Origin of the sequence: Altererythrobacter lutimaris, assembly GCF_013371495.1 — a bacterium.
In the GTDB taxonomy this organism is placed as follows: domain Bacteria; phylum Pseudomonadota; class Alphaproteobacteria; order Sphingomonadales; family Sphingomonadaceae; genus Erythrobacter; species Erythrobacter lutimaris_A.
Map to the genome: position 1 here is coordinate 2,136,036 of NZ_JABWTA010000001.1, position 56,732 is coordinate 2,192,767.

The window sequence follows — 56,732 nt, forward strand, 5'->3', positions numbered from 1 at the left end:
GCGCTTAGTCGTCGTTGAGACGGCGGCGCATTTCCTTACCGGCTTTGAAGAAAGGTACGCGCTTCGAAGGCACGCTAACGGTTTCGCCGGTACGCGGATTGCGACCCTGCCGCGCTTCGCGTTCACGCGTCGAGAATGCCCCGAAGCCACGCAGTTCGACGCGGCCTCCTTCGACAAGGCGATGCGAAATCTCTTCGAAGAAAATATCGACAACCTGCTCGACTTCTTCAGCCCGAAGCTCGGGGTTGTCGTCATGCAAACTCTGCAGCAATTCTGATCTAATCATGTCGCACTCCCGATTGCTTGATTAGCCACTCCATGGCGCCGCACTGCAATCGTTTGAAGGTTGCCCTTCTGTTACCCCCGCTTCTTCCAGCCACGGCGACCTGCCGATCCGAAGCAAAATGACCGTGCCAGAGACGATGCCGCTTCGCAAGGCTTTCGCTGGAATTTGTTAATTGCGAATTAACCGCAGTTTTGAGCCAAAAAGTCCGTACTTCTAGCTGCTGCTAGACATCGGCGAGCAATGCGCGAACATCAATACCCAACCGGTCGAGCCGCTCACGGATTTCCGGCCATTCTTCGCTGAGGAACTGATCGCGCTCGGCTTGACGCAGTTTCTCCGCTGCGCCCTTCACAACATACATGCCAACGCCGCGCTGCACCGCGACAAGACCGTCATTCTGAAATTGCTGATATGCCTTAGCGACTGTGAGCGGATTTGCGCCTTGCTCAGCCGCTAGCGCGCGCACGGATGGCAACATTGCGCCTTCAGCGTAATCGCCTTCGATAATGGCGGCTGCGATCTGGTCGCGCAGTTTCAAATAAACTGGTCTGCTCATGTCTTATGTCCCAAGATTAGGTGCTACAGTGACATAATACAGCGAGGCGCGTCAAGTTCCCGTCGACTGCAAAGTGGTTTCGCCGTTCGTCGAAAATTCGGTTGCGGTTGAAACTAAGGCTTCACTCTCGCGATTGAGCCGTTAGGGTGCGCTGCGGATCGAGGCCTGAGTGAGTGGGATCGCGCAGGGCCGCAAGAATATAGGGACGGGATCATCGATTTATGGGCGAGCTCAAAGAATTTGCGCTGTGGAACTATGCCGACTGGGCCGCACTCGTTTCGGGGCTAGTATTGGCGGTTTTCCTTGTTGGTGGTGCGTGGGCCATCACACGCCCGAAAGAAGAAGTCCTTGGCCACCCCAAGGGACTTTATATGTTGTTCTTCGCAGAAATGTGGGAGCGTTTCTCCTACTACGGGATGCGAGCTTTGCTCACGCTTTACCTCGTGAAACATTGGCTGTTTTCCGACAGCTCGGCCAACCTGATTTATGGCGCATATACAAGCCTCGTCTACATCACGCCAGTGCTTGGTGGCTGGCTAGCCGACAAATACCTCGGCCAGCGCAAGGCTGTCTTATTCGGCGCGGTACTGCTAACCGCCGGTCACTTTTTCATGGCGTTTGAAGGCAATGGCTCCGGTTTCGAGAATGACCCGACCGTAAACGTCTTTTGGTTAGCTCTCGCCTTGATCATCGTGGGCTCTGGGTTCTTGAAGGCGAACATTTCCGTGATGGTCGGGCAACTGTATCCTCGAACGGATATCCGCCGCGATAGCGCATACACAATCTTTTACATGGGCATCAATCTGGGGGCGGCAGCGGGCGTCCTTATCGCCGCCTACATTGGCGAGACTGTAAGCTGGGCGTGGGGGTTTGGGCTTGCCGGCTTCGGCATGCTTCTCGGGCTTTTCGTATTCGTGCTTGGAAAGTCACTCTTGCGGGGCAATGGAGAGCCGCCCGTACCGTCTAAACTGACACAGAAAGTAGGTGGAATTAATCTCGAATGGGCGCTTTACCTAGTCGGATTGCTGGGTGTCGCAATTATCTGGGCGCTCATTCAGTACCAAGAGGCGGTGGGTTGGATACTGCTTCTTTCAGGCATACTTTTGCTCGGCTACGTCCTTCAGCAGGCGCTTTACAAATTACCCGGCGAAGACGGAACATTAAGTGCAGGTTCTACTCAGAATGTCTTTTACGGCGGCGTACTCGTATTGCTCTTTGCTGCTGTATGGATGTTTGTGCAAAACGGCACCAATACCGTCTCGAACATTGCTGGAATTGTCGGATTGAGCTTGGTTATTGGCGCAAGCTTCATGGAGGCACGTAAAAGCGAAAATTTCGCACGAGATCGCGTTTTTGCGATGATTTTTGTGATCTTGCTGATGCCACTTTTCTGGGGGCTGTTCGAACAGGCAGGCGGATCTATGAACCTGTATACCGACAGGTATGTGGATCGTGGTGGAATTCCGACTACCTTCTTCCAATCAATCAATCCCATCTACATTATTCTTTTGGCACCCCTTTTCGCTGGATTATGGCAGTGGATGGCGCAAACTGGGCGGGAACCGTCAGCAATTGCCAAGATGGGTTTAGGCATCGTCCAGATGGGCTTGGCTTTCCTAGTTTTCGTTTGGGGCGCTGAGCAGTTCAGCGTCACCGGAGAGACCGGTGCGTTGTTGACCCCGGTCCTTTTCCTCTTCCTGTTCTATCTGCTTTCTACGACTGGCGAGCTTTGCCTTTCTCCAGTGGGGCTTTCGGCCATGAACCGTTTGTCCGCTCGCCATATGGCGAGCCTCATGATGGCTGCTTTCTTCTTCGGCACAGCGGGAGGCAATTATGTCGCAGGCTTCATGGGTTCATTGATGGGCGAAGGCGAGGGTGGAGATATGACCCGTGAGGCGGCTTTGGAAATATATTGGGCAATGGGTCTGGTAGCTGTTGGCGTAGGGGCCTTCGTCACAATCATCAGTCCGCTTATCAAGCGTCTGATGCATCTCGATACGCTCAAGGACGAAGACGATCTGCTGGGAAATGCAGAACTGGGTGAGCCTCAGGCGGGTGGTGTCCATCCGGCTACTCGGGCTGCCGACTAAGCTCGCCAATCAAGGAGAATGGCAATGAACAGGGTCTCGCGCTTAATGCTTACTGCAGGAGGCGCGCTGGCGCTGGCTGCTTGCTCCACCGCCAATGCAGGGAGCGACAGCTCTGAGGTTGCAAGCGCATCGTCGGCAGCGATGACGCTTCCGGATACGCCCGACACCCCTTATCCATCGACATACAAGCCTTACCCCGGCGTGCCGACGGCTTTGGTCGGCGCGACTGTGTTCGATGGCACGGGTCGGCAGTTTGACAACACCACTGTGCTGTTTCGCGATGGCAAGGTCGAGGCTGTGGGAAGCGGCTTGGACACAAGCGGCTACAACGTGATCGACGGATCCGGCAAATTCGTGACGCCGGGCGTGATCGATATCCACTCTCACCTGGGCAACTATCCCGACCCATCGGTTGCCGCGCATAACGATGGCAATGAAGCCACCGCGCCAACGACCCCCGATGTCTGGACAGAGCATTCCGTCTGGCCGCAGGATCCCGGCTTCAGCCGCGCGCTTGCTAATGGCGGTGTCACTAGCTTGCAAATCCTGCCCGGCTCAGCCAACCTCATGGGCGGCCGCTCTGTCACTTTGAAGAATGTCTATGCGCGCACCGTGCAAGGCATGAAATTCCCGGGCGCACCCTATGGCTTCAAGATGGCTTGCGGCGAGAACCCCAAGCGCGTCTATGGCGGAAAAGGTCGCAAGCCTTCGACCCGCATGGGCAATTTCGCGGTCAATCGCCAGACGTGGCTCGATGCGCGCGCTTATGCGGAAAGCGAAGACCCCAAACGCGATCTCGCCAAGGAAACGCTCGCCGGTGTGCTCGCGGGTGATATCCTTGTCCATAACCACTGCTATCGCGCAGACGAGATGGCGTTCGTCATGGATATGGCGAAGGAGATGGGATACCGTGTGACCGCTTTCCACCACGCGGTCGAAGCCTACAAGATCGGCGATTTGCTGCGCGAAAACGACGTGTGCAGTGCCATCTGGGCGGACTGGTATGGCTTCAAGATGGAAGCCAATGACGGCATCCTGGAAAACGCAGCGCTTCTCCAGAATGCGGGTGCTTGCGTGGTCATTCACTCGGACAGCGCCAATGATATCCAGCGCCTCAATCAGGAAGCGGCGAAAGCGCAAGCCGCTGGCAAGCGTATGGGGATCGATATCTCCGATGCAGAAGTGATCGGCTGGATCACTCTGAACGCGGCGAAGGCGATGGGGATCGACAACATGACCGGCAGTCTTGAGCCCGGAAAGATGGCAGACGTCGTGCTCTGGAATGGCGATCCTTTGAGCGTCTATTCACGCCCTGAAAAAGTCTGGGTCGACGGCGCATTGCTGTTCGATGCTATGGACCCCAAACGCAGGCCGGTGAGCGATTTCGAGCTGGGCCAACCTGGTGCGGGAGATGTGAAATGAGCAAGCTAGCCAAGACATTCGCGCTCGCCGCAGCATCCGCACTCGCATTCTCCGCCAGCAGCGTTGCAGCGCAGGATGTCGTCATCACCAATGCCACCCTTGTAACCGGCGATAGCAGCGAGCCGATCGAAGGCGGAACCGTTGTCGTCCGCAATGGCAAGGTCGTGAACGCAGGGGCTAATGTGAGCGCACCGACGAACATTCCGACGGTCGATGCCGAAGGAGCCTGGGTGACGCCCGGCCTGTTTGCCAGCGTCACGACACTCGGCATCTGGGATGTAGGGGCGGTCACCCAGTCAAACGATAGCAGGGCCTCTGGTTCACCGTTCAGCGCAGCGCTCGATGTCGCGCCGATCGTCAATCCGAACTCGCAGAATATCATGATCCACCGTGCAGCAGGCATCACACGTGCTGCTACAACGACGGTACCTTCCGGATCGATCTTCGCAGGCCAGGGCGCGATTATCGATCTCGATGCCGATGGCGAGCCGGTGACCAAGGCGCGCGCGTTTCAGTTGGTCAATCTGGGTGAAGGCGGCGCTCGGATCGCAGGCGGCAGCCGCGCTGCGACGCATGTCTTGTTCCGTGCAGCTCTGAGGGAAGCGCAAGCGCTTTCAGGACGCTCGGGTACGCCTGAGACCACGGAAATCGCAAAGGGTGACGGTGTCATGCTCAACCGCTTCGACGCGGAAGCTTTGAAGCCCGTCGTGTCAGGCCGTCAGAAGCTGTTCGTTGCAGTTGAACGCGCGTCGGACATTCGCAGCGCGATTGCCTTGAAGAAGGAGTTCCCGCGGCTTGATATGGTGCTGGTGGGCGCGAGCGAAGGCTGGCTCGTCGCAAGTGAGATTGCAGCAGCAGGCGTTCCGGTTCTCGCCGATGCGCTCGATGCGCTGCCCACAGGCTTTGACCAGCTCGCTGCTACGCAGAGCAATATCGGTCGTATGAAAGCAGCGGGCGTCAAAGTCGGCATCAATGTGTCTGGCGCTGAGAACCCGCGGCGTTTGCCTCAGCTGGCAGGAAATCTGGTCGGCCTTGCAAAAATGCCTGGCGCTTTGGGCCTGAGCTGGAGCGAGGCATTCGCCTCGATCAGCTCCATCCCTGCTGAAATCAGCGGCATGGGCGGCCAAGCGGGCGTCTTGAAACGCGGAGCGGTGGGCGATGTCGTCATCTGGGATGGTGACCCGCTGGAAGTCACATCTGTGCCGACTCGCGTGTTCATCGATGGCGTGGAACAGAGTTTTACTAACCATCAGACGCAGCTGCGCGAGCGGTATCGTGATCTTGACGAAAGCGATCTGCCAAAAGCCTATGATTGGTAAACTGAAAGCACTCGCTGTCACGGCTTATCGCTGACAGAGGTCATTTCGTCGGGGTTAACCGCCCCGCCGAAGCTTGCCTAACCGCAGATTTTATGTCCCCATGGCGCGCATAAGCGAGGTGGGACTTATGAATTCTGCGCTGGTTGAACTGATCGCAGCCAATATTGCCTTTGTCGGCACGCATTTCGCAATGTCGCATCCGCTGCGCGCGCCTTTGGTCGGCATTATCGGCGAGCGCGGCTTTCAAGTGCTGTATACCGTTGTCAGCTTTGCAACCTTGTTCTGGGTGGTAGCGGCCTATGGCAAAGCACCGGCTGCTGACCTTCCCGGTTCCGGCACAGCGGGCTGGGTCATCGCATCCTTGCTCACTATCCCGGCGCTTGTCCTGCTGCTCGGCTCTTTCATGCGCAATCCTGCCTTGCCCATGCCACGGGCCGCTGATCAGGCACGCAAAGAGCCGCGCGGCGTCTTCCTCGTCACACGCCATCCGATGATGTGGAGCTTTGCGCTGTGGGCGGCGAGCCATGTTATCCTGTGGTGGAACTGGCGCAGCGTCGTCACCGCGCTGGCGATGGGCTTCCTCGCTCTGGTGGGCGCGCACCTTCAGGACCGCAAGAAACGCACACTGATGGGCGAGGCGTGGAAGGCCTGGGAGAGCCACACGAGCTACTGGCCGCGCTGGAGCAAACTGTTTTCAGTAGGCTTGCTCTGGTGGGCTCTCGGCCTAATGACCTGGGTGCTACTGACGTATGTGCATATGGTTTATGGCGGGGTGCCGGCAGGCATTTGGCGCTGGTTCTAAGTCCGGTTCTTGTAATCCTTTAATCCCCAAGCTTTTTCACAGGCTTGTTATGACGCGTTAAGCCAATGTTTGCCTTGAGAGTTTTATCAGGGCAATGACTTCGCGAGGGGCGAAAAGGATTCGGATGGCCATTGCGCTCACCACTGCTGCATTGATAGCAACCGCCACGCCGCTCACACTCGCGGCGCCCCTACCCGTGCACATGCAGAGCGCCGATGCAGTCGCTGCTCAGCCCGCTCCGGAAGAAGCGCCTCCTGCGTCTGAGGCGGAAAGCGAGGCGCAAGCCCCACAACAGGATGTGGAGGAGCAGGATACGCCAGTCGATCCCAACGTGATCGTTGTGTCCGGCGCGAGTGATGCGCGCAAGAAAGACCCGCTGGTCCAAGTCAATGAAACCGCCTTTGCCATTACACAATCGGTGGATGCCGCGCTGGTAGAGCCGATTGCCGATGTTTACGAGGACGATATTCCGAGCCCGATCCGCAAAGGTCTGCGCAATTTCTTCCGAAACCTGCTGGAGCCGGTGACAGCACTCAATTACTTCCTGCAGTTAAAGCCTGGCAAAGCATTCGAAACGCTTGGCCGATTTGGCCTCAACTCGACGATCGGCGTAGCAGGACTGTTCGATGTGGCGAAGAAAGAGCCATTCAACCTGCCTTATCGCCGCAATGGTTTTGCCAACACGCTCGGCTATTACGGCGTTGAGCCGGGACCCTTTCTGGTTCTTCCCTTGGTCGGCGCGACCACTTTGCGCGATTTGATCGGCGGCGGGATCGATCAATCTTTTCTGCCGCTCGCAGTCGGCAAACCTTTTGGCACACCACTCTATGCCGTTCCCGCCTACACAGTGAATTCGCTAGAATTCCGCATCGAGTTTGATCAGCGGCTCGAAGACATCAGCAACAGCGACGATCCCTATTTCGCTATGCGCGAGACCTATCTCTGCCAGCGCGAAGCAGACATTGCTGCGCTGAAGAATCGTCCGCCGCCGCGCGATTGCAGCATCGAAGCGATCATGGGGCTGGACGAAGGCACGATCGAGCAACTCACTCAGCCTGCGCAGGATACGTCTTCAGTGGAAGCGATGGCGCCAGAGCCTGAGCCAGCTCCTCCGGCGATCCGCTATGTAAGTAATCCGGTGATCCAGCCGCTGCCTGCGGACTATGTTCAAGCGCCTCCGCCGCCGCTCAGCAATTGATCAAGCCATTCAAGCTGCGCACGCTGGCCGTCTTCGCTGAAGGATAGCGCATGGCCAGCGCCTTCGACTGCTACGAATGTCGCTGCCGGCGATAGTTTCGCCAATGCCTCTCCATGCTCAAACGGGACAACATTATCTGCCGTCCCATGCATGATGAATATCGGCATTTCGAGCGCATCGATCTTGCTCGCGTTGTCGAACCGGTCGCGCATCAAGAAATGCGCTGGCACAAAAGGGAGCGCGTCCTGCGCGACGTCCGGCAGGGAAAGAAACGGAGCAGTCAGCATAAGCGCGCTCGGGCTATATTCGCTTGCCATTTGCACAGCAGTACCGCCTCCGATGGAATTGCCGACAATGATTGTGTCCGCTGGCGCAATGCCTTGCTCCGCGAGCCAGTTCATCGCAGCGCGGCCATCTCGATAGAAGCCTTGTTCGCTCGGCTCACCCGAATTGCCGCCATAGCCGCGATATTCGACCAGCAAGAGGCCGTATCCCGCGGCTGCAAGCGAGCGAGTAGCGTTTGCTGCAGCGAGCAATGTTCCACCATTTCCATGGAAGTAGACGATGGTGGGTCGGCCAACCTGCGCCTGCCGCGTAAAGGCGCGCAGGCTCAAGCCATCCGCAGTCTCAAGCGCAATGACGTCAAAGCCAGGTGCTGGATCGACCGCGTATTGCGGGGCCGGATAGATAAACCGGTCCTGCATCGCCCATAGGATCACGACCATGATTGTGTAGGCAACCAAGACAGTAACGGCCAGGCGCCCGAGCTTGCGGAGCATGGCTACTGGCCTTTGAATTGCGGCGTGCGTTTTTCGATCAGCGCGTCGACACCTTCCATGTGATCGTCCGTCAGATGCATGAGCGCTTGTGTGTTTGCGGCCATCTCCAGCGCGGTATCATAGCTCGTTTCGCGGCCTTGGCGCATCAGGTTCTTCGCATGGCGCAGCGAATGCGGTGGCAGCGCTGCGACTTTGCTTGCAAGCGCGCGAGCTTCCTCCATTAAGGCGTCAAGTTCCACCACACGGCTGACCAAGCCCCAGTCTTGCGCTGTCGCTGCGTCGATAACATCCCCGGTGTAGAACAATTCAGCCGCACGCGCTTCGCCGATGATGCGCGGTAATATCCACGTGCCGCCATCGCCCGGAATGATGCCGAGTTTGAGGAAAGTCACACCGAACTTCGCTTTGGCGCTCGCGATCCGCATATCGGCAAGGCATGCGACATCGCATCCGAGCCCGATTGCCGGGCCATTGACTGCAGCAATCACTGGCACGCGCAAGCCATAGAGCGAACGCAGGATGCGGTGGATGTTGTTGCGATAGCCGTCGGAAATGCCGGGCGGTGTGCCGCCAAAAGTGCCGCTGCGGGTCTTCATCGCTTTGATATCACCACCCGCGCTGAACGCGCGGCCCGCACCCGTCAGGATGACACAGCGCACGTCCATGTCGCGATTGATCGCGTCGCAGGCGGCAGTGAATTCGTCTCCATCACCATCTGCCCCGAGCGGGTTCATCGTCTCCGCGCGGTCAATCGTGAGAGTGGTGATGTGGTCTGCGTGTTCGATTGTGAGAAGTGACATGCCTTGCGCTCTTAAGCGGAACCAGGCGATGGGTCGAGCAACCATTTGTCGCCCCACTGGCGGATTTCGCTCATGAAAGGCGCGAGTGCTCGGCCTGCTTCGGTCAGACGGTATTCGGCGCGCCTGCCTTCGGGCGGAATGCGTTCGAGAATGCCGTGCTCGACCAGCGCTGCAAGACGCGAGGTCAGCGCTGCACGGTTTATGCCGGTGTTCGGCAGAAACTCCTCGAACCGTGTAGCGCCCAGAAAAGCTTCACGCAGGATCAGCAAGACCCAGCGATCGCCAAGAATGCGTGATGCGCGGCCAACAGGGCATGGTGACCTGGAAGGTTTGAATCTCTCCATGAGTCTGGATTTTAGACTTGACCGGCGCCAGCGCAACGATATTTATTAGTCTTATTTCCAGACTTACAGGAGTTGCCGCATGTCCCGTCCTGGTTTCGACAATGAAGAACAAGTTCTTGATTATATGAAGCGCATTGCAGTTGCCCGGTCCGGCTTCAGCAGTTTCCTCGCGCTAGAACCGGTGCGATGCTGGAACGGCGAGGCTGAAATCGTGATGAAAGTCCGCCCGGAGATGACCCAGCACCATGGTTTCGCGCATGGTGCGATCATTGGATTGATGGCGGATAATGCGTGTGCTTGGGCTGCGAGTTCAGCGGTCGGGGATGTCGTGACCGGAAGCTACACGATCAATTTCCTCGCGCCAGCGAAAGGCACGACTCTCCGCTCGAAGGGTAGCGTTGTGAAATCTGGCAAGCGGCAAGTGGTAGTCCGGGCTGATGTGTGGTCAGAAGACGACAAAGCCGAGCCGGTACTCGTGGCCGTTGCGCAAGCGACCATCGTGCCGACAGGGATCGCAACTTCGAAAGAGACCGTTGAAGTAACGTCGTAAAGGAACGTCTGGCCGACCCAACGCCGACCATGCATATTGCGAGCTTCGCCGCGTGCATTTTCGCCGGGCTTGGCAACCCCTACTTCTGGAGTAAAAGAAGCCAATCGACGCCGCGGCGGTCTGTCATGAGCCGGTCGAAATCCACCGGGTTAACGCTGCCGTCGCTCTCGAGATATTGCGCATAGGGATAGACCTCTCGCAATTTCTGGGCGAACGCATCCGCCTGGCCCCTTACATTGTTGAACTCCATCACAATCAGAGGATTATGGCGGCTGATGGTTTCCTGCATGCCTTCAAAGATTGCTTGCTCGGCTCCTTCTGCGTCGATCTTGATGAAGTCAACGCGGTCAAGATGAGCCACTCTTTCATCAAGCGTTGCCATCGGCACGGGAAAGCGTGTGCCTAGCTCGCTTTCCTCTACCGTTGTTACCTTGGCTCTCCTCATCTCCAAGTGGCCATTCTTCGGCTCGTTCTTGGGGACGAAGAAAGTGCAGTCACCCGCTACATTTGAGAGCGCCACTTCATGCACCGCCGCATTGTGGCTGAACCCGTTGATTGTAATCGCAAACTGAGTTGCATCAGAACATTCCGGATTGGGCTCGAACGCCAGCAATTTCCCTCGAACCCCGACTAGATCAGCCAGCAAAACGGAATAGTATCCGTAGTTCGCGCCAACATCGATCGCCGTCCAGCCGGGTTTGACGTTCTCGACCATCCATCGAGTCAGCCAGATCTCCCAAAATCCATCCATGAGGATATGCGGCGCAAAGCCGGTGTCAGAGGAATTGGTGCGCAAGGTGTAGCGCCCCAAGGCGCGCGAGAGGACCCGCCCCTCGCCAATATATACCGGTGACAGGCGTTCCCGGCACATGATCCCGACCTGGCTATTGGTGTGAGAGAACAGCTGGCGCGGACTGACAAGTTGGCCGCTTTGCAAGGAACGCGACTTGGCGCGAAGCCGCTTAAGAAGTTTCTTCATGGCCATCCTGTGTGGCTCATCTCATGCGCAATTAATAGTGCATGGCAATCTAACCTGCCAGCAGCGAACATGCCGCCAAAGTACAATGCCCTATGAGTAGAATGGAACGCTGGGCAAGCTGTCTTGCCGCTCACGCTCGCGCTTCACCCACCCGTTCATCAGAGCTTGCCGCGTTGTGCCCCAGCGCTGAGAGAACCGTGTCAACAATGCTGTCGGCATCAAGCCCGGCCTCGGCATACTGCTTGTCCGGCGAGTCCTGATCCTGGAAGATATCGGGCAGACGCATGGTACGGATCTTGAGGCCATTGTCGGTCAGGCCGCTATCGCTGGCGAAAGTCAGCACATGCGCGCCAAGACCACCAATCGCACCTTCCTCAACCGTGACGACCACTTCATGTGTGCGCACGAGCTTCTCGATCAGATCTGTGTCCAATGGCTTGGCAAAGCGCAGATCGGCAATCGACGTAGAGAGACCTTTGGCTTCTAGCTGGTCAGCGGCTTTCTCCGCCTCCGCCAGACGCGCGCCCAGCGAAAGGATAGCGACCTTGGATCCTTCGCGGACCAGTCGCCCTTTGCCGATTTCCAGCTTTTGCGGAACCTCGGGCAGCTCGACGCCAACGCCATTGCCGCGCGGATAGCGGAAGGCAATCGGCCCCTCGTCATATTCGGCCGCGGTGTAGGTCATGTGGACGAGCTCGGCTTCGTCCGCTGCTGCCATCACAACCATGTTCGGCAGCGTTGCCAAATAAGTGATGTCGAACGCGCCTGCATGCGTACAACCATCCGCACCTACCAAACCAGCGCGGTCTATCGCAAAGCGCACGGGCAGGTTCTGGATCGCGACATCGTGCACGACCTGATCGTATGCGCGTTGCAGGAAAGTCGAATAGATCGCCGCAAACGGCCGCATTCCTTGCGCGGCGAGGCCAGCTGCAAAGGTGACGCCATGCTGTTCGGCAATGCCGACATCGAATGAGCGGTCCGGATGCGCTTTGGCAAAGCGGTCAACGCCTGTGCCTGACGGCATAGCGGCTGTGATCGCGCAGATGCGGTCATCGGTTTCCGCCAGTTTCGCGAGCGTATCGCCAAACACGTTCTGATAGGCTGGCGGCCCGGGCTTGCCCTTGGCTTTCTCGCCCGTCACGACGTCAAATTTCGGCACGCCGTGATATTTGTCGGCGCTGTTTTCAGCCGGGGCATAGCCCTTGCCTTTGGTCGTCACGACATGAATCAGGACCGGGCCTTGCTCGCTATCGCGCACATTCTCCAGCACCGGGATCAAATGGTCGAGATTGTGGCCATCGATTGGCCCGACATAGTAAAAGCCGAGCTCTTCAAACAGCGTCCCGCCAGTTACCATGCCGCGGGTGAACTCTTCCGCTTTGCCGACCGCCTGGTGGACACGGCGCGACAGTTTGCGTGTGACTTTAGATGCGAGCGAACGGAGCCCGAGATATTCGGACGAAGACACCATGCGCGCAAGATACGCGCTAAGACCGCCCACCGGCGGTGCGATCGACATGTCATTGTCATTGAGGATCACAACCAAGCGATTGCCGGCCTGCTCGGCATTGTTCATGGCTTCATAGGCCATGCCAGCGCTCATCGCGCCGTCACCGATGACCGCGATACCGCGCCCTGGCTGCTTCTTCAGCTTGTTCGCAACAGCAAAGCCGAGCGCTGCTGAAATAGAGGTCGACGAGTGCGCTGCACCAAACGGATCGTACTCGCTTTCCGCGCGCTTGGTGAAGCCGGAGAGACCCCCGCCCTGACGCAAAGTACGGATGCGATCGCGCCTGCCAGTAAGGATCTTATGCGGGTAACACTGGTGTCCAACGTCCCAGACAAGCCGATCGTCAGGCGTATTGAACACATAGTGGAGCGCAACAGTCAGTTCGACAACGCCCAAACCAGAGCCCAAATGTCCACCCGTGGTGCCGACCGCATCGAGCATCTCGCTGCGTAATTCATCGGAAAGCTGGCGTAATTGCTCCGGCGCAAGTTTGCGCAAGTCCCTGGGATAGTTGACTGTATCGAGCAGCGGTGTCTGCAATTGTGACGTCATGGAAGGAGGCCTTACACCCTCAAATCGAAACTGTCGATGAACGCTTTGTCGCTAAAATTGCACGCTTCATCGGTGCAAACGTGCTTGATCTGCATCAAATCAAGCCATGCAGCCACCACAAATGCCGCGAATCTCAACAATCGGGCGACTCGTGGTGAATTTGTTCGCCTTTGCGATGCCTCTCAAAGACTGGCTGATGGCATCATCATCCAAATGCGTGGCTTCGCCGCATTCGTCACAAACGAGGAAAATGCAATCATGCTCGCAGCCCGGATGCGTGTTGGCGAGAAACGCATTGGCGCTCTCGACGCGCATGGCGAGATTGTTCGTCACGAACAGATCCAAAATGCGGTAGACGCTGTTCGGCGCGACGCGCTTGCCGCGTGAAGCCGATAGATTGTCCGCAATGTCATAGGCGGACACAGGCTTCTCATGCCGCATTAGTTCAGCAAACACGCTTTCGCGCATGCCGGTCCATTGCTCGCCCGCGCCGGTCAGCGCCGCGCGCGCAGCGGTGAGCAAATCATAACCTGAATGTTCGTGATGCGAATGATCATGTGCAGTAGCCATGCCGCACAATATAGTGCGAGCCGCAAGCTAAAGCCAGTGGCGGCGCGCCTCAGCTGTCGTCGCGCAGGAACTCCGAACGGAAGTGCTGCGGATACATCTTCGCCAGCGCTTCGACCTTGGGCTTGTCCCATGCGAGGATGTAACCGTGGCGCGGGTTCTTCGCCATGAAGTCCTGATGATAGTCTTCCGCGACATAGAACTTCTTATGCGGCTCGATCGCGGCGACAATCGGCTTGTCCCACACGCCTGACTTCTTCATCTGCGCGAGATAGGCCTTCGCCACTGCGCGCTGCTCTGCGCCCAAGGGCACAAGTACTGTGCGATAATGCGTGCCGACATCAGGCCCCTGGCGATTAAGCAAAGTCGGGTCCGCGCCGACCGAGAAAAAGATCTGCAGCAGCTCGTCATAGCGCACTTCGTCAGGATCATAGACGACGCGCACTGCTTCAGCATGATCGGTGAAACCGGTCACGACCTGCTTGTATGTCGCGGAGGCCGCGCGCCCGCCGTGATAGCCCGATTGCACCCGCTTCACGCCTTTGACGTGACTGAAGATGCCTTCAATGCCCCAGAAGCAGCCGCCTGCGAAGATCGCTGCGCGCAGCTCACCGCTTTCAGTAGAGATACGCTCTGCTGCGGGCGCATTGTATTGCACTTCCCCAGCAGATGCTGGCGTGATGCTGCAAGCCGCAAGCGCCAGGGAAGCGCCAGCTGCGAAGAGAATTTTACTGAGTTGTGAAGCCAGCGGGGACGTCGCTGTCATTGCGCTGAAGTTTCGACCACTTCCTGTTCCGCTGCAAACGCTTGCGGAGCGAGTTCCTGATCCCAATCGGTCGCTGTAGCGGCGCCGACCATCAACGAACCGGCGATAAAGCCAATGGCGAACAGGCGGGTCACTTCTGAGCGAATCATTTGCATTGGAATTCTCGGGTCGGTTCGTGTTGTTGTTCTGCGTCATAGATATCTGCGCTTTCGATATGGTGAACGCGGTGTTTGCTTCTGTTTATTCGGCTTTGGGATCGAATAAGTTACGCATAGCCTCGAGAAAAAGTTGCGTTGCGTGTTCGTGCTACCCAGCCACCCGCGCCCTCCACCCTTCCACCCGGAGCCTACCGGGACACAATCCGGGTGGAAGGGTGGAGGGCGCGGGTGGCTTGGAAACGAGCGTCAGCAAGAAAACCAGATGCAGTCGCGCTTTGACTGCCGTGATTAGGCACCAAACGGCACGAAGCGCAGCAAGGGCGACCGCCCGTCCGCAGTGAGGGCAGCTTGCCTGCCCGGAAGCGAGGATAGCCAAGTGAGCGGACGCGAACGCCGGCGCCTGAGGCCAAACATGCTAATGCCTGAAATGGCGCATCCCGGTGAAGACCATGGCAAGGCCGGCCTTGTTCGCAGCCTCGATGACTTCATCATCGCGGATGGAGCCGCCCGGCTGGATGATCGCGCTTGCGCCCGCTTCTGCTGCAGCCAGCAAGCCATCTGCAAACGGGAAGAACGCATCGGAAGCCACCGCGCTGCCGACAGTCTTGGGCTCGGCCCATTCGTAAGTCTCAGCCGCTTCCGCCGCTTTCATTGCCGCAATCCGCGAGCTATCGCGGCGGTTCATCTGGCCAGCACCAATCCCGGCCGTCGCGCCGTCCCTGGCGTAGACAATCGCGTTAGACTTCACATGCCTCGCTACGGTCCATGCGAACAGGCAGTCCTTCAGCTCTTGGGCGGTCGGCTCGCGTTCAGTCACAACCTTGAGGTCGCTCTCCGTGATCGCGCCATTGTCGCGGGTCTGGACGAGCAAGCCGCCAGTGATCGGTTTGACCGCGAGCCCCCCGCGCCGCGGATCGGGCAATTCGCCGCATTCAAGCAAACGCAGATTTTTCTTCTTCGCGAAGACTTCACGCGCCTCGGCGCTGATGCTGGGAGCCACGATAACTTCTGTGAATATCGCAGCAATCGCCTCTGCGGTTGCGCCGTCAAGCTCCTGGTTGACTGCAACGATCCCGCCAAAGGCGGAGACGCTATCACATTGCAGCGCGGCCTCCCATGCCTCCAACAGAGTTCCGGCCTGCGCCACGCCGCAAGGGTTCGCGTGCTTGACAATGACCACAGCCGGATCGCCGCCTTTGAACTCTGCGCACAGTTCAAGCGCGGCGTCCGCATCGTTGTAATTGTTGTAGCTGAGCTCCTTGCCCTGCAGCTGGGCCGCTTGCGCAATGCCGGACCCGTGCGGACCAACCGGCGTGTAAAGCGCCGCTTGCTGATGCGGGTTCTCACCATAGCGCAGCACGGTCGGCGCCTTGCCGTTGACGGCGAGCATGCCGGGGAAGACCTCTTGCTGGTCGGCAAAGGCAAACCATTGGCTGATCATCGTGTCATAGGCCGCCGTTGCGGCGAACGCCTTGGCAGCCATTTTCTTGCGGAAGTCGAATGACGTCGCGCCGTCCTGACTTTCCAGCTCACCCAGCAGTGTTTCGTAATCCGCCGGGTCCGTCACAATCGTGACATAGGCGTGGTTCTTGGCGGAGCTGCGCACCATGCTCGGCCCGCCAATGTCGATATTTTCGATGACTTCAGGCCGGCCTGCACCTTTAGCAACGGTTGCTTCGAACGGATATAGATTGACCACCACCAGATCGATCGCGCCGATGCCGTGCTCTTCCATTGCCGCTGCATGCGCTTCATCATCGCGCACAGCGAGCAAACCGCCATGCACCTTGGGATGGAGCGTCTTGACACGGCCATCCATCATTTCGGGAAAGCCGGTGAGTCCGGAAATGTCTTTAACCTCTAGCCCTGCATCGCGCAGTGCCTTGGCGGTCCCGCCGGTTGAAACCAGCTCTACACCGCGCGCCGCAAGAGCCTGTCCGAGCTCTGCCAATCCGCTCTTATCGGACACCGACAGCAGCGCCCGCTTGATCGTTACCTGTGCCAACCGGCTCACCCCATTTTCTTGAGCAGCCAGGGGAAGTGCCCCCCGCCGCGCGACGTCAATCCTTCGACCACCAATTGTTCAATTGCGTGTGGGTGGCCATCACCGTCGACCCACAGGCTTTCTTCCAGACTGCATGTGGCGCTCGCGCCATCGCCGCCCAGACGGAATTGCCAGAGAGCGCCGCCGGGCAGCAGCAGGCTTGCACCGCGCTTGTCTTCAGCGAGCCTGACTTCGACCCCGCGCCCGATATGGAAACGGATAGCAAAGCCGATCTTGCCGCGCTTTCCGCGCTTCGCCTTGGGCTCGAGAATGTCTTCGCCGCGCAATTCACTGCCATCGCTGCGCAGCGCGAGAATGCGCCGGTGGAGCAAGCCAAAGCGCGAGGCATAGCCATCATGGCTTGCCTCTAACCGCTGGGCTTGACCCTCCATATCGCGCTGCTCGACTTCGACGACTTCTACGCCTTTGCCGAGCTTGCCATGCAGCAGCACTGCGGTGGAGTTCGCATCGTCAAGCACCAGCGTTGAATGCGCAGCGGTTGCGCGCAAACCTTGCTCGATCCGCGCAGGGACCAGCCCGCCAGCAAGCGCCGCACCGCCGCAGCTCACTATAATACGGTCAGGCCCTTCGGACATTTCAAAGGCAAGCGTAGACGCGCAGCCAAAGCGCGCATGACGCCCCTTTGGCGGAGGAGCCGCATCCATCTGCACTGTCGTTTTACCGCCAGTCAGGCGCTGGAAGCCCCATTCGCGCACGTCCTTCAATGGCCTTGTGCGAATACCGCTAGCATCGATCAGCCCCGCGACGGAATCCGCGCGGATTGCACCAGCGCCGTTCCAGCTAGCCAGTCCACCATCGCCATGCCGCAAGGCCAGCAGCGGCGGAACCAGCAGCTCTCGCATGACATTGAGCGCTTCCGGCATGTCGCGGTCAGTCGCGTCGTAACAGGCCTTGAGATCAGTCAGGATCGCAATCGCATCCATCTGCGCGAGCGGGCTACGCGAAAGCACACCGCCATCCTCGCTAACCAGCTCCCCAAGCGCCCGCACGAGGCCCGCTTCACCGTAAAGCCGCCGCGCTTTGCCTTGCGGAGTGAGCAACCCTACCGCTGTAATTGCAGCCCAACCTGCCACCTCGCCTGAGCGATCCGCCGAGCGCGATGTATTGCGATCCAGCCAGCGCGCGGTTTGCTCGATCACTGTGAGCATCCGCTTGCGCATGCCCGGCTTGCCATCGGAAAGCACGAGCGGCGCATGAACCAGCCAGGCGAGCAAGCGATGCCCGGCATGCTCGACTTCCCAGGCCGCGCCCTTGCCAACGCTTGCCTTCGTCTTGTGATTGGCATCGAGCCATGCTGCGCAAATGCGTTCTGCGATAGGTACAGCCTGCTCGCGCGCGGCGGCAGCCGACAAATCGCGCAACCATGAGAAGCCGTGAATGACCCGCTCAAAAGGTTCCGTCATGCGCGAGGAAGATTCAAAATCCATTTCCTCGATCGGAACCTTCGCGCCGTGGATCAGGAAATGGCCTGCGCGCAAGGCCATGCCGCTCACCCGGTCGCCGCCGAGCGGTGTATCGACTGTCGCTAGCAAGCGCAGCGCGTCGGGCTTGGCAAAAGGTGCCGCGAGCGTCGGGCCGGGCACGCCCAGCCGGTAAGCCAGCCGCAGCAGTCGCTCGCCCGCGCCAACTTTCGGTGGCGCAAAATCACTCAGGACGAGCGCGCGCGAAGGGGCGAGGGGGATCGTCTCTTCATCGACTGGCGCATCGGCAACAGGGTCAGCGCTCTTGGCCTTCAGAGGAACAGCGCGCTTGCCTTGCTTGCCGCCTGTAAGGTCAAGCTCTTGCTCGCGCGGGCCCAATTGACTTTGAGGGGGACCTTTAGGCGCGTCGCTTTCGACCAAGGATTCCTCTGTGTCATGCTCAGGTGACTCAGTCCCGCCTTTCGACAGCATGGCGTCCATCAACCTTCCCCTTTCAAGGCTGCGATGTTGGCGGCGTAGTGCTCTGGCCCACCTTTGAAGGTGGCTGAACCAGCGACCAGCACGTCTGCGCCCGCATCGACACATAGCCGAGCGGTTTGCGCATTCACGCCGCCATCAACTTCCAAATGGATATCGCGCCCCGAATGTTCGATCATTCGCCGCACTGCTTCTATTTTTTTGAGCTGCGAATGGATAAAGCTCTGCCCGCCAAAACCCGGATTGACGCTCATGATCAGAACCAGATCAATCTCATCGATCAGATAGTCCAGCGTTTCAGCTGGTGTGCCGGGATTAAGCGAAATCCCAGCTTTCTTGCCCAGAGCCTTGATCGCCTGGACTGTGCGATGCGTATGTGCGCCTGCTTCTGGATGCACAGTGATGATATCCGCACCGGCTTCGGCAAATTCTTCAAGATACGTATCGACCGGCGAGATCATCAGGTGGACATCAAAGGTCTTGGTAGTATGTGGCCGCAACGCTTTGACGACCATCGGACCAATCGTGAGATTGGGTACATAATGCCCGTCCATCACATCGACATGAATCCAGTCTGCACCCGCTTCGTCAATCGCGCGCACTTCCTCACCCAGCTTGGCAAAATCGGCTGAGAGAATGGAAGGCGAAATAAGCGGTGTGGGCATGGTGGTACCAAAATGCTGCGAGCGCACATGGAATTACGTGTCCGGTGAGTCGCGAACAAGCGGAGCGCTATGCTTATCCACGTTAGCCTTTGGCGGGGAGAGGCCGAATCCGCCGAAAGCAGCGCCTGAACAGTCCGCAAAACGACAATTCAGCCGGAATTCAGCCGCCAATCTTCATAAGGCGGTCAACTCCTGGCGTTATTGCGGCACAGCTAACGCCGTAAGCAGAACTCATAATTGAATTGGAACCATGTCGAATTTCACTCGCCCTTCACGCCTGAAACTGACTGCGGCTGCGCTTGTGCTTGGCGCTGCTGGCTTGGCGGTGTCTGGCTTCGTGCAAGCGCCTGCGCATGCTCAGAGCGCCAGTGAGTATCGCAACAAGATCAGCAACAACATGCGCGCCTGTGCGCCCGGCGGCGGACCCGCCGTGCGTGTGACTGTTGCGGGCATCAAGAGCGCGACCGGCAAGATCCGGGTGCAAAGCTATCGAGGCACTAAAGCGGAATGGCTGGAAAAGGGCCGCTGGCTCAACCGCATTGAAGCGCCTGCCCGAAAAGGGCGCATGGTATTTTGCATGCCTCTTCCCAAGGAAGGCACATACGGCATCGCTGTGCGCCATGATGTGAACGGCAATGGCAAGACCGATATCAGTGAAGATGGCGGCGCGATGTCAAACAATCCTTCGATCAATATCTTCAATCTTGGTAAGCCGAGCTACAAGAAAACTGCGTTTTCTGTAGGGCGCGAAGTCAAGCAGATGACGATCACGATGAAATATATTTGATCGCTGAAAGCGTGGTTTGCTTGCGCGGGCCTATTCGCCGCGCTTGCGCTTCTCTCGCCAGATTTTGAACAGTACGCCCGGCGCCGCGAGGATCGGATGCTTCTCACGGAATGGCGTCACCTTGACCGGAATGCCGGTGTGTCGTTCGATTTTCCACGCAGCGTAGCGGCCCGCGCCTTCAAACGTCGTGCTCGCTTTTATCAGCCTCGTTATGTTGAGGGTCTTGCCCATCCGGCGGCGCGTCTTCCACCATCTCAGCACCATCTCCCGGTCATCTCGGGACATCTCGGGGGCTAAAGTTGCGCCATCGCGTTCGAATGTTACGCCGGCAGCATCCCAGGCAAGCGGCAAGAGCCCGTCGAAATGGGCTTCGTTTACCGAGAGAATATCGTTCTCGCGACCAGCTTTTTCTACCCGGAATTCAGCGCTGTAGGTCGCCCGAAACAATGCGCGCCAATAGTCCTCCGCTCGGCCTTCTTCCGGTCCAAGCGCTGCAGCGAGCCGCGCAGCTGTCTGCGCCGCAGCGCTGATAGCATCTACAACTTGCCGTTTGACCGCATCATCCAAAAACCAAACCAAGCCAGCAGGTTGCACGAAGCGCGCCCAGATTGTCGTATCGAGCCGCTCGCCTGCAGAAGCCGCGTAAAAGCGCTCCAATGACATGGTCGCGACCTTGGCGCGCAGCGTTATTCCGCCTTCACCTTCACGCTCATGATAGGAGACACGCGGCCAGATCCGCTCCTGCTGTCTGCCGGGCAAAAGCAAATAGAAATCGAGCACGCCATCGAGCGATCCGGTGCGAAGATTTGATCCGTAAAAGAGCACTGCGATAGCCCCGACTTCGTTCGCAAGCGCGCGACCGAAGTCAATTACTTGCGGATCAATCGGTGCAGCCAACTGCTCCGCAATTCGTCGTTCCAATGCTGACATGGATTGGATCTCGCGATCAGGCCGGTGGCGCTACAAAGCTCAGTTCAGGGCCAGTGAGAACTTCATAGCGGCCGGGCGGAAATGCTTCGCCGTCAAGAATGAAAGCCTCATCGAGCTCCATCTCGAAGCCACTGGTTGCAACCCTGTGAATGCCGCGCTCTCGCAAATTCTTCGGAGACCAACCCATAGCGATGAACGGCAGCAAAGCAGTCGTACGCCGCGTGATCTGATCGAGCACCGCCAGCTTCAAGCCCTTTTGCAGGTGCCCAAACGGCTTGATACCCGCTGGCATCCGCTCCAAAGTCGAAGCGAACAGCAACTGCCGACGTGTCGGATCGCCTTGCCCGCTATGCGCCAATGGAGCTCCACCCGGTGTCAGCTTCACATCCATGGTGGCGCCGCGCCGCCAAGGGTTCTCGCGTGAACCGAAAACAGCTTGCAACACACCCCAGGCTGTCGTCACGCCGACCGCTAGGCTATTGAAAGCGCCGAGTTTGTGCGCGCTCTGCCCTGCTTGCGTGCCAAGCGTGAACGCTCCTGCACCCAGAATAAAGCCGAGAACGCGGGCATCAGGATCGCCTTTGGGTTGGATCGCCATCGGCGTTCGAACAATCCGGCGCCCCTGTCGAAAAGCATCAATCGCTGCCTGGATAGACCAGTCTGACGGCGCATCCAGGTCCACCGTGAGCGCGTTGGTCTTGCCCTTCGGAAGCACCGCGATGGTAGGCCAGTTGTCGCCGAAAATGGCCTGGCCGTTCGTTAAGACATCGCGCACCGTTCCATCACCGCCATTAATGATGAGCAGATCAATTTTTCGTGCGGCAAAGTCAGCAAGAGCTTCCGGCAATTGATCGCGATTGCCCGGCTGACCAACGAATATATGCGGGCTGCCTCCGCAGTCGAGGTCCTGTCCGCGATTGCGATGGCTGCGCGGATTGTAAATCACGCCCACACAAGGCTCCGCACCGCAATCGGTAGCGGGCGCCTTTCCCTCCGCCTCACCGGCAGCAGCCGACAGGCCCCGCGCGCGCGGTAAATGGCTGAATTCGTGCACAGATGACGACATGGTTTCCGGCCCTTAACCTGAATTGGGCGCTCGCTCCTAGGGAATTCTCGTATGACGCGAGATAAGGCCAGCGCGCTGTGGCGCTTATGCAAAAGCGCTTGAGCGAGCCAAATGCGGCGCTAACATCACGAAATGCTGACACAAGACCTGCTCGATTCCGCCCGTGGCCTCGCTGACAATATCGTCACTTTGCGCCGCGCCATCCACAAAGAGCCCGAGTTGGGCCTCGAAACGCCCAAGACGCTCGCCAAGGTCAGAGCCGCCCTCGAGGGCCTGCCTTTGACATGGCGGGAAGGTCCTTCCTGCACTGGCGCCATTGCGACGCTGGTTGGGGCAGGCACGGGGCCGGGCGCCGAGCGCCGTGTTCTGCTGCGCGGCGACATGGATGCGCTGCCGATGGACGAGAAGACTAACCTCGAGTTTGCCTCAACCATCCCTGGCCGCATGCATGCATGCGGACATGACACGCACACGGCAATGCTGGCAGGTGCAGCACAATTGCTCTGCGCCAAGCGTGACAGTTTTGCAGGCACAATCGACTTCATGTTCCAGCCGGGCGAAGAAGGTTATCACGGCGCGCGCTTCATGCTGGATGACGGACTGATTGATCCGCTACCTGATGCAGCCTTTGCCTTGCATATCATGCCTAACGCTCCGTTTGGCGTGCTGGGTGGACGCGCTGGACCGCTGCTCGCAGCGGCTGATGAATTCAATATCACCGTCAAAGGGCAGGGCGGGCATGCCAGTATGCCGCATGATTGCGTCGATCCAGTCCCCGGAGCTGCTGCGATTGTTGGCGCGATCCAGGCAATGGTGACGCGCCGCTTCAAGGCGGCTGATCCAGTCATCGTGACTGTCACGCAAATTCAAGCAGGCACCGCGCACAACGTCATAGCTGATGAAGTAAAGCTGGGCGGTACGATGCGTTCATTGAGCCCAGAGCATCGCGCGAAAGTGCACAAGTTGATTGAGGAAACCGCGAAGCAAACCGCCGCTGCTTATGGTTTGGAAGCGGAATGCGAGATCACCATGGGCTTTCCAGTCACGATCTGCGATCCGCGCGCGGTCACTCTGGGTAGCGCCGTTGCAAAGGAGCTAGGCGGTGAAGGCGCATGGCTCGAGCTGCCTGATCCGATCATGGGAGCCGAAGATTTCTCCTATGTGCTGGAGAAAGTGCCCGGCGCGATGTTCTTCCTGGGCGTCGCCTGTGAAGGCGAAGACTGGACACAGTGCTGCGCGATCCACTCACCGCGCATGCATGTCGACGAGAATGCATTGCCGCGCGGCACCGCAATGCTGTCAGGCTGCGCGCTCAAATTCCTCGAAGAAGGATTTGCTTAGAAGCGCAGCTGGCGCGCAAGGAGGCAGAACTGGGGCGGGTTTCCGGACAGTGCGGATGTGGGGCGTCACGGTTTTCGTTGAGCCGAATGCCGACCCGCCGGTTCCTCTGTCACTGCACAATTTGCCAAGGCGTCTACCATGCGCCCTTCGCTGACGCGATGGTTGCCAGCGCGAGAAGCATAGAGATCGCATCCGAAAACTCGCTGGATTTCAAACGCCTCAATGGTGAGAAAAGCGTGGATCGGGGTATATGTCGTAACTGCGACATACCAACCGTTGGGTTCCTGCAGATTTTTCCAGGCTTCACGCTTGGCCTTGTTCCGACTGCTCGCCTTCAGGACCCAACAGGCGCGCCGAGGCCGTCGATGCACATCTTCTATGAAAGTCGCATAGCCGATGTGGAGGACGATCTGCCAAAGTACAAAACCCCCAGCGAAAGCGTGAGAGCATGTCTGTGGCCATTCCTGGCCGGCTTTGTGGGGATTTAGCTCGAGGAAACCAAAAGCGCCGAAGCCACCGCTGGGTGACTCCGGCGCGACTGACCCGCGCTCTCCCCCAAGAGCGCGGCTCAGGGAGCTTCTACCACAACCAGACGTAAAGGCCGACAAGGATCGCAACTGTCAGCATCGCCAGCGTGTTGAACAGCATGGTCGTTGCGAACGCGATGTCGCCGAGCTTGACTGTCTGCTCTTCTTCCGGCGGTGTGGTCATTCGCGAGACGACTGCAGCCGCGATGATCGAAAGCACAAATACACCCCAAATGCGGATGATGAAGGGAACGTCCGGCATACCGAACTTCAGCGCGATATTGACCGCAAGCGATCCCAGCAGCGCCGTGAATGCACCGACGGCGTTCATTTTCTTGTCGAAGAAACCCAAGAGGAAGACGACCACGATGCCCGGCGCGATAAAGCCCGTATATTCCTGAACCGTCTGGAACCCGCTTTCAAAGCCGCCAATGAATGGGCGGGCGAGGAACAGCGCGATCACCATGGCAGAGAAAGCGGCCACACGCCCTACCGTCACATAATGTTGCTCAGGCTTGGATGGCTTCCAGCTTTTGTACAGGTCCATCGTGAAGATCGTCGAAATCGAGTTCATCATGCTCGCCAACGAACTGACCACCGCAGCGATCAGCGCAGCAAACACCAGACCGCGAAGACCGGCCGGCGCAAAGCTCATCAGCTCGCCATAGGTGCGGTCAGATTTCTCAGCCAGCGCCTGACCATCAAGCATGCCTTGTTGGGCAAGGATCACCGCAGCGATACCCGGGATGACCACAATGAACGGAACCAGCACTTTGAGGAAGGCTGCAAAGGCCAGGCCTTTTTGCGCTTCGCCTAGGTTTTCAGCGCCCAATGCACGCTGGATGATGTACTGGTTGAAACCCCAATAGCTGAAGTGAAGCACCCACAGTCCGCCCAGCAGCGTCCATATGCCCGGCAGGTCGGAGTAAGCCGGATTGCTTTCTTCGAGGATCATTTCGAAGTGGCCCGGCATTTCCTGCATCAGGAAGCCGAGCCCGCCGAGCGCGCCATCAGCGGGCAGTGCATCAAGCGCAATCCATGTGATCGCAAAGCCGCCAAGGATCAGGATCACAACCTGAATGATATCGGTCAGCGCGACCGCCTTAAGGCCGCCATAGAGCGAATAGAGCGCTGCAAATCCCGCGAGAGCTGCCATGGCAGTCATGACACTCCAGCCGGTCAGTGAGGTTACTGCGAGGCCGCCGAGCCACAGCACGGTGGTGAGGTTGACGGCAGTATACAGTGCAACCCAGAAGACGCTCATCAAGGTCTTCACGCCGTGACCATACCGCTGGTCGAGAAACTGTGGCATGGTGTAGATCTTGCGTTTCAGGAAGATCGGCAGGAAATACTTCGCAACGATTATCAGGACAATCGCGGCTTGCCATTCATAGGCAGCAATCGCGATACCAACGGCATAACCTTGGCCTGATTGCCCGATGATCTGTTCAGCAGAAATGTTCGACGCAATCAGCGAGGCGCCAATGGCCCACCATGGCAGAGCGCGGCCCGCGAGGAAGTAATCCTCTGTGTTCTTGTCATGCCCCTTGGGCTCTCGGCTGACGAACAGCGCGATCCCAAGCAATGCGATGGCATAGCCTGCGATGATGACGATATCGATCGTTTCAAGCGTCACGAATTTTCCCCTCCCGATGAAGATTTGGTGACTTCGCCAGCCAATATCTCCGCCCGTTATATTGCTTCGTTAGCGCAGCTTGGGCCAGCGCTGATTACGTATACGAATGCGCAGCCCCTCTATCAGAATGCGCAAGCGGTGGTTTCCGCCAGCTCCTCCCGACGGATGCTGGAAATGCGGAAAGTGACTTCGCCATCGGATTCAAACGCTATACGCGACGCAAGCGAGCCTGCACAATCCGTGGTCAGCACCATCTCGCGCCAACCCTTGCCTTGCGCGAGTTCAAACTGAGCAGTCACATCGATGGGCTCGCTATCCCCGAACCGGAGCCGCACAGGTCCTGTCGGGCGCGTCACGACCTCGTAAGCGATACGGTAAGCGCCGCCAGTGTCGCTCGATTGCTCCAGTCCGAAATAGGAACCTGCGCGCATTGTGATTTCGCGCGAATCCTCCTGCGCGTCGCGATCAAAGCCGCGAGCGAGCACGCCAGAGCCATTCATGTCGCCGCGCATTTGCGGCATCAATTCTTCAAAACCGGCCCCATCCAGTCGTCCTACAAACGCGCTCACTCCTGGACCCAGACGACCGAAACCAAACATCTCTGCGCCTTCGACGATCTCGAGAGCAGCGCAGTCTTCGCTGAGTGGACTTAGCGCCGATATGTCATCGAATGAGCGGCCATAGCCGAGTGCGAACAAGGCGCCTTCCGGGCCATTGAGCGGAGCGCCTTCGCAGGTTGCGGGCCATGAGAAAGACAGCCTGCCCGTCGCTTCCACCTTGCCAGTCAGAACGTCCGCAACGCCTGCTCCTTCGCTCCCCGGAAGCCACGAGGCGACAAATGCATCGGCTGCATTGAGTTCGCGGTTCATCCACATGGGACGACCGGACAGGAATACTGCGACGGCGGGAATGCCTTGCGCTTTGAAAGAGCGAAGCAGTTCCAGCCCCTCTTCATCGCGGAACACCAGATCGCGCTGGTCTCCGGCAAATTCGGCATAAGGCCGCTCGCCAAAAACCACGATCGCAACGTCCGGGCGCGCGTCGAACGAACCGTCTTCAGAAAGCGTGGCCGAGCCGCCGCTAGCCGCTACATTCTCCCTAATGCCATCCCAGATCGAAGTCGCTTTGGGGAAGCGCTCGCGCGGCAGCTGGTCCTTGCGCCCGCCCTGCCATTCGAGCGTCCATCCGCCCGACGCTTGCCCGACATCGTCGGCTGCGCTTCCGGCGACAAGCACATTCATGCCGGCCTTCAGCGGCAAAACGCCATTGTTCTTGAGCAGCACTTGCGATTTCGCGACTGCTTCGCGCGCCAGCGCACGATGCTCGGGCGAGGCGAGCAGTTCATACTTACCCGCAACGCCGCGCTCGGACGGACGCTTGGCGTTTTCGCCTAAGAGCCCCGCACGATATTTGACCCGAAGGACCCGCGTGACCGCCTCGTCGACGCGCGCCAATGGAATGGTGCCATCCTGAACCTGCGCGATGAGATTCTCCATCAGCGCTTTCCAGTCGTCCGGCACCATGTAGATGTCGAGGCCAGCCAAGAGCGATTGCGGGCAATCCGTAACGGTGCAGCCTTTGATCTGACCGTGACCATTCCAGTCGCCAACAACCAGGCCGTCAAACCCCATCTCGCTGCGAAGCACGTCTGTCAGCAGATCCTTGTTTCCGTGCATCTTGCGACCATTGATCGAGTTGAAGCTCGCCATGATCGCTTCGACACCGGCATCAATGGTGGCGGGGTACGGCTTGCCATGAAGCGCAAGAAGCGCGTCGATATCGCCGTTTACATCGCCCTGGTCGACGCCATTTTCCGTACCGCCATCGCCAAAGAAATGCTTAGCCGTCGCGATAACGCGTGTGTCGCCAAGATAGTCGTCGTCGCCGCGCTTACCTTGCTGGCCTTCAACCAGAGCGGTTCCCAGCTTTGCGACCAGATCGGGGTTTTCCGAATAGCTTTCGTACGTGCGGCCCCAGCGATCATCCCTCGCAACTGCCACGGTCGGCGAGAAGTTCCAGTCGATCCCGGTGACTTCAATCTCGATCGCTGTCGCATGGCCGATCCTGCGAACAAGGTCGGCATCTCCGGCCGCGCCCAGTGCAATATTGTGCGGGAACAGCGTTGCCCCGACGATGTTGGAGTGGCCATGCACGGCATCGGTGCCCCACATGACAGGAACGACCGGCTCACCATTGGGAAGCGGTTTGACCGACGCTTCATACATCTCATCAGCCAGTCTCAGCCATTCCGAAGGGGGTGCAAACTCATCCCCATAAGGCCCGCCATTGCCGCCATTCAAGTAGCTGCCGAAGCGGTATTTCTCCATATCTTCAGTGGTGAAGGAGTTGATCTGCGGCTGGATCAGTTGAGCGATTTTGCGCTCCAGGCTCATGCGCGCAACATAGTCCGCGACAACGCGATCCTCTTCATACATCGTAGCCGCATCTGTTGCGACAGCCTGACTGGCTTCTGACGATACGGTTTGAGGTGTCGCGCAAGCTGACAGAACGGCTGTCATTGCCGCAAGCGCGATAGTTACACGTAACCCGGCACGCATTGAAATTCCTCCCTCCCGAGCGATAGCGTTCTATCCCGTCGACCACGGTCTTGAGAACGTTATCAATGGCTGATTTGCCACGCTTTTACGCGCAATGCAAGCCGCTAAGTCTGGCGTCTGAGTGATCCCACAAGAAGTGCAGCACCCATCACCAGTGCGGCCAGCACAAGGAACAGCGCATCAAAGCCAAACACCGGCACCAGGCTCAGTGCGAGCCACGGCACGATCAGCGAAGGAATTGTGTTGGTGAGGTTGAAGATACCAAGATCCCGCCCCCGGTGCTGAGGCTTGGGCAAGACGCGCAAGGTCTGGCTCGAATGGAGCGCCAGAAAGATCATCGAAGCGATCCCGAACAAGACGTAGCCTGCGATCGCGAAGTGAGCGCTGGATGAGATGGCCATCACAAACAGCCCAACGGCTGATATTGCGGCCGCAACAGCAAGCGGGATGAAGGGCTTTTCAGTGCGGTCCGACCACTTTCCCGCATACAATGCGATCGGAACGGATACCACCAGCACAAGGCTGAACAATCGCGCGGAATCGCTTTCATCGAGACCAATATCCAGCGAGCGCAACCAGAACAGCAGAAAAGCGAACAGTCCCGCTTCAGCGATCTGGACAAGCAGGCGCGCAGACCACATTCGTTTGACCGCAGACGAACTTCTTTTGTCCGCATCCTGCGGCTTGGAAGGCACAGCTGCGTTATCCGTTTGCATCAACTCGGGGAGAACACGATTCTTGCCGAGCAGAAGTGCAGGAGTGACCATCAAAATGACCAGTCCAGCCACGATGGCCAGCCGCATGTCCTGACTTGCAAGTCCGGGAATGGTCACCAGTGCGCCTGAAAGTGCACCGATCGCGGGAGCGAAAGCCAAAAGGCCGCCCAAGAGCCCTTTCTGCTCATTTGGCACGCAGTCGCCGGCCCAAGCAATGATCGGCGCCAGCAGCATATTCAGGCCGATCTGCCATGCCATGATGAGAGCGATAAGGCTCGGGACACTCTCCGCCCAGCGCATGCTTACAAGCAAAGCGCACGATGTAATCAAACCCATCGCGATCCAACCGCGCCGGTTGTGCGTCACATCGCTCGCCCAGCCAAAGGCGATATTTGCCAGGCTTGCAACTACAGCGCCCGCAAATGTCGCATAGGCAAGCGCGCCCACTCCATCACCGGCAGCGATTTCTTCAATTCGAACCGGCAGCAGCACTGTAAGAAACGGCACATAGGCCACTGCGCCGCCCGAAGCGGCAAGCGCAAGCACCAGCAAGAACCACAGAGGCTGACGCACGGGCGTGTCTGTCTTGGCTCGGCTCATGGATACCGACAAGTTATGCCGGGCTGGTGCCGGGGGCGGGACCGGTCGAGCCACGCTCCACCAAGGCTCCGGGTACGTTGATTACCCCTTGAGGGGCATCTTGCTTGTGCGCCTGAATGAGTAGCTCTGCGGCTTTGGCACTGGTCGCAGCGATAGGCTGGTCGACAGCCGTCAGCTTAGGGAAAGTGAACTTCACGATGGGCGTGTTGTCGAAGCTGATGAGCGACAGATCGTCCGGCACTCTGAGCCCCATTTCGCCCGCTACTTGCAAGCTTGCAAGCGCCATCTGATCGCTCGAGGCAATCAGCGCGGTCGGGCGGTCGATATGAGTGAGCAAAGCATGCGCAGCGCGTGACCCTGAATCAAACCCGAAATCGCCCTTCTCGCATAGTTCTGCAGTCGACAGGCCAGCCTGCTGCATCGCCTTGCGCCACCCGTCAACGCGCCAGCCTGAAAGACTGTATTCGTCCGGCCCGGCGATAAAGCCGATCCGTTTATGCCCGAGCGCGATCAAATGCCTGGTTGCGAGCTCGGCATTACCTTCATCATCCATCGTCAAACGGATGCCGGGGCCTTTTTCACGCGAACCAATCCGCGCGAATGGAATAGCCGCTTTTGCGAGCAGGTTGGTGATAAGGGGGTTTTCCGAGTGCGGCGGTGTAAGGATAACGCCATCGGGTTGCAATGCTGCAATCGCGGCCTTCAATTCGCGTTCGACATGATCACTATGTGTGTCAACCAGCTCGATCATCATGCGATAGCCATGCTTATCGCAGGCGAGCATCCCGCCAAGCAGCATCTGATCGACCCAGTCCGTGCCGAGCCGGTCGCGCCAGTCATTCAATGTCCGCTCGCGGTCATTCAAAGCGAGGATCAGGTAGGACCGCGAGCCGCTCATTCTTTGAGCGGCAATCGATGGTACATAGCCCAGCTTGTCGATCGAGCTCTGCACCCGATTTTTCATGGCGGGGCGAACATTGGGCTCATTATTGATGACACGGCTGACCGTCTGCAGAGAGACCCCTGCATCCTCAGCAACATGCTTGATCGTTACTGCCTGGCGGCGCCTCGCCATCGCTTAGCCCTCTTCACTCTGGCGCTTGATAAACGCGAACGTGGTCGATTTCCATACGCTGCGGAAGCGCTTCATCGTCCACGCCTTTGCGTCCACCCCAATCGCCGCCAACCGCGATATTGAGCAGCAAGTGCATTGGTTCATCAAAGGGCCAACGCGAGCGGCCTGAACGCATCTTCTTGAAAGCGAAGCGCGGGGCGTCATCGACGGCAAAGATCAGCCCATCAGGCCGCCACAGCAATTGATAGCGATGGAACTGGGTGCAAGCCGTCTCAACGGTGTGGCTGGTGGTCTTCTGCGTGCCTTTGCCGAAGTTGAACGCCTTTGTGTGAACCGAATGGTGGATCACATTCGGTTCGTAACCGACATGCTCCATGATATCGATCTCGCCGCCTTCTGGCCAAACGACATCGGGGTCTTCAGGCAACATCCAGATGGCCGGCCAAGTCCCGCGTCCACATGGCAGCTTTGCGCGGATTTCGTAAAAGCCATTGACCCAAGCCGCCTTGCCCTTCGTATGGAGCCGCGCAGAGGTGTACTTCTGGCCGCCATAGTCCGCTTCGCCAGAAACAGTTTCACCGTCACGGCGCGCTTCGATGATCAGATTGCCGTTTTCGATCCGGGCATTCTCCGGCCGGCCTGCGACGTAATACTGCAGCTCGTTATTGTACCAGCCTTCGCTGTTGCGATAGACATCATACGCCCACTTTTCAGGGTCGGGCACTTCGCCTGTGTTAAATTCGTCAGCAAATACCAGCTCAAATCCCGGAGGCGCACGGTGTGGCTCCATTGCGGCCGATGCTTGAGCTTTCACAACTCCCGTACCGACGGGATTAGTGTCTGTTTGCTCGGCTTCTTGTGAAGCTACGACGGACGCAACCAAGGAGGCTGCAAAGATCAGCGAAAAAGACATGGCAAGACCTTAAGCGACAAGAGCAGATGCGAAAAGGGCGGCAGGTTCCCCCGCCGCCCCGTTCAATTCAAGAGTTAGAACTGCACCCTTACGCGCCCACCGAAGGTCCGCGGCCGAGTGAAGAAGCGCGTGTTATCAAATTGCGTGATAATGATCGCCGCCTCTTTCTGCTTGTTGGTCACGTTGTTGGCGTAGACTTCGAAGCGAAGCTTGCCATCATCGCCATGCGTGTAGCCAGCGCCCAGATCGAAGGTCCAGTAGCCTTCCACGACGTCATTGAGACGCAGGCGTGGATTGTCTGGCTGCTCATAGTCTTCGGAGTTGAAGATCGTCTGGAATGTATCCGATCGATAGCCAGCCGAGATGACCCAGTCCATTTCGCCAGAGCCGACATCGAGCTTTTGCGACAGCGAAGTGTTGAGCTGCCAGCGCGGCGTACGCGGTAGACGCTTGCCAGAGATGTCGCGGAACGGAACTGCCTCGACATCTGCTTGGAAACGCGAATCAGGGATGAGCTCAGCTTCGTTGATCTTCGCTTCCAGCCAAAGCAGGTTGAAGTCCCAGTTGATGTTGCCCGGGAATTCCAGACCGCCTTCGATATTAGCGCCGTAGATTTCGGAATCGGCAGCGTTGAACGTGTAGCCCACGACGAGTGCCAGGGAGATATCGTCAGCGACGTCGACAATCTCGCCCTGCTCAAGCTCGAAGTCGGCAATCGTTTCGACAGAAAGAAGCGCACTGAAGGCCTGGTCCTTGTAGTCGTTGTAGAAAGCGGAGCCGTTGAGGCGCGCTCTTACATCACCGATAAAGAACTCGTTCTTTGTGCCAAGCTCGTAAAGGATGACATTCTCGGTGCTCGTCGTAGGCAAGAAGCCGTTTGTACCGAGATTGTCGTTGAACGTGCCTGATTTGTGGCCACTCGCGACCAAGGCATAGACGAGATTGTCCGGCGTCAGATCGTATTCCAGACGCAGGCGCCAGTCGATGAAGTTGTCGGCGATCTCGCCTTCCTGCTGCCAGATCTGCCCAGTGAATGGGACGGCATAGGTGAACTGGGTAGTGGCCGCAAAGCCATCACAGGTCCAAAAGTCAAAGCTGATGGTATCGAGACATTCAGGTGCACCCGGGACATCGTCGAAGTGACCCGGCAGCGGGCCGAATTCCAGGATTTCATCGAGGTTGTCGCGCAGACCAAAGCGGCGCACACCGTCGAGTTGGAATTCAAAGATTTCTGCTTCTGAAATGACGCCATCACCATCCGTATCAGGATCGAAGATTGTCCGATCGCGGGCGGCAAACTCAAAACCCTCGGTGCCGTAGCGGACACCGCCACAGCAGTTGAAGTTGTCGTCGCCGAGCGCCAGACCATAGCGTGCAGCTACACCGCGACGGCTCTTCTCGTCGTCAGTATAACGCAGGCCAGCAGTGACCCGGAAGTTTTCGCTGACTTCCCAGGTAGCGTCGCCATAGACAGCCCAGCTTTCCGCGTCGACGTCAGGATTGTTGAATTCGATCCCTTGGAAGAACAGTCCGCGATCCCCGGTTGAACCGAGGAAGGCATATTGCTCCTCCTTGAAATACATGCCGCCGAGCGACCAGATGAACGGGCCGTCAGAGTTGAAGATGCGCAGTTCGTTGAAATAGCTCTCCGAGTCCGTGATGAACTGGAAGCGCGACCAGTTGTCGAGGTTTTCCTGAAGGATGACTTCGTCAATGAAAGTGTCTGGGCCAATTGTCCGTGACGAAAGGTCCTCAATCACACCATCATAAAACGGAGTGAGCGGCGTGTTCGCATCATAATCACGCAGCAGGTCGCGATAGCTTGTGGTGAATTCAACCGTAAATGGGTCGGCCTCATAAGTGACCGTTGCACGGATGCCCCAATGTTTGATGTCTTCTATCGGCGTAAAGGCATTCGCGATGACATCGCGAGGGTCTTCGATGTCCTCTGGCAGGATGTCGTTGCCGAGCGGTCCGGCATAATTCGTTCCGGTGTAGCCGGTACCTTCCTCATGGATGTAGTCGCCCGCGAGCAGGATCGACAGGCGATCTGTCGGCTCCCACAGGAATTGCGCGCGGAATGCCTTGTTGTCGGCAGCTTCAGCCACATCGACATTCTGGATCGGTCCCACATTGTTGTAATAACTGTCATGTGCGAGATACATGCCGGACAAACGGAAGGCGGCGTTATCGCCAACCGGCACGTTGATCATGCCGCGCGCTTCCTTGTGATCGTAGTTGCCATAGCCGACCTCGACATTGGCGTCCCAGATGCCGATGCCCGGCTTCCACGCAATCGCGTTCACAGAGCCAGCCATCGCGTTCCGGCCGCGCAATGTGCCTTGCGGACCGACGTTCACTTCGACGCGTTCGATATCGAAGAAGGCAGAGCCGATCCCCGATGGGCGCGGGACATAAACACCGTCATAGTGGAATGCAGCTGCCGGGTCGCCAAGCTCCGTATTGTTCGAAGAGCCAACACCGCGGATCCAGATCTCTACGTTGCCGCCGTTGTTTGCGACCGTCAGGCCTGGCAGTTCGTCGTTGAAGTCCGTGATGTCCTGAATGCCTCGAGCACGCAGATCATCTCCGGCGAAGACAGCTGCAGTACCTGCATAATCCTGCAAGCTCTGCTCGCGACGATCAGCGGTCACGACGATCACGTCATCTTGAGCATCGCTCAACTCTTCATTCACATCATCATCAGCCGCAACATCTTGCGCAGCCGCTGGTGCGGAAATCATGGCGCCAAGCACCAAAGCAGACGCTGTGCTGAGCGCAGCAAAGCGACGTGCAGACACACGTGTGGTAATGTTTTTCAAGGTATCCTCCCCAGAATCGACCGGTGCTTATACACCCCTCGCCATTATGACTAGCGGCAATTGTGAGCGTTCACAAGAGTGTAAATGAACGTTCACACAAGGCGGTCGGAAAGTGTGGCATTTGCGCACAATTGACTGCGATCTGTCCCACTAGGCCGGCGGATCGGTCGTGCCTAGCTCTCGGTTGTTAAAGGCGTCAAAGCCGTTGCGAACTGATCGCTGAGCTGCTGGAGCTTCACAGTCCGGGCCGCTTCAACGGGATTCTCTGCGGAAATCACCGCAGCGTTACAGCGCAATGTCTGCGCTGCAAGATCGATAGACTGCAACTCATTGAGGAAGCCACTTACAAGCTCCGGGTTCAGACACAGTTGACTGCCGAGCGCCTCAACCAATTGTGCGACCTCCTCCAAAGAGGCCGTGATGGCGGTACGAAGTTCAACTGGAAGCTCGCCGCTCATCAAGCTGCTTCCAGCAGCTCGGTGTCGTGCAACAATTTGCCCAGATCAATAACCGCAACCATGTTTTCGCCGATCGGAACGAGCCCTTCGATATAGCCCGCAATGGGCTCCTCGGAGATTGCATCGGGTTTTTGCAGAGCAGCAGTCTCGATCGCGACAATATCTTCAACGCTGTCCACGATAAGCCCGCGCGCCTGGCCATTCCATTCGCTCACAATAATCGGGTTGCGCGGCGTCGCGTCCGTGGCATCCCACCCCAGACGCTGCGACAGATCGAACACAGGAACCACAGTCCCGCGAAGGTTCACGACACCAGCCATGAATTCGGGAGCCTTGGGAAGCTTGGTGACAGGCGACCACGCGCGAATCTCGAGGATCGACATGATATCGAGGCCAAACAGCTGGCCTCCGACCTGAAAGGTGATCAATTCGCGTTGCATCATTGTTCTCCTCGATTTGCGCGGTTCAATGGACGACCCGCCGTACTGCGGTCGCAAGCTTTTCGGCATCGAATGGTTTGACGATCCAGCCCGTCGCGCCAGCATCACGCGCGCGCTGCTTCTTTTCCGCAGAGCTTTCGGTGGTTAGCACCAGTATCGGTCGGTCGGCATGACGGCTCCCGGCGCGAAGCTGCTCGATCAAACCGAAACCATCCAGGCGTGGCATATTGATATCGGTAATCACCAGATCGACTTCATTTGAGGCAAGCCAGACGAGCGCATCCTGGCCGTCCTCGGCCTGCTCGACTTCAAATCCTTGCGCCGCGAGCGCGTGCAACAAAAGTGCCCGCATGCTCGGGCTGTCATCGACGGTGAGTATCCTGATCGTCCGGTCCATGATGGTTTCCTCCGAATGTCCTTCTAAAACAGTTCCACATCGCCGCGCGCTGCAGGCTCCGGGAAAGTGGGAGATGAAGTGGGCGCTTGCTGAGCGTCGGTTCGGGTGCAGCGCACCAGGCCAGAAGCAGGGCGGAAACGAACGCGGCGCGCGCTCGCCCCTTCCAGATCGCAATCAGCTAACGCGATGCCCTCGCGCTTGAGAAATTCTCGCGCGAAGAGGGCGTTGGCTGAACCGATTTGCCGAAGGTTTGCATTCATGTTTGCACCGCCGAAAAGCCGGGCGCGCAATCGCGGCTTGCTCGCGCCACGCGCCAACATCTCGTTGATCAACAGTTCCATCAGATAGGCGCCGTAATGCTCATCCACCTGACAAGACGTGCGAGCGAATGCTGGTTCGGCGAGCAGGAAATGGTTCATCCCGCCGATCCGCGCCACAGGATCAAACAGGCAAGTCGAAACGCAGCTGCCGAGCACAGTGTTGAACTCTACATCAGCATCGCCTGACGCTCTAGCTTCGCCCCGCATGACGGTAATCCTGCGCAGCGCTCGCGCAGGTTGCTGGTCTAGATGAGTGAGCGCAGTCATGCAGCGCTCACTTTAGTCAGGTACGAAGCAATCTCCCTGAGCGAAAGCACTGACTGAGCCGCGCCCTTTTCAATCGCTGCGCGCGGCATCCCAAAAACCACACTCGATGCTTCGTCTTGTGCGATGGTTGTGGCGCCGCTTTGCTTCATTGCCAGAAGACCATCGGCTCCGTCCTGACCCATTCCGGTCAGGAGAATGCCAAGCGACTTCGATCCTGCTCCGCTGGCGGCAGAGTGGAACAACGCATCAACGCTGGGGCAGTGTCCTGAAACGGGATCACCTTCGCGCAAAGAAGTGCGAAGCCCACCATCACTGCACTTCACTACCCGCAAATGTCGCGCGTCTCCCGGGGCGAGGTAGACATATCCACGCTGTAAGGTTGTGTGATTGTCCGCAAGGGCAAGCATCGGCTCGCACACTGCGTTAAGTGACTGCGCGATCGCGGCGGCAAACTGCGCGTTGACATGCTGCACAATGACGATCGGAGGACAATCAACAAGCAATCCGGCAAGGACTTGTCGCAAAGCCTCAACTCCGCCGGTAGAAGAGCCGAGAACCACAAGCTCGGGGCGATTAACAGGCGGCTGTGAACTCGACGCAACGGCCACCGAAGCTCCGGTTTCTCGAAACTTCTGGCCCACCTGTGCCGCTTCCCGCACGAGACGAACGAGCTCGCCGCCATCTTCAAGCGGCATGCCCCCTTTTTGAGTGCTCTTTGCATAGCAACTTACTGCGCCCAGTTGCAGCGCATGCGCAGTGATCGCAGTTCCCGCCTGAGTGGACCCGGAAACGATGATCACAGGTGTGGGGCGCAATTCCATGATCTTCTGCAGGAATGACAAGCCATCCATTCCCGGCATCTCGATATCAAGCGTGACGACATCAGGATCGAGCTCGCGAATAAGAGTGCGCGCCTCTTTCGCATCACAAGCATAGCCAACGACTTCGATGTCATCCTCTTGCGAAATCCGTGCCGCCAGTAGGCTGCGGAACAGGCGGGAATCATCGACGATAAGTACGGAGATCGCCATCAGCTGCGCCTCCGGTAGATTGTTGGTCCAAGAGTTTCGAGCCCAAGCTCGGTATCTGATCCGATACGTTCGGAATGCCCGATAAAGAGATGGCCTCCCGGTTTCAGCTGCTCAGCCAGACGCCTGACCAATCGGTCCTTGGTCGGCTGATCAAAATAGATCATCACATTGCGGCAAAAGATAACGTCGAACTGACCAGACATCGGCCATTCGCCCAGTAGATTAAGCTCGCGGAACCGCACTAGGTCACGCACTTGCGAGACGATCCGCAACTGCCGTCCGACGGGCTCGCACCAATTGGCGAGAAGCGCTGTTTCGAGGTTTTCCAGAGCGTCCTCTGGATAGGTGGCATTCTGGGCGGTTTCCAGCGCGTGCGGAGCCAGATCTGTGGCCAAGGCAAGCACATCCTTATGCGCGAAAGCCTTCCCGGCGCTGCGATCCGGACCGAGCAGGACCATCATCAAATTCCAGATCTCTTCGCCGCTTGAACACCCTGCTGACCAAATGCGCACAGCCTGGCCTGCCTTGGCTTTTGCAGTTAGCGGCGCGCGCAAATGCTCTGCCACGAAGTCGAAGTGATGCGCCTCGCGGTGAAAATAGGTGTGGTTGGTGGTCAGCGCTGCCAGTGTTTTCGCGATAAGAGCGCTGTCGCGAGCAAGCAAAGCCAGAAACTCCGCAAAGGTCTGGCAGCCAGAGCGGCGCACATGCGGTGCGAGCCGCGAATAGACCAGCATCCGCTTACTCTCATCCAGCACAATGCCGGTATGTGTGTGAGCAAGTTCAGACACTTGTGCGAAATCGCGCGCAGAATATACCTGCGGACTGACGCCAGGGATTATCCCGCCTTGAGCATCGGATGAAGGATCAACCACCAAGGTCATGCGGCAAGATCTTCTGTCGGTTCGCGGCTGGCCGATGTGACGATGTGATCGACGTCGACAATCAGAGCGACACGGCCGTCTCCCAGGATCGTCGCACCGGCAATGCCGGGTACCGGGTGGTAATGTGTCTCGAGGCTCTTGATCACAAACTGGCGTTGGTCGGCGATCACATCGACCAGCAATGCGACCTGTCCAAATCGCTCTGTCTCGACGATGACAAGCACGCCGTCTTCAGGTTTGGTGCAAGTGCTAGGCTCGCCCACAAAATTGCCAAGCGGGACAATTGGCACAAATTGATCTCGCACATTAAGCATCTGGCGACTGGTGCCGAGACCGCGCACACTGTCTTGTGTAGGGCGCAAGCTCTCAACGACATTTGCCAGAGGTATGACCATGGAATGTTGGCCGACTTGCACGATCATCCCATCAGCAATTGCGAGTGTCAGCGGCAAAGTGAGCACGAAAGCCGTACCACTGCCGGGCGTGGATTCGATGGTAATGCGTCCGCCAAGCTCTTTCACATTCTGGCGCACCACATCCATTCCGACCCCGCGGCCGGATATACTGGAGACCTCTTTTGCGGTCGAAAAACCCGGCGCGAAAATGAGATTGTCGATTTCCTCGTCTGAAAGTGCCTGACCTTCGCTGACGACGCCTTTCTCGATGGCTTTCGCCAACACTTTCTCGCGATCGATACCGCGACCATCATCTGAAATTCGAATGAGAATGCGGCCCGCACGATGCTCTGCCGAAAGACGCAAGGTGCCGTCAGCCGACTTTCCTGCTTCAACCCTGTCCGCAGGGTCTTCAATGCCATGATCCACGGCATTTCGAATAAGGTGAGTCATGGGCTCGCCAAGCCGCTCGATAACTGTCTTGTCGAGCTCAGTTCCTTCACCCTGCACTTCAAGCTTCACATGCTTGCCGGTCGACGATGCCAGTTCGCGCAAGAGGCGCGGAACGCGGTTGAAAACGGAACTGATCGGCTGCGCGCGGATCGCCATTGCGCGTTCCTGGATATCGCGCACCAGCCCCTCGAGCATGGCCAGCTCTTCGATATGATCCATTCCATTCGCGCCGAGCTTTTGTGCGAGCATTGCTTGCGCGATGACCAGTTCGCCAACGCCGTCAATCAGCTTGTCGAGTTTCGACAGTTCGATCCGCACCGATTGATTCTCAGTTGCATTGCGCTTGGCCGGAACCTTCGCTGGTTGGGGAGCATTGCCGACCGTGGGCACCTCCTCTTCAGCCTTCGCAGCCACCTGAGCCTCTGCGACTTCGGTTTCGCCGACATCGGTATGCTCGCCAGCATGGGCAACCGGCGGAATGTTCTCGTCGGGACCATAGGCAAGGCCACAGGTCTCACCGGCAAAGTCGAATATCTCTGCCACATCGGCCTGATCGACCGAACCGGGCATCTCGAACGTCCATCCGAGATAGCCTCGCTGAGGATCAAAGGCATCGAGCGAGGGAACCTCTTCTGTGTCGCAGTGCTGGCACGTTCCGCCCATTTGCCGCAGCTCGCGCAGCCACAGCAGCGGATCATTGCCATTGGTCATCGCCTCTGCATGTGGACGCACATGTACGAGCAGGCCAGGAGCGGGTGGCTGTTGTGCAACAGGCTCCGCCGCTGACGATGGCGCAGCCAGATCATCGAGCAAGCCATCCAGATCGAGGTCGTCTGAGGGGGCTTTGTCTTGTGTGACCTCGACCTCTTTCTGCTCGCCCGAGCTGGCCTCGCCACTCGCCGCATTATTGTCTGCCTGAGCCGCCGTCAGCTTCGCGATTAGCGCTTCATCGTCCGGTGCATCAGTCCCAGCGCGCGCCGCATCGACGTGGTCGCGCAAGCAGTCGAGCGCATGCAGCATGAGGTCGACAAGCGGTTCAGTCAGCCCCACACGATCTTCGCGCACGTCCGCAAGCAATGTCTCAAAGCAATGTGTAAAGCCTTGTAGCGGCATATGGCCGAATGCGCCTGCACCGCCCTTGATCGAGTGCACCGCGCGGAAGATCGCATTGATCGTTTCCGCATCCTGTTCGCCGGCTTTGCATGTCTCTAGCCCGGCTTCCGCCGCTTCCAGAGACTCCTCACATTCTGTGAAGAATACACCTTGAATGTCATCGAGGTTCATACCGCTTCTCCTGCGTCGAGCAGACAGCCGAGCCCGCACATGGCAATGGCGCTTTGCAGTTTTTCCGAAGCCTCGACGATGACGATGCCTTCACCGGTCTTTGAAGCGGAAACCAGCACCTGGAGTGCGGCCTGACTGAACTTCTCAACCTTGCTGCCATCAACGCAGATGGCGTCGCTGCCCTGGGCTTCCGTCAATTCATTGTAGATGCCGCGAGCCGCCACGCGATCACACGAGCGAGGCAAAACTATCGTAGGCATGTTGCTTCTCCGCCGAGTCCTGCACCGAGTCCTTAAAACTCGCTCCAGTCATCCTCATCGAGATCTTGCGCCAGCGCGAGATTTCCGACCGTTTGCGGCTGAGCGCTCCGCGCTTTTGGTTTCGCCGCCACAAGGCTCGGTTGACGGGCATGATCGGAGACTTCAGCAGCCGTGCGGAATTGCGCGACCAGACGATCGAGCTCGCCCGCCTCATCCGCGAGGCTGCGGGCTGCCGCGGTCGATTCTTCCACCATCGCTGCATTTTGCTGCGTCATCCGATCCATGTCGTGGACAGAGCTATTGATCTGGTCGAGATTGGTCGCCTGTGTGGTCGCTGCTTCCGCAATCTGACTGATCTGATCGCGCACTTCACCTACGCGCTCGACGATTGTCGAAAGCAAATCGCCGGTCTCACCAACCAGCGAGACACCTTCGCCAACCTGCTCCGAACTAGTCAGGATCAGTTCCTTGATGTCGCGCGCCGCATCGGCGCTGCGCTGCGCCAAAGCGCGGACTTCATTTGCCACCACGGCAAAGCCCTTGCCCGCATCACCTGCGCGTGCCGCTTCGACACCAGCATTGAGTGCAAGGAGGTTCGTCTGGAAAGCGATCCCGTCGATAAGATCGATGATCTGCGTAATCTCGCCAGCGGACTTTTCGATGTTGGCCATGGCGGAGACTGCACGCTCGACCACCTCGCCACCATGCGTGGCTTCGCGGTGCGTGTCAGCAATCGAGTTTTGCGCATTCTGCGCGTTTCCAGCAGTTTCCTTGACCAAATCAGTGACCTGGCTCATCGCAGCGGCGGTTTCTTCCAGGCTTGCCGCCTGACGTTCATTGCGTGAAGCCAGATCATCGGAAGCCGCACGGATTTCCGATGCGCCAGTGTTCACACCCTTTGCGGATACGCCCACATCAAGCATCAGCGTTCCCAGCCGCTCGACCGACTGGTTGAAGGCTTCACGCACCGGTTCATATTGAGGCTCGTATTTTTCCGTGAGGCGATATGTGAGGTCACCATCGGCCAGCTTCTCCAGAGCACCAGTTAGGCCGTCTACGACGACTTTCTGATCCTTGGCGCTGTTAACCTGCGCGCGCGACGCTTCACGGAAGACTTCGATTGCGCGCGTCATTGTACCGAATTCGTCTTCGCCGTGTTGGTCCGTTTTGCCCGCTTCCAGATCACCATCTGCCATGCGATTCATGACATTAGCAGTGTCCGCAAGCGGTGCGAGAACACGGCGCGACAACCACCAAAGGCCTCCGATCACACCGCCCAGGATCACAATGCCGCCTCCAATCAGCATGCTTATCGACGACCACAATTCGTTGTTCGATTTGGCTTTGAGTTCGGCTTCAACGTTGTTGGTCATTGCGACCATCTCGTCGATCCGAACCCGGTGAGCGTCATAGAGCTGCGAAGCGCGAGTCCTTGATTGACGCATCGCTTCAACGTCACCTCGACGAGCAGCGGGAAGAAGCCGTTCGTTTACCTCTTCCCAGAAAGCCTCTGCGTCCGTGGCTACGTTCTCCGCCAGTGCCGCTTTAAGTGTTGGGTCAAGGTCTGATGCGGACCAAAACTCTGCTCTTGTGCGCCAGGCCTGCTCCAGCTCGCCAAGTTCAGCGCCAAACTCGTCGTATTTCTCGGGCTCATGCACGAGCCGATTAACAATCAGATAGCTCTCAACAAGAAATTCCGGAGGCGGCAGGATATCCGCGTAGAAGTCATCAAGTTGCTTACCTTGAAGATAGAGTTCACCGCCATAGCGTACCTTGTGAATGTTGAATGCTGCCATAATCGCAGCCAGCAAAGTGATCGCGATGATTGCGGCGCCGCCAATTCGCGCCATGCGTTGGATCGTCATTTCTAAGAGGCCCTCATCTTGTTGAGGGCGCACACGCTTTCGCGAGAGAAGCATGCGCGCCTGGTGAACCGATGCAGTTAATGAGCGCGCGCGAACATGGTCTTTCCCGTCGCCCACGTGACAATCCTTAGGTCGCTGCAACGCCGCGTTTGGCGGCGCGACTTATGCGGGGGTGCGGATCTATGTTGCATGGCGGGAAACAGCGCTGAGCGCAAAAGGAGTAGGTGTGAAAGAAGCAAGAGTGCTGGTGGTCGACGATTCAGCAGCAATGCGCGCATTGTTCTGTGACATTCTCGATCAGGCAAAGTATGTTGAAGTCGTCGGCACAGCGCGCAGCGCGGAGGAAGCGCGCGACAAGATTGACGAGCTTCGCCCTAATGTCCTGACGCTTGACGTGGAAATGCCGGGAATGAGTGGGATCGAGTTTCTCGAAGAGATCATGGCTGAAAAACCGATGCCCGTTGTAATGCTGTCGAGCATCACGCAATCCGGCACAGGCACAGCTCAGAAAGCGCTTGAACTGGGTGCGGTGGATTGCTTCCCCAAACCGCTCAATGCATCGCCTGAGGTGTTTGCAGAAAGTGTCGCCAAGCTAGGCGAAATGGTGGTCAACGCAGCCAATGGCGAAACGACGAGCACTGCCAGTTCGGGTGGCGATGCCGGAGCATCCAGTTACACATCGAACGGGACTGTCGTCGCGCTAGCTGGGGGGCCTTCTTGCCTCGATACGCTGCGTCAGATCCTCGCCGCGATGCCAAACAATTGTCCAGCGACATTGGTGTTGACCGATTGCGACAAATCAAGCGCGCATGAATTCGTGCACAAAGCGAGCTCCTATGCTGCTTGCAAAGTGGCTTTGGCTTCGGGCGATCAGATGCTTGCGCCTGGCACTGTCTACATCGCCGCCTCGGGCGACCACCATATCCTGATCGAAGACCCGCAAAACCCGGTGCTCCGCTTGGCAGATCGCGATCCGGTCAACGGCTTTAGACCGTCTGCCGATCTGCTGTTTGGCGCATTGGCCCGAAGCAAAATTCCTTGCATTGCCGGATTACTCGAAGGCGACGGGGAAGACGGGGTGCGTGGCCTAAAGATGCTGGATGACACCGGACGCACGGTCTTGTTGCAACAGGTGTCCATGAGCGGCAAAGCGCAGCGCATTGAAGCAGCATGCCGCGAAGGTGCGGGCGGCACGCCTCTTGCCGTTAGCGACTTTGCTACAAGACTTTTGGATTTGACCCGCGCTGAATAAATCGAGACTCTGGCTCGGGTTTGGTGACCGGAAGAAATTGGCGCACCCGACAGGATTCGAACCTGTGACCTCTGCCTTCGGAGGGCAGCGCTCTATCCAGCTGAGCTACGGGTGCTCCTGAAGAATGGTAATGCGCTATCAACACATAGACCGCGCCTCAGCGCGCGCGGCGCTTAGCAAAGGCTGCGATGGCCTGCCAACAAAAAAGCTTTTCACGAAGTCACACAACGATGAGCCACTCAACACGACTTGGCCCGCAACCCTCTCGATAGGCGCGTTAGCCTTTCAGTAAGTGAATCGCGCTTAACCTTTTTCTCGACATGACAGCAATCGAATCTCCTGAACAGCTAAGGGCCATGCGCGAAGCACTGGCTGAACGTCGCCCGCTTTCCAAGCGCTGGCGCGAGCTGCATGCACTTGGCCAACAAATCGCTGTCAAAGCACAGCTTGCACCGGAGCCTTTTGAGGGCCCGATCGCTGACTTTCCGAATGCGGTCGTGGATGCGGCACCCTGGCACCGCGATCTCGCTGAACAAGCGCTTGAAGATATCGATGCCATGCTGCAGCCGGGCCTCACGGCATTACAAGCGATCGAAGCGCGCGGCACAGACGTAACCGCGCCTGCGCTTGCCTTATGGCGTGAGTTTTACAATGCCCGGGAAGGTCTGATGGGATTGGCACCAACGCAAACCGCGCCTGCGGAAGCTGCACAAGGCTAAACCGCACACTACGTCATATTGGCGGATCAAGCTTGACCTTGTTCGCCATATGTTCCAGCATATCTGGATGGCGACACAAATCTCTTCCCAACGCGATTCGCAAAGCCCACTGATCGATGCAACTGCTGTGGCGCGCGGGATTATGCGGCTGTTTGCACGGAATGACATCTGGTGCCTGCCAGAGATGCCGCTGCGAGGTGGTCGGCGGGCCGACCTTATGGGCGTGGATGCAAAGGGCCATGTGATCATTGTCGAGATCAAGACGGCACGCGGCGATCTCCTCGGTGACAATAAATGGCCTGAATATCTGGAGCATTGTGACCGGTTCTTCTGGGGTTTGGCAGCAGGCCTAGATCGCGGTCCGTTGGACCAGGCTGACTATCAACCCGAGTGTTGCGGCGTCATGATTGCGGACGGATATGATGCTGAAATTATCCGCCCTGCCCCGCTCAATCCTCTGGCAGCCGCCCGCCGCAAAGTGGAAGTAGAGCGTCTCGCGCGCGCAGCGCTGAGGCGTCATGCGGTCGCAGGCGATAGCGAGCTCGCACCATATTTCCGCACAGAATGAGCCATTTATAACGCCAGGGCGCAGCATCTCTGCTTGCATCCATCCACGGCTATGCCGCATAGCTCATACATGGATGTCGCACTCTCAACAATGATGGCTGCTCTGCTCGCAGCAGCAGGCATGAGCGCTGTGATTGCGACACGGTACCTCGCTAGCAGTGGTGTCTTTGCGCTCGCGACAAGGATTGTAAGGCCCGGGCTTTACGCTGGTCTCAACAAGCAAATCCGCAAGGAGATAGGCTGGTCGCTAGCTTCTGCTGCAATCTATGGCTTGCCCGCAGGTATCATTGCCTGGGGCTGGCACAATCATGGCTGGACGCAGATCTATACCTCGTTCAGCGATTATCCGCTCTGGTATCTTCCAGTCTCGCTGGCAGTCTTTCTTTTCGCGCATGACACATGGTTCTATTGGACGCACCGCTTGTTCCATCGCCCTGCATGGTTCCGTCGCGCACACTCGGTTCATCACGCCAGTAAGCCGCCGACAGCCTGGGCCGCGATGAACTTCCACCCTATCGAAGCGATCAGCGGCGCGATCGTTATTCCGCTGCTGGTGCTTGTCATCCCGATCCATATCTCCATGCTGTTCACTGTGCTGGCGATCATGACAATCATGGGCGTGACCAATCATATGGGCTGGGAGCTGTTTCCGCGCGCGCTTGTTCATTCGCGGTTTGGAGATTGGGTGATAACCGCCAGCCATCACGAAAAACATCATGAAGAGTATACATGCAATTACGGGCTCTATTTTCGCTTTTGGGACAAGATGTGCAGGACGGATCGCGGCTTGTCCGTGAAACTCGCTCAGCGAGGCACGGCATGACCCGCAGCGTGGCATTGATCAGCGCTGCAGCGCTTGGCCTCACTGCTTCGGGGGCAGGGGTCGCGCAGGAAGCGGCCAGTGCGTCGGCCGGCAGTGGCAAGGTCGTCATCGCGATCACCAACCTGCGCAACACCAAGGGCGTCATCCGAGCATGCATGACAACCAATGCAGATGTCTTTCCGCGTTGCCGCGAAGACCCCGCTTCACACCGAACCGTCGTTGATGCTGGCGAGAACGTGACACTTACATTCAATGGCGTGAAGCCGGGGCGCTATTCCGTCGCCTTGCTGCATGACGAGAATGACAATGGTAAAGCTGACCGCGCGCTGCTCGGCATGATGCCCAAGGAAGGGTTCGGCTTTTCGAAGGATGCGCCTGTACGGATGGGACCGCCCAGTTTTGACGATGCTGCTTTCGATTTCTCAGGCGGCAAAGCGAAGCTTTCGATAAAAATGCGATACATGCTCTGATCCACGGGATCCTGTGGCTCGAAGCAGATATTCCGATCCACTTAACGCAATGTTTACCATGGCGGTTCAGAACCCGAGGCAAGAACTATGCTTTCGGGGGCAACACCAGCCATGGATACGCTGCGCGGACCATTCGATACGAATGATCTCTTTGACGATGAAGTCGAATTCGACGCCGTTGATGAAGACGGCGTAAACGATCTGCCGCCATCGCCAATTGGTCAGGATGAGCGCCGCATGCAAGTGCGCGCCTACAATCATTGGGCAAGCCTGCTTAGCGAGCAGAACTACCCTTCGATCGAAGACCTCGATCCAGCCAATATCGATGATTTCGGGCCGTTCAGTGTATTGCTGGATTTCTCCAAAGGCATTGAAGACCCCTCGATCCAGTTTCTCGGCGAGGAGCTAGCGCAGGAATGCGGCACGGATAGCGCAATCAAGAAGCTTTCCGATGTGCCGAGCCGCTCGCTTCTGAGCCGTATCACTGACCACTACATGCAGATCCTCGCCAATCAGGCGCCGATCGGATTTGAAGCAGAATTCATCAATGATGACGGCATCACGATCATGTATCGCGGTATTCTGCTGCCTTATTCCAGCGATGATGAAACCATCGATTTCATCTATGGCGTCATCAATTGGAAAGAGATGGCGGACCGCCTGACCGCTGACGAGCTGCTCCTTGAAATCGACCATGCATTGGAAGGTGGCAAAGCACCGAAGCCAGCCGAAGCTAGCGCGCCGGAACAGGATGCATTGCCGCTCGAACTGACCGATAGTTGGGCTGATGGCCCGGCCGATCATGACGAGCATTTCGATGCGGAAGAAGACGACGCAGCCGATGCCTTGGAAGAAACGCTCCATTTCGACGATGATGATGATCTGCCAGCACCGGACTTTGGACATCTCGCACTTGATGACGAAGATGAGGAAGGCGAAGAAGAAGCGAATTACGACTTCGCTTCGTTGACTGACCATGTTGCGCCGCCAAAACCCAAAGACGATGCGCTCGAACTTGGCATGGAAGATGTCGCTCACGAACCATATTCCAGCGATCTCTGGAGCGTCGAAGCGACAGACGACGAGAATACGGCAGAAGGCGACATCCTTTCGCTCAGCGAGGAAGCGTCGATCAAGACTGAACCAGACAATGATGAGGTGCTAGACCTCAGCAACGCGGCTAATTCGATCAGTCTGGATGAAACAGCCGGCGAATTCGAAGCACATGACACCATCGACTTGGCTGGCTTCGAACAGGGCGACACCGAAAACGAAGACGCCGGACTCTATGATTGCCTCGCATCCGCACGTGAACTCGCTGAAACCGCACGCACATGCGAAGATCGCAGCCGCAGCGCGCTTTATGCTGCAGTCGGCCGCGCTTACGATGTCTCACTCGCAGCCCAGGACGCACCGGAAGAATATGCCGAGTTGATCGCCGACAATGGTCTGAGCGTGCAGGAACGCGCGCCCATGACGCCTGTTGTGAAGTTGGTTTTCGGCGCTGAATACGACAAGACTCGCCTCACCGAATATGCTGCAGTACTGAGCCATGCTCACCGTGTTGGTATCGAGCGCGGCGAACTCGCTTCATTTCTCAATGAAGCAGAAGGCGGCCTTAAAGGCGTTGTCAGCGAAGAACGCCGCATCCGCAAAGAGGAAGCGGGTAAGACCGTTGAAGCGAAGGACGCTGTCCGCTCAGCGCTGGCTAAGAAGCTGCGCAAGCTGGATGCGATTGATCTCGATGATCTTGCTGGCGAAGGGAGCGAGTTCGGCCTCGTCATGATCCGCCGTAAAGAAGACGGGGAAGTCGAATTGATCGGCGAAATCGCAAAAGATATTCCGCTGATCGAACGCGCAGCCCGCAAGCTTCTCGGTTAATCCCGCTTCCATAAGCCTTTGCTTGCCAGCCTCTTGCCAAGCGCGCTACGGCTCGCGGCTATGGTTGCTGTTAAACGTCGAGGCATTCGCATCATGATCTGGGTCTTGGCCGCGCTTGCCATTTTTGGTGTCGCTGCGTTTATCGCGCTTCAAGTCGCCATTGCGCGCAACGGCCCGGCCGTCCTCGACACTGTGGACCGCTTGACCGCCGGTCAGAACGGAGCAGAGCGCTTGGCAACGGTCAGTTACGGCTCGCACCCCGCGCAGAAACTGGTGGTCTTGCGTGAAAAGGCGGTCACACCAGATGCTGCCTTGCCCGTCCTCATCTTCAAGCACGGCGGGAGCTGGAAGGATGGTGATCCGGAAGACTATGGCTTTGTCGGCCGCAGTTTTGCACCGCATGGTTTCATCACAGTGCTGGCTGGATATCGCCTTGGCGAGGACGGCCGCTTCCCTGCCATGCTTGAAGATGGCGCTGAGAGCCTTGCCTGGGTGCACTCCAATATTGCCGAACTCGGCGGAGATCCGGATCGCATCTTCCTGATGGGCCATTCGGCAGGCGCGTACAACGTCAGCATGCTGGCGCTCGATCAGCGGTGGCTGAAAGAGCGCGCAGTACCGCATAGCGTGATCAAAGGGGTCATCGGCCTTGCAGGCCCTTACGATTTCTATCCGTTCGACAGCGACAGCACACGCGCGACATTCGGTTCGTTCGACAATCCTGAAGCGACGCAGCCGATCAATTTCGCTGCTGATCCAGCGCCGCCTTTTCTACTGATTCATGGCGAGCAAGACACGACGGTCAAGCCGCGTAACTCGCGAGCGCTTGCTGAACAGTTGAAGCAGGCCGATATCGCGGTCGAGCTGGTGACCTTCAGCGACATGGACCACACAGCGCCGCTTCTGCATCTAGCCAGTCCATGGAGGCGCGCGCCAGACTTGCACGAAATCGTGCGTCAATTCCTTGCTAACCCTCCCACTTCAGTTCCGGTTCAGGGGGAATCACTCTAAGTAGATGGTGTAATGCGCATACTCATTTGGCCTTTCGCAATTCTCGCGAGCCTTGCGCTCGCGATCCAGCCGGTCGCGGCGCAGTCAATTCTGCGCGACGCGGAAACCGAAGCGCTGCTTGATGACATGGCTGCACCGCTGATTGATGCAGCAGGGCTTGAGCCAAGCAATGTCGACATGGTCCTGATCAACGACGGCTCGATCAACGCATTTGTTGCGGGCGGACAAGCGATCTACATCCATGCCGGGCTGATCGATGCGGCAGATACAGCCAATGAAGTCCAAGGCGTGATCGCGCACGAGCTTGGCCACATTACAGGCGGACACGTTGTTCGTTTTGACGAAGGCGCACGCGCTGCCAACAACATCTCAATCCTGAGCTTGCTTTTAGGGGTTGGCGCTGCGCTAGCAGGAGCTGGTGAGGCCGGCATCGGCATCATGCAGGCTGGCCAGCGCGCCGCGCTCGGCAAGTTCCTCGCGTATAGCCGCGTTCAGGAGTCGGCAGCAGACGCGGCAGGCGCTGAATATCTTTCCACTGCCGGGATCTCGGGGCGCGGCTCGCTTGCCTTCTTTGGCAAGCTGCGCAGTCAGGAATTCCGCTATGGCCGCAGCCAGGACGATGAAGCGGCCTTCACCCGGACGCACCCTCTTTCAGGGGACCGGATAGCCCGCCTGCGCGAGACCTACACGCGTGATCCCGCGTGGGACGCGCCAGACGATCCTGACATTCAGGCTCGCTTTGTTCGCATGAAGGCAAAGCTGGCAGGTTTCATGGAGCCTTCGGAACGCACGCTTGAGCGCTTTCCTGCCACCGACACGTCAGTTCCCGCGCGCTATGCTCGGGCTTATGCCTATCACAAGGCAGCGCAGGTCGACATGGCGCTAGCGGAAGCCGATGCGCTGTTGGCAAGCGATCCTAACGATCCCTATTTCCTGGAGCTCAAAGGCCAGGTCCTTCTTGAATCCGGGCGCCCGTCCGACGCTCTGACGCCGCTGCGCCGCGCGACACAGATCACCAACGCCCAGCCGCTGATTGCATCCATGTTTGGTCATGCTTTGATTGCGACCGAAGATGAAGCCAATCATCCAGAGGCCGAGCGTGTGCTTCGCGCTGCGGTTGCTCGCGACAGGTTGAACCCGTTCGCATGGTATCAGCTGGGCGTAGTCTATGCCGCTCGCGGCGATCTGCCGCGCGCGCGGCTCGCAAGCGCAGAGCAACAGGTCATGACACGGCGCTATCCCGATGCGCTGCGCAGCGCGCAGGCAGCAGAAGCAGGCCTTCCGGTCGGCTCGCCAGACTGGATCCGCGCGCAAGACATCTCATTGCAGGCCCGTGCCGCGCTGGAACAGATCCGCGATAACCGATAGCAAGCCTCTTTTCCTTGATTGCATAATCTGCGGTAAGAGCCGTGAACGGTCTTATGCTTTGGATGGATAGATAGATGAAACAGCTTCTCACCACTGCAGCGCTTGCCGCAGCTTGCGGCTTTCTTGGTGCTGCGACATGGTCGGTAACGGGCCTGGCTGACAAACGCACGGAAGCCTATCTTCTGGACAATCCGCAGCTTTTGCCAGCGATGGCGCAGGCCTATGAAGAGCAAGCCGCGTCTGACCGTCTCGCGCAGATCGGTGACCAGGTCTACGAACCTTTCCCCGGCGCGGTGCTGGGTAATCCCAATGGCTCTAAAGTGCTGGTCGAATTTACCGACTACAACTGCCCCTATTGCCGCGTTGCAAGCAAACAAGTGGCGGACCTGATTGCACAAGACCCGGAAGTCAAAGTCGTCATCCGCGAATGGTCCATTTTCCAGGGTAGTGAAGTAGCCTCACGTATGGCGCTCGCCGCAGCGGACCAAGGTAAGTTTCCGGAGTTCCACAAAGCGATGTTCGAGCTCGCACCCGCAAGCGCAGAAAGCGTGCGCGAAGCTGCCGAGCGGGTAGGTTTGGACATGACGCGGGCTCAGGAATTTGGCCAGTCGCGTGTCGTCGAAGCAGAGCTGCGCAGCAATGCTCTGATTGCCCAGCAAATGGGCTTTACTGGAACTCCTAGCTGGATAGCGGGCGGCACGACATTCGAAGGCGCGATCGGCACCAGCGCACTGCAAACAGCGCTCGACCGCTAAAGGCTGATGTATCGCTTTGCGGCAGGACTAGTTGCACTTCTGCTGCTTGCCGCAAGCGCGGCTGCGCATGCCCTATCGGACGAAAAGCAAGTCGCTGAAGCGGCCGAGACAGCGACAGAATCTGCCTTTGAGGCCCGGCTTGCCCGCGACCAGAAATTGCAGGATCTGGGATGGCGGCTCGCGACCGCTAATGCACAATTCTGCAGCGACGCGGCGCCGTCGATTGGCCTGCAGCTGCTCGATACAGCCAGCTTTCGCAGGCCCGATGCTATCCGCAAGGAGCTCGGACTAGTGCATGATTTTGCTGTACTGACAGCCGCGGCGAGATCGCCAGCAAACGCCGCGGGGTTAAAGCCACTGGAGCCGATAACGCATATCAATGGCTTCGAGCTTTCAGGCTGGGCTGCGACAGAGCCATTCCACTGGCAGCGCACCGAACGAGTGCATGAGCTGCTTGAGACGATGCTGTTTCTACATGGCGAAGTCCGCATAAGCCAGCCGAACAAGCTGGATGTTTCCATAACAGGTCAGCCTGCTTGCCCGACACGGTTTGAACTCGCCGGTGGTCAGGACACCGCACTGGCCGATGGCAAGCGCGTACGGATCAGCGCGGACTATCCTGCATTCGAGTACTCAGATGACGAGCTCGCCGCACTTATTTCGCATGAGCTAGCGCATAATATTTTGCGCCACCGCGCCTGGCTTGACGAGAATGGCCGCAAGCAGAAGAATGTTCGCCTGACAGAGCGTGAAGCTGATCGCTTGGCGCCCTGGTTGCTCGCCAATGCAGGTTTTGAGCCTGAAGCCGCGCTGCGCTTCATGCGCCGCTGGGGGCCGGAGCATTCAGGCGGCCTCTTTCGCAAGCGCACGCATGAAGGTTGGGACGAGCGGGCCGAACACATCGCTGCGGAAATTCCGCTCGTTAGGCATGCGCTGAGCGAAACCGGTCAGGCCGACTGGCGCGCGCGCTTCGAACGCGAAATCACTCTTCCGTAACAGCGGCGTACATCGAGTTTATGGGCTTCTCCATCACCCGGCGCACCATCGGTTCGAAGAACGAAAGCGGCGCACTGTCGTAATTCGGATCGAACGCCGCCTGGTCGTATTTCTCGCAGAAATGCGCGCAGGCTTCAAACGAAGGATGGCCGCGATATTGCTCGCGAATGTCCCTGTTCATGCCGACATGGTGGAAATAGAAATAGCCTTGGAAAGCGCCATGCTTCTCGCAGATCCAATGCTCTTCTTCAGAGACGAACGGCTTGATGATAGCCGCTGCCACATCAGGGTGATTATAGGTTCCAAGTGTATCACCAATATCATGGAGCAAGGCCATCACGACATAGCGCTCGTCCCGGCCATCGCGGTGCGCGCGAGTCGCCGTTTGCAGGCTATGCTCCAGCCGGCACACCGGAAAACCGCCGAAATCCCCCTTGAGCAGCTTCAAATGATCAAGCACGCGGTCCGCCACACCTTTGGCAAAAGCGCGATACTGGCCGCCAATTATGGCCCAATCCTCTGCCGTTCCTTCCATCATGGAAGTGAACTTCGCGCGCTCCTGTTCCGCGCCTTCAGGATGGTCAATTGTCGCCATGATTCTCTCTCCTTGCAGACAAGCAGTGTAGCGCGCGCGACAGCAAGCAGCAAACAAACTGCCCCAAAGCGTGCAAATCGGCTAAAGGGATAGTCGATGGCTGTTCTGCCTTTTCGTCCTACGCCCTTCTTTGCCAACAAGAACAGGGCATTCTGGAACCTCCAGCTTGCAGGCTGGGGCGGGGCCTTTCTGCTGCGCGCGAGCGCTGCGATTGCCAATAGCCAGCCGCTCGACCTGCTCGCTGTCATCCTTGTGACCACCATCACAGGCTTTTCCATCACACTGGTGCTGTCTGTCATCTATCGCCAACTGTTCGGCCGCCAGCCGTTTGTGACCTGGAGCATGACAATGATCGTGCTGGTGCTGGCCGTGATTGTCCACGCGTCGATCGATGCATGGGTGCAAGGCATTTACTACGCCGGAGCCAGCGAGACGACATTCGCGCAGCGCTTCATCGGTCTCAGCTATATCCCGGCGACACTGCTGGTGGGCTGGAGCGCGCTCTATTACGCGATCAATTTCTTCCTAACGGTTGAAGAGCAGGCAGACCGTTTGGAGCGTTTGGAAGCGCAAGCAACCAGCGCGCAGCTCGCTATGTTGCGCTATCAGCTCAATCCGCATTTCCTTTTCAATACGCTGAATTCCATCAGCACATTGGTGCTGCTCAAACAGACCGAGCCTGCGAATGCGATGCTCACGCGCCTCAGCGCATTTCTGCGCCACACGCTGATTACTGAGCCCGGCAGTCAGGTAACGCTGGAGCAGGAAGTCGAAACGCTGCAGCTCTATCTCGGCATTGAGCGCATGCGGTTTGAAGAGCGGCTGCGCACGCATTTCGAGATTTCAGATGAAGCGATGCAGGCCCAGCTCCCATCCATGTTGCTGCAACCGTTGATCGAGAATGCGATCAAATATGCAGTCAGCCCGCAAGAGGAAGGCGCACGCATTAGTCTGGTCGCAGAAGTCAGCGATGGCCGCTTGAAGATCACGGTCGAAGACACCGGGCCTGGCATTTTTGGCACCGCAGGCTATGCAACCAGCCAAGGCGATTTGCTGTCCTATGCAGCGGCGCAATCCGATTCGACGGGCGTCGGCCTTGCCAACATCCGAAGTCGGCTCGCACAAGCCTATGGCGACAACCACCGCTTTGAGACCCGCACGGGCCAAGGCGGCGGATTTACCGTTTTGATCGAAATCCCGTATGATGCGGAGATCAAGCAAGAGGCCGAACAGGCCCAAAACCCGAAGTCTGAACAGCCGGAGGCACTGCCCTCACCTGCAGATCAGGCCTCGGGCAAACCCTCAGAACCTGCCACCGCACCCCCGCTTCAGGCAGGTCGTCCGATTGGAAGTAACGCATGACTATTCGCACAATCATCGTCGATGACGAGAAACTCGCAATCCAAGGCCTACAGCTGAGGCTTGAAGCATTTGATGATGTCGAGATCATCGACACCTGCTCGAACGGGCGCGAGGCGATCCGCAAGATCAAGACCGAGAAGCCGGATCTGGTTTTCCTCGATATCCAGATGCCAGGCTTTGACGGGTTCTCCGTTGTAAAAGGCGTGATGGAGATCGAGCCGCCGCTGTTCGTGTTTGTTACTGCCTTTGAGGAGCATGCCATCCGCGCGTTTGAAGCGAATGCCGTGAACTATCTGATGAAGCCGGTCGATGAAGACAAGCTTGCCGATACAGTGGCGCGCGTACGCCAGCGGATCTCAGAAAAGAAAAGCGCGGAAGAAGCAGACAAGCTCAAAAACGTGCTTGCTGAAGTTGCTCCCGATGCCGTTGAAGGGATGGGCGAAAGCGAACCGACAGAACGATTTGAAAAGCTCATCAATGTGAAAGATCGCGGCCAGATTTTCCGGGTCGAAGTCGATTCGATCGAACACATTGAGGCAGCGGGCGACTACATGTGCATCTATACCGGCGACAATTCACTGATCCTGCGCGAGACGATGAAAGATCTGGAACGACGGCTCGATCCGCGCACATTCCAACGTGTGCACCGCTCGACGATTGTGAACCTCAATCAGGTCCGTCAGGTCAAGCCGCATACCAATGGCGAATGCTTCCTCGTCCTCGATTCAGGTGCTGAGGTGAAGGTCTCGCGGAGCTACCGCGATGTTGTGGCGAGGTTCGTGCATTAGTTTGTTACGTGACCAAGCCAACCGCGCTATCGCATGCGCGGATCCGCTTGAGGTCGCGCAGAAAAACGGCCACACAGCGCCAATGTCTCAATTTCAACTCGATGGTTTCGATCTCGATACATTTGTCCGCGACACTCTGGCTGAAGACCTAGGCGAAGGGCTTCCCGGCGGCGGCCATGACGTCACTTCGGAAAGCGTGATCCCGACCGATGCACGCTTTTCAGGCGTGATGGACAACCGCGATGCGATTATCGTCGCGGGGCTCCCCATAGCAGAAGCCTTCTTTCGTGCGCTCGAACCGGATATGGAGATCGAGCTGCTGGTGGATGACGGCGACGCGGTGGAGCCTGGCACAGACTTGATGCGCCTATCCGGCAATGCCCGCGCCATGCTGACCGCTGAGCGAAGCGCGTTAAACACTGTCCAGCATCTCTCCGGCATAGCCACCATGGTGCGCGAATATGTGCGCACCATGGGAAATCCCGATTGCACGCTGCTCGACACGCGCAAGACTATTCCCGGCCTCCGCCATCTCGAGAAATACGCAGTGCGCATGGGCGGCGGTAGCAATCACCGCATGGGCCTGTGGGATGCAGCGATGATCAAGGACAACCACGTGCTTGTCGCTGGCAATGTCGGCGAAGCCGTGCGCCGCGCAGTTGCCGCAGGGGTCCAGGAAATCATCTGCGAGGTTGACCGGATCGACCAGATCGAGCCTGCCTTGAACGCGGGCGCAACTCGTTTGCTGCTCGACAATATGGAACCGGACAGGCTGCGCGAAGCAGTTGCGCTCGTGGCAGGGCGCGTTCCGACGGAGGCGAGCGGCGGGATCAATCTCGACACGATCAAGGCCAAGGCAGCGACCGGCGTGAACTATGTCTCTGTGGGGCGGCTGACGCAGAGCGCGCCCGCAGCAGATATTGGGCTGGACTTTACGCCGTTGTGATGCGGTCGCTCGCAATAGGGCTAGTCGCATTAGCGCTGCCGGCAACGGCACACGCGCAGGCCTATCAATGCCGCGTTCCATCAACGATAAGCGTTCCCGAAACGCGCAGCGATGGTCCTACCCGGCAAATGCCGATCACCGGATACACGCTCGCAATGAGCTGGAGTCCGGAATTCTGCAAACCGCGCGAAGACAGCCGCGCACACCGCATTCAGTGCTCGGGCGATAATGGCCGCTTTGGGCTGGTCGTTCACGGCCTTTGGCCCGATGCCGCGCGGAGCTGGCCGCAATATTGCCCTGCGACGCGCAAGATCACTCCGGCAGAAGCGCGCCGCAATCTCTGCATGATGCCTTCGACGCGGCTCTTGAGCCATCAATGGAACAAGCATGGCAGCTGTATGGCTCGCCGTCCGGAAAGCTATTTCAGGATCACCCGCATTCTTTGGAATAGCCTACGCAAGCCCGATTATGATTACATCTCACGGCAGGAAGACCTCACCGCAGGCGACATCCGCCGTGCCTTTGCCGATGCCAATGGGCGGCATGTCCAGCCTGCCCATGTCGGCGTGAAATTGAACAGCCGCGGCTGGCTGGAGGAAATCCGGCTATGCTATGGCAAGGACTTCATGCCGACCCGCTGTAAATCGCGAACCTGGGGCGCGAAGGATGAGGAACCTGCAAAGATCTGGCGCGGGCTGTAACTTCCAGCGAAAACGCTACTGAATAGCCCGCTGCAGCACTTTCCAACAAAGTTGACAAAGTTGACACCTGTCAACCGGGCCGAATTCGCCTCAACCCCGCAGAATTCTGCCGTTGTTGGCGTTTCCAACAAAGTTGACACTTTTCCTATTTTTACAAAACTCTTGGC

54 protein-coding genes and 1 tRNA gene are annotated in these 56,732 nt (G+C 58.0%); 23 read left to right on the top strand and 32 right to left on the bottom strand.

What is annotated here, in order from left to right; all coding sequences use genetic code 11:
• Positions 1–4: 4 nt before the first annotated feature.
• Positions 5–286, bottom strand: a complete 282-nt coding sequence (locus HUO12_RS10285; RefSeq protein ID WP_176273518.1) for an integration host factor subunit beta — start codon at positions 284–286, stop codon at positions 5–7.
• 223 nt (positions 287–509) lie between these two features.
• Positions 510–842 carry a GntR family transcriptional regulator gene (locus HUO12_RS10290; protein ID WP_176273519.1) on the bottom strand — a complete coding sequence of 111 codons (333 nt, stop codon included), beginning with the start codon at positions 840–842 and terminating at the stop codon, positions 510–512.
• 221 nt (positions 843–1,063) lie between these two features.
• On the opposite strand from HUO12_RS10290, the gene HUO12_RS10295 reads away from it, so the two are divergent.
• The 5 genes from HUO12_RS10295 to HUO12_RS10315 all read left to right on the top strand — a co-directional run bounded on the left by HUO12_RS10295 (position 1,064) and on the right by HUO12_RS10315 (position 7,673).
• Positions 1,064–2,932 (top strand): peptide MFS transporter, encoded by a 1,869-nt coding sequence (locus HUO12_RS10295; RefSeq protein ID WP_176273521.1) that lies wholly within the window; start codon positions 1,064–1,066, stop codon positions 2,930–2,932.
• Between the two features lie 24 nt (positions 2,933–2,956).
• Entirely contained in the window at positions 2,957–4,354 is a 1,398-nt protein-coding gene (locus HUO12_RS10300; protein WP_232367369.1) for an amidohydrolase, read from the top strand.
• Entirely contained in the window at positions 4,351–5,673 is a 1,323-nt protein-coding gene (locus tag HUO12_RS10305) for an amidohydrolase family protein (protein WP_176273522.1), read from the top strand. The genes HUO12_RS10300 and HUO12_RS10305 overlap by 4 nt, the downstream gene beginning before the upstream one ends.
• Positions 5,674–5,800: 127 nt before the next feature.
• Entirely contained in the window at positions 5,801–6,475 is a 675-nt protein-coding gene (locus tag HUO12_RS10310) for an NnrU family protein (RefSeq protein ID WP_176273523.1), read from the top strand.
• Positions 6,476–6,599: 124 nt separating this feature from the next.
• Positions 6,600–7,673 (top strand): MlaA family lipoprotein, encoded by a 1,074-nt coding sequence (locus HUO12_RS10315; protein ID WP_176273524.1) that lies wholly within the window; start codon positions 6,600–6,602, stop codon positions 7,671–7,673.
• On the opposite strand, the gene HUO12_RS10320 is transcribed toward HUO12_RS10315, so the two are convergent.
• Genes HUO12_RS10320 through HUO12_RS10330 form a run of 3 tightly spaced genes read right to left on the bottom strand, consistent with a single transcriptional unit; the run spans position 7,643 to position 9,596 of the window.
• Positions 7,643–8,452, bottom strand: a complete 810-nt coding sequence (locus HUO12_RS10320) for an alpha/beta hydrolase (RefSeq protein WP_176273525.1) — start codon at positions 8,450–8,452, stop codon at positions 7,643–7,645. The genes HUO12_RS10315 and HUO12_RS10320 overlap by 31 nt on opposite strands.
• Before the next feature lie 2 nt (positions 8,453–8,454).
• Positions 8,455–9,252, bottom strand: coding sequence for a crotonase/enoyl-CoA hydratase family protein (locus HUO12_RS10325; protein WP_176273526.1), 798 nt, complete (start codon positions 9,250–9,252; stop codon positions 8,455–8,457).
• Positions 9,253–9,263: 11 nt separating this feature from the next.
• Positions 9,264–9,596 carry a winged helix-turn-helix transcriptional regulator gene (locus HUO12_RS10330; protein ID WP_176273527.1) on the bottom strand — a complete coding sequence of 111 codons (333 nt, stop codon included), beginning with the start codon at positions 9,594–9,596 and terminating at the stop codon, positions 9,264–9,266.
• 79 nt (positions 9,597–9,675) lie between these two features.
• On the opposite strand from HUO12_RS10330, the gene HUO12_RS10335 reads away from it, so the two are divergent.
• Entirely contained in the window at positions 9,676–10,146 is a 471-nt protein-coding gene (locus tag HUO12_RS10335; RefSeq protein WP_176273528.1) for a PaaI family thioesterase, read from the top strand.
• Positions 10,147–10,225: 79 nt separating this feature from the next.
• Here HUO12_RS10335 and HUO12_RS10340 read toward each other — a convergent pair whose 3' ends face one another.
• From HUO12_RS10340 to rpe, 8 genes are all read right to left on the bottom strand, one after another.
• Positions 10,226–11,125 (bottom strand): FkbM family methyltransferase, encoded by a 900-nt coding sequence (locus tag HUO12_RS10340; protein ID WP_176273529.1) that lies wholly within the window; start codon positions 11,123–11,125, stop codon positions 10,226–10,228.
• Between the two features lie 130 nt (positions 11,126–11,255).
• On the bottom strand, positions 11,256–13,190 hold the full coding sequence (gene dxs / locus HUO12_RS10345; protein WP_176273530.1) for a 1-deoxy-D-xylulose-5-phosphate synthase: 1,935 nt from the start codon (positions 13,188–13,190) through the stop codon (positions 11,256–11,258).
• A 99-nt stretch (positions 13,191–13,289) separates the two neighbouring features.
• The gene (locus HUO12_RS10350; protein WP_176273531.1) at positions 13,290–13,760 is read right to left on the bottom strand and encodes a Fur family transcriptional regulator; all 471 of its coding nucleotides are present in this window, start codon (positions 13,758–13,760) and stop codon (positions 13,290–13,292) included.
• Between the two features lie 49 nt (positions 13,761–13,809).
• On the bottom strand, positions 13,810–14,523 hold the full coding sequence (msrA, locus tag HUO12_RS10355; protein ID WP_176273532.1) for a peptide-methionine (S)-S-oxide reductase MsrA: 714 nt from the start codon (positions 14,521–14,523) through the stop codon (positions 13,810–13,812).
• Positions 14,520–14,678, bottom strand: coding sequence for a hypothetical protein (locus HUO12_RS10360; protein ID WP_176273533.1), 159 nt, complete (start codon positions 14,676–14,678; stop codon positions 14,520–14,522). Before HUO12_RS10360 ends, msrA begins: the two co-directional genes overlap by 4 nt.
• Positions 14,679–15,096: 418 nt before the next feature.
• Positions 15,097–16,686: a bifunctional phosphoribosylaminoimidazolecarboxamide formyltransferase/IMP cyclohydrolase gene (purH, locus tag HUO12_RS10365; protein ID WP_176273534.1), complete on the bottom strand. Its 1,590-nt coding sequence runs from the start codon at positions 16,684–16,686 to the stop codon at positions 15,097–15,099.
• A 5-nt stretch (positions 16,687–16,691) separates the two neighbouring features.
• The gene (locus tag HUO12_RS10370; RefSeq protein ID WP_176274411.1) at positions 16,692–18,638 is read right to left on the bottom strand and encodes a heparinase II/III domain-containing protein; all 1,947 of its coding nucleotides are present in this window, start codon (positions 18,636–18,638) and stop codon (positions 16,692–16,694) included.
• Positions 18,639–18,646: 8 nt separating this feature from the next.
• On the bottom strand, positions 18,647–19,309 hold the full coding sequence (rpe, locus tag HUO12_RS10375) for a ribulose-phosphate 3-epimerase (protein ID WP_176273535.1): 663 nt from the start codon (positions 19,307–19,309) through the stop codon (positions 18,647–18,649).
• A gap of 250 nt (positions 19,310–19,559) precedes the next feature.
• On the opposite strand from rpe, the gene HUO12_RS10380 reads away from it, so the two are divergent.
• A complete protein-coding gene (locus tag HUO12_RS10380) occupies positions 19,560–20,096 on the top strand; it encodes a DUF2141 domain-containing protein (protein ID WP_176273536.1) in 537 nt (178 codons plus the stop codon).
• Between the two features lie 30 nt (positions 20,097–20,126).
• On the opposite strand, the gene HUO12_RS10385 is transcribed toward HUO12_RS10380, so the two are convergent.
• Positions 20,127–21,026, bottom strand: coding sequence for a hypothetical protein (locus tag HUO12_RS10385; RefSeq protein ID WP_176273537.1), 900 nt, complete (start codon positions 21,024–21,026; stop codon positions 20,127–20,129).
• A gap of 16 nt (positions 21,027–21,042) precedes the next feature.
• Positions 21,043–22,092 (bottom strand): diacylglycerol/lipid kinase family protein, encoded by a 1,050-nt coding sequence (locus tag HUO12_RS10390; protein ID WP_176273538.1) that lies wholly within the window; start codon positions 22,090–22,092, stop codon positions 21,043–21,045.
• 132 nt (positions 22,093–22,224) lie between these two features.
• Here HUO12_RS10390 and HUO12_RS10395 point away from each other — a divergent pair, with 132 nt between their 5' ends.
• Together HUO12_RS10395 and HUO12_RS14700 are read left to right on the top strand one after the other, a co-directional pair.
• Positions 22,225–23,433, top strand: coding sequence for a M20 metallopeptidase family protein (locus HUO12_RS10395; RefSeq protein WP_176273539.1), 1,209 nt, complete (start codon positions 22,225–22,227; stop codon positions 23,431–23,433).
• Positions 23,322–23,921: a GFA family protein gene (locus HUO12_RS14700; protein WP_456298150.1), complete on the top strand. Its 600-nt coding sequence runs from the start codon at positions 23,322–23,324 to the stop codon at positions 23,919–23,921. The genes HUO12_RS10395 and HUO12_RS14700 overlap by 112 nt, the downstream gene beginning before the upstream one ends.
• Positions 23,922–24,012: 91 nt before the next feature.
• On the opposite strand, the gene HUO12_RS10405 is transcribed toward HUO12_RS14700, so the two are convergent.
• From HUO12_RS10405 to HUO12_RS10475, 15 genes are all read right to left on the bottom strand, one after another.
• A complete protein-coding gene (locus tag HUO12_RS10405) occupies positions 24,013–25,596 on the bottom strand; it encodes a sodium:solute symporter family transporter (RefSeq protein WP_176273541.1) in 1,584 nt (527 codons plus the stop codon).
• 122 nt (positions 25,597–25,718) lie between these two features.
• Positions 25,719–28,154, bottom strand: coding sequence for a glycoside hydrolase family 3 protein (locus tag HUO12_RS10410; RefSeq protein ID WP_232367371.1), 2,436 nt, complete (start codon positions 28,152–28,154; stop codon positions 25,719–25,721).
• Positions 28,155–28,258: 104 nt separating this feature from the next.
• On the bottom strand, positions 28,259–29,470 hold the full coding sequence (locus HUO12_RS10415) for an MFS transporter (RefSeq protein ID WP_176273542.1): 1,212 nt from the start codon (positions 29,468–29,470) through the stop codon (positions 28,259–28,261).
• Between the two features lie 13 nt (positions 29,471–29,483).
• Complete coding sequence (locus HUO12_RS10420; protein WP_176273543.1) at positions 29,484–30,545, bottom strand: LacI family DNA-binding transcriptional regulator; 1,062 nt, start codon at positions 30,543–30,545, stop codon at positions 29,484–29,486.
• 13 nt (positions 30,546–30,558) lie between these two features.
• Positions 30,559–31,458, bottom strand: coding sequence for a glycoside hydrolase family 16 protein (locus tag HUO12_RS10425; protein WP_176273544.1), 900 nt, complete (start codon positions 31,456–31,458; stop codon positions 30,559–30,561).
• A gap of 74 nt (positions 31,459–31,532) precedes the next feature.
• Complete coding sequence (locus HUO12_RS10430; RefSeq protein ID WP_217905190.1) at positions 31,533–34,280, bottom strand: TonB-dependent receptor; 2,748 nt, start codon at positions 34,278–34,280, stop codon at positions 31,533–31,535.
• 173 nt (positions 34,281–34,453) lie between these two features.
• Complete coding sequence (locus tag HUO12_RS10435) at positions 34,454–34,738, bottom strand: hypothetical protein (protein WP_176273545.1); 285 nt, start codon at positions 34,736–34,738, stop codon at positions 34,454–34,456.
• Positions 34,738–35,181, bottom strand: coding sequence for a chemotaxis protein CheW (locus HUO12_RS10440; RefSeq protein WP_332310401.1), 444 nt, complete (start codon positions 35,179–35,181; stop codon positions 34,738–34,740). Before HUO12_RS10440 ends, HUO12_RS10435 begins: the two co-directional genes overlap by 1 nt.
• A gap of 22 nt (positions 35,182–35,203) precedes the next feature.
• A complete protein-coding gene (locus tag HUO12_RS10445) occupies positions 35,204–35,575 on the bottom strand; it encodes a response regulator (protein WP_176273546.1) in 372 nt (123 codons plus the stop codon).
• A gap of 23 nt (positions 35,576–35,598) precedes the next feature.
• The gene (locus tag HUO12_RS10450; RefSeq protein ID WP_176273547.1) at positions 35,599–36,162 is read right to left on the bottom strand and encodes a chemotaxis protein CheD; all 564 of its coding nucleotides are present in this window, start codon (positions 36,160–36,162) and stop codon (positions 35,599–35,601) included.
• Entirely contained in the window at positions 36,159–37,193 is a 1,035-nt protein-coding gene (locus tag HUO12_RS10455; RefSeq protein ID WP_176273548.1) for a protein-glutamate methylesterase/protein-glutamine glutaminase, read from the bottom strand. Before HUO12_RS10455 ends, HUO12_RS10450 begins: the two co-directional genes overlap by 4 nt.
• Positions 37,193–38,074, bottom strand: coding sequence for a CheR family methyltransferase (locus tag HUO12_RS10460; RefSeq protein ID WP_176273549.1), 882 nt, complete (start codon positions 38,072–38,074; stop codon positions 37,193–37,195). The genes HUO12_RS10455 and HUO12_RS10460 overlap by 1 nt, the downstream gene beginning before the upstream one ends.
• Entirely contained in the window at positions 38,071–40,206 is a 2,136-nt protein-coding gene (locus HUO12_RS10465; protein ID WP_176273550.1) for a chemotaxis protein CheA, read from the bottom strand. The genes HUO12_RS10460 and HUO12_RS10465 overlap by 4 nt, the downstream gene beginning before the upstream one ends.
• Entirely contained in the window at positions 40,203–40,466 is a 264-nt protein-coding gene (locus tag HUO12_RS10470; protein WP_232367372.1) for an STAS domain-containing protein, read from the bottom strand. The genes HUO12_RS10465 and HUO12_RS10470 overlap by 4 nt, the downstream gene beginning before the upstream one ends.
• A 32-nt stretch (positions 40,467–40,498) precedes the next feature.
• The gene (locus tag HUO12_RS10475; RefSeq protein WP_176273552.1) at positions 40,499–42,331 is read right to left on the bottom strand and encodes a methyl-accepting chemotaxis protein; all 1,833 of its coding nucleotides are present in this window, start codon (positions 42,329–42,331) and stop codon (positions 40,499–40,501) included.
• A 226-nt stretch (positions 42,332–42,557) separates the two neighbouring features.
• Here HUO12_RS10475 and HUO12_RS10480 point away from each other — a divergent pair, with 226 nt between their 5' ends.
• Positions 42,558–43,583 carry a response regulator gene (locus HUO12_RS10480; protein ID WP_176273553.1) on the top strand — a complete coding sequence of 342 codons (1,026 nt, stop codon included), beginning with the start codon at positions 42,558–42,560 and terminating at the stop codon, positions 43,581–43,583.
• Positions 43,584–43,621: 38 nt separating this feature from the next.
• Here HUO12_RS10480 and HUO12_RS10485 read toward each other — a convergent pair.
• Positions 43,622–43,698: transfer RNA gene (locus HUO12_RS10485), tRNA-Arg, on the bottom strand.
• Between the two features lie 205 nt (positions 43,699–43,903).
• Here HUO12_RS10485 and HUO12_RS10490 point away from each other — a divergent pair.
• From HUO12_RS10490 to HUO12_RS10530, 9 genes are all read left to right on the top strand, one after another.
• The gene (locus HUO12_RS10490; protein WP_176273554.1) at positions 43,904–44,302 is read left to right on the top strand and encodes a hypothetical protein; all 399 of its coding nucleotides are present in this window, start codon (positions 43,904–43,906) and stop codon (positions 44,300–44,302) included.
• Positions 44,303–44,369: 67 nt separating this feature from the next.
• Positions 44,370–44,870: an MmcB family DNA repair protein gene (locus HUO12_RS10495; RefSeq protein WP_176273555.1), complete on the top strand. Its 501-nt coding sequence runs from the start codon at positions 44,370–44,372 to the stop codon at positions 44,868–44,870.
• 69 nt (positions 44,871–44,939) lie between these two features.
• Positions 44,940–45,692: a sterol desaturase family protein gene (locus tag HUO12_RS10500; protein WP_232367373.1), complete on the top strand. Its 753-nt coding sequence runs from the start codon at positions 44,940–44,942 to the stop codon at positions 45,690–45,692.
• Positions 45,689–46,162 carry a DUF2141 domain-containing protein gene (locus HUO12_RS10505; protein ID WP_176273556.1) on the top strand — a complete coding sequence of 158 codons (474 nt, stop codon included), beginning with the start codon at positions 45,689–45,691 and terminating at the stop codon, positions 46,160–46,162. The genes HUO12_RS10500 and HUO12_RS10505 overlap by 4 nt, the downstream gene beginning before the upstream one ends.
• A 111-nt stretch (positions 46,163–46,273) precedes the next feature.
• On the top strand, positions 46,274–48,043 hold the full coding sequence (locus HUO12_RS10510; protein WP_176273557.1) for a PAS domain-containing protein: 1,770 nt from the start codon (positions 46,274–46,276) through the stop codon (positions 48,041–48,043).
• Positions 48,044–48,103: 60 nt separating this feature from the next.
• A complete protein-coding gene (locus HUO12_RS10515; RefSeq protein WP_176273558.1) occupies positions 48,104–49,054 on the top strand; it encodes an alpha/beta hydrolase in 951 nt (316 codons plus the stop codon).
• A 12-nt stretch (positions 49,055–49,066) separates the two neighbouring features.
• The gene (locus HUO12_RS10520; RefSeq protein ID WP_176273559.1) at positions 49,067–50,422 is read left to right on the top strand and encodes a M48 family metalloprotease; all 1,356 of its coding nucleotides are present in this window, start codon (positions 49,067–49,069) and stop codon (positions 50,420–50,422) included.
• A gap of 74 nt (positions 50,423–50,496) precedes the next feature.
• Positions 50,497–51,177: a DsbA family protein gene (locus HUO12_RS10525; protein ID WP_176273560.1), complete on the top strand. Its 681-nt coding sequence runs from the start codon at positions 50,497–50,499 to the stop codon at positions 51,175–51,177.
• A 6-nt stretch (positions 51,178–51,183) separates the two neighbouring features.
• The gene (locus HUO12_RS10530; RefSeq protein ID WP_176273561.1) at positions 51,184–52,173 is read left to right on the top strand and encodes a M48 family metalloprotease; all 990 of its coding nucleotides are present in this window, start codon (positions 51,184–51,186) and stop codon (positions 52,171–52,173) included.
• Here HUO12_RS10530 and HUO12_RS10535 read toward each other — a convergent pair.
• A complete protein-coding gene (locus tag HUO12_RS10535; RefSeq protein WP_176273562.1) occupies positions 52,160–52,768 on the bottom strand; it encodes an HD domain-containing protein in 609 nt (202 codons plus the stop codon). The two genes, HUO12_RS10530 and HUO12_RS10535, sit on opposite strands and share 14 nt — an antisense overlap.
• 96 nt (positions 52,769–52,864) lie before the next feature.
• On the opposite strand from HUO12_RS10535, the gene HUO12_RS10540 reads away from it, so the two are divergent.
• The 4 genes from HUO12_RS10540 to HUO12_RS10555 all read left to right on the top strand — a co-directional run bounded on the left by HUO12_RS10540 (position 52,865) and on the right by HUO12_RS10555 (position 56,565).
• Positions 52,865–54,130: a sensor histidine kinase gene (locus HUO12_RS10540; protein ID WP_176273563.1), complete on the top strand. Its 1,266-nt coding sequence runs from the start codon at positions 52,865–52,867 to the stop codon at positions 54,128–54,130.
• The gene (locus HUO12_RS10545; RefSeq protein ID WP_176273564.1) at positions 54,127–54,918 is read left to right on the top strand and encodes a LytR/AlgR family response regulator transcription factor; all 792 of its coding nucleotides are present in this window, start codon (positions 54,127–54,129) and stop codon (positions 54,916–54,918) included. The genes HUO12_RS10540 and HUO12_RS10545 overlap by 4 nt, the downstream gene beginning before the upstream one ends.
• 82 nt (positions 54,919–55,000) lie before the next feature.
• The gene (gene nadC / locus HUO12_RS10550) at positions 55,001–55,864 is read left to right on the top strand and encodes a carboxylating nicotinate-nucleotide diphosphorylase (protein WP_176273565.1); all 864 of its coding nucleotides are present in this window, start codon (positions 55,001–55,003) and stop codon (positions 55,862–55,864) included.
• Entirely contained in the window at positions 55,864–56,565 is a 702-nt protein-coding gene (locus HUO12_RS10555; RefSeq protein WP_176273566.1) for a ribonuclease T2 family protein, read from the top strand. Before nadC ends, HUO12_RS10555 begins: the two co-directional genes overlap by 1 nt.
• Positions 56,566–56,732: the final 167 nt, after the last annotated feature.

Excerpts from the sequence above, each read along its gene's own strand:
- HUO12_RS10285 (WP_176273518.1), bottom strand. The coding sequence starts at position 286 with ATGATTAGATCAGAATTGCTGCAGAGTTTGCATGACGACAACCCCGAG.
- HUO12_RS10290 (WP_176273519.1), bottom strand. The coding sequence starts at position 842 with ATGAGCAGACCAGTTTATTTGAAACTGCGCGACCAGATCGCAGCCGCC.
- HUO12_RS10295 (WP_176273521.1), top strand. The coding sequence starts at position 1,064 with ATGGGCGAGCTCAAAGAATTTGCGCTGTGGAACTATGCCGACTGGGCC.
- HUO12_RS10300 (WP_232367369.1), top strand. The coding sequence starts at position 2,957 with ATGAACAGGGTCTCGCGCTTAATGCTTACTGCAGGAGGCGCGCTGGCG.
- HUO12_RS10305 (WP_176273522.1), top strand. The coding sequence starts at position 4,351 with ATGAGCAAGCTAGCCAAGACATTCGCGCTCGCCGCAGCATCCGCACTC.
- HUO12_RS10310 (WP_176273523.1), top strand. The coding sequence starts at position 5,801 with ATGAATTCTGCGCTGGTTGAACTGATCGCAGCCAATATTGCCTTTGTC.
- HUO12_RS10315 (WP_176273524.1), top strand. The coding sequence starts at position 6,600 with ATGGCCATTGCGCTCACCACTGCTGCATTGATAGCAACCGCCACGCCG.
- HUO12_RS10320 (WP_176273525.1), bottom strand. The coding sequence starts at position 8,452 with ATGCTCCGCAAGCTCGGGCGCCTGGCCGTTACTGTCTTGGTTGCCTAC.
- HUO12_RS10325 (WP_176273526.1), bottom strand. The coding sequence starts at position 9,252 with ATGTCACTTCTCACAATCGAACACGCAGACCACATCACCACTCTCACG.
- HUO12_RS10330 (WP_176273527.1), bottom strand. The coding sequence starts at position 9,596 with ATGGAGAGATTCAAACCTTCCAGGTCACCATGCCCTGTTGGCCGCGCA.
- HUO12_RS10335 (WP_176273528.1), top strand. The coding sequence starts at position 9,676 with ATGTCCCGTCCTGGTTTCGACAATGAAGAACAAGTTCTTGATTATATG.
- HUO12_RS10340 (WP_176273529.1), bottom strand. The coding sequence starts at position 11,125 with ATGAAGAAACTTCTTAAGCGGCTTCGCGCCAAGTCGCGTTCCTTGCAA.
- dxs (WP_176273530.1), bottom strand. The coding sequence starts at position 13,190 with ATGACGTCACAATTGCAGACACCGCTGCTCGATACAGTCAACTATCCC.
- HUO12_RS10350 (WP_176273531.1), bottom strand. The coding sequence starts at position 13,760 with ATGGCTACTGCACATGATCATTCGCATCACGAACATTCAGGTTATGAT.
- msrA (WP_176273532.1), bottom strand. The coding sequence starts at position 14,523 with ATGACAGCGACGTCCCCGCTGGCTTCACAACTCAGTAAAATTCTCTTC.
- HUO12_RS10360 (WP_176273533.1), bottom strand. The coding sequence starts at position 14,678 with ATGCAAATGATTCGCTCAGAAGTGACCCGCCTGTTCGCCATTGGCTTT.
- HUO12_RS10370 (WP_176274411.1), bottom strand. The coding sequence starts at position 18,638 with ATGCTGTCGAAAGGCGGGACTGAGTCACCTGAGCATGACACAGAGGAA.
- rpe (WP_176273535.1), bottom strand. The coding sequence starts at position 19,309 with ATGCCCACACCGCTTATTTCGCCTTCCATTCTCTCAGCCGATTTTGCC.
- HUO12_RS10380 (WP_176273536.1), top strand. The coding sequence starts at position 19,560 with ATGTCGAATTTCACTCGCCCTTCACGCCTGAAACTGACTGCGGCTGCG.
- HUO12_RS10385 (WP_176273537.1), bottom strand. The coding sequence starts at position 21,026 with ATGTCAGCATTGGAACGACGAATTGCGGAGCAGTTGGCTGCACCGATT.
- HUO12_RS10390 (WP_176273538.1), bottom strand. The coding sequence starts at position 22,092 with ATGTCGTCATCTGTGCACGAATTCAGCCATTTACCGCGCGCGCGGGGC.
- HUO12_RS10395 (WP_176273539.1), top strand. The coding sequence starts at position 22,225 with ATGCTGACACAAGACCTGCTCGATTCCGCCCGTGGCCTCGCTGACAAT.
- HUO12_RS10410 (WP_232367371.1), bottom strand. The coding sequence starts at position 28,154 with ATGCGTGCCGGGTTACGTGTAACTATCGCGCTTGCGGCAATGACAGCC.
- HUO12_RS10415 (WP_176273542.1), bottom strand. The coding sequence starts at position 29,470 with ATGAGCCGAGCCAAGACAGACACGCCCGTGCGTCAGCCTCTGTGGTTC.
- HUO12_RS10420 (WP_176273543.1), bottom strand. The coding sequence starts at position 30,545 with ATGGCGAGGCGCCGCCAGGCAGTAACGATCAAGCATGTTGCTGAGGAT.
- HUO12_RS10425 (WP_176273544.1), bottom strand. The coding sequence starts at position 31,458 with ATGTCTTTTTCGCTGATCTTTGCAGCCTCCTTGGTTGCGTCCGTCGTA.
- HUO12_RS10435 (WP_176273545.1), bottom strand. The coding sequence starts at position 34,738 with ATGAGCGGCGAGCTTCCAGTTGAACTTCGTACCGCCATCACGGCCTCT.
- HUO12_RS10440 (WP_332310401.1), bottom strand. The coding sequence starts at position 35,181 with ATGATGCAACGCGAATTGATCACCTTTCAGGTCGGAGGCCAGCTGTTT.
- HUO12_RS10445 (WP_176273546.1), bottom strand. The coding sequence starts at position 35,575 with ATGGACCGGACGATCAGGATACTCACCGTCGATGACAGCCCGAGCATG.
- HUO12_RS10450 (WP_176273547.1), bottom strand. The coding sequence starts at position 36,162 with ATGACTGCGCTCACTCATCTAGACCAGCAACCTGCGCGAGCGCTGCGC.
- HUO12_RS10455 (WP_176273548.1), bottom strand. The coding sequence starts at position 37,193 with ATGGCGATCTCCGTACTTATCGTCGATGATTCCCGCCTGTTCCGCAGC.
- HUO12_RS10460 (WP_176273549.1), bottom strand. The coding sequence starts at position 38,074 with ATGACCTTGGTGGTTGATCCTTCATCCGATGCTCAAGGCGGGATAATC.
- HUO12_RS10465 (WP_176273550.1), bottom strand. The coding sequence starts at position 40,206 with ATGAACCTCGATGACATTCAAGGTGTATTCTTCACAGAATGTGAGGAG.
- HUO12_RS10470 (WP_232367372.1), bottom strand. The coding sequence starts at position 40,466 with ATGCCTACGATAGTTTTGCCTCGCTCGTGTGATCGCGTGGCGGCTCGC.
- HUO12_RS10475 (WP_176273552.1), bottom strand. The coding sequence starts at position 42,331 with ATGACGATCCAACGCATGGCGCGAATTGGCGGCGCCGCAATCATCGCG.
- HUO12_RS10490 (WP_176273554.1), top strand. The coding sequence starts at position 43,904 with ATGACAGCAATCGAATCTCCTGAACAGCTAAGGGCCATGCGCGAAGCA.
- HUO12_RS10495 (WP_176273555.1), top strand. The coding sequence starts at position 44,370 with ATGGCGACACAAATCTCTTCCCAACGCGATTCGCAAAGCCCACTGATC.
- HUO12_RS10500 (WP_232367373.1), top strand. The coding sequence starts at position 44,940 with ATGGATGTCGCACTCTCAACAATGATGGCTGCTCTGCTCGCAGCAGCA.
- HUO12_RS10505 (WP_176273556.1), top strand. The coding sequence starts at position 45,689 with ATGACCCGCAGCGTGGCATTGATCAGCGCTGCAGCGCTTGGCCTCACT.
- HUO12_RS10510 (WP_176273557.1), top strand. The coding sequence starts at position 46,274 with ATGGATACGCTGCGCGGACCATTCGATACGAATGATCTCTTTGACGAT.
- HUO12_RS10515 (WP_176273558.1), top strand. The coding sequence starts at position 48,104 with ATGGTTGCTGTTAAACGTCGAGGCATTCGCATCATGATCTGGGTCTTG.
- HUO12_RS10520 (WP_176273559.1), top strand. The coding sequence starts at position 49,067 with ATGCGCATACTCATTTGGCCTTTCGCAATTCTCGCGAGCCTTGCGCTC.
- HUO12_RS10525 (WP_176273560.1), top strand. The coding sequence starts at position 50,497 with ATGAAACAGCTTCTCACCACTGCAGCGCTTGCCGCAGCTTGCGGCTTT.
- HUO12_RS10530 (WP_176273561.1), top strand. The coding sequence starts at position 51,184 with ATGTATCGCTTTGCGGCAGGACTAGTTGCACTTCTGCTGCTTGCCGCA.
- HUO12_RS10535 (WP_176273562.1), bottom strand. The coding sequence starts at position 52,768 with ATGGCGACAATTGACCATCCTGAAGGCGCGGAACAGGAGCGCGCGAAG.
- HUO12_RS10540 (WP_176273563.1), top strand. The coding sequence starts at position 52,865 with ATGGCTGTTCTGCCTTTTCGTCCTACGCCCTTCTTTGCCAACAAGAAC.
- HUO12_RS10545 (WP_176273564.1), top strand. The coding sequence starts at position 54,127 with ATGACTATTCGCACAATCATCGTCGATGACGAGAAACTCGCAATCCAA.
- nadC (WP_176273565.1), top strand. The coding sequence starts at position 55,001 with ATGTCTCAATTTCAACTCGATGGTTTCGATCTCGATACATTTGTCCGC.
- HUO12_RS10555 (WP_176273566.1), top strand. The coding sequence starts at position 55,864 with ATGCGGTCGCTCGCAATAGGGCTAGTCGCATTAGCGCTGCCGGCAACG.